54 protein-coding genes (2 of these 54 cut by a window edge) are annotated in these 56,268 nt (G+C 71.3%); 20 read left to right on the top strand and 34 right to left on the bottom strand.

From position 1 onward, the window contains the following. The 7 genes from ABR738_RS07205 to ABR738_RS07175 form a co-directional block, all read right to left on the bottom strand. On the bottom strand, window positions 1–732 hold the 5' portion of the coding sequence (locus ABR738_RS07205) for a zinc-dependent alcohol dehydrogenase family protein (RefSeq protein WP_350229142.1). Its footprint begins 261 nt before the window's first position; 732 of the gene's 993 nt are visible here — the first part of the coding sequence; its start codon is at window positions 730–732; its stop codon lies beyond the left edge, outside the window. Continuing rightward, the gene (locus ABR738_RS07200) at window positions 732–1,535 is read right to left on the bottom strand and encodes a HisA/HisF-related TIM barrel protein (protein ID WP_350229141.1); all 804 of its coding nucleotides are present in this window, start codon (window positions 1,533–1,535) and stop codon (window positions 732–734) included. The genes ABR738_RS07205 and ABR738_RS07200 overlap by 1 nt, the downstream gene beginning before the upstream one ends. Window positions 1,536–1,546: 11 nt before the next feature. After that, entirely contained in the window at window positions 1,547–2,821 is a 1,275-nt protein-coding gene (locus tag ABR738_RS07195) for an FAD-dependent oxidoreductase (protein WP_350229140.1), read from the bottom strand. Between the two features lie 81 nt (window positions 2,822–2,902). Next, complete coding sequence (locus ABR738_RS07190; RefSeq protein WP_350229139.1) at window positions 2,903–3,556, bottom strand: hypothetical protein; 654 nt, start codon at window positions 3,554–3,556, stop codon at window positions 2,903–2,905. 68 nt (window positions 3,557–3,624) lie between these two features. Next, window positions 3,625–3,891, bottom strand: coding sequence for a hypothetical protein (locus tag ABR738_RS07185; RefSeq protein WP_350229138.1), 267 nt, complete (start codon window positions 3,889–3,891; stop codon window positions 3,625–3,627). A 13-nt stretch (window positions 3,892–3,904) separates the two neighbouring features. Further along, window positions 3,905–6,721 carry an amino acid adenylation domain-containing protein gene (locus ABR738_RS07180; protein ID WP_350229137.1) on the bottom strand — a complete coding sequence of 939 codons (2,817 nt, stop codon included), beginning with the start codon at window positions 6,719–6,721 and terminating at the stop codon, window positions 3,905–3,907. Window positions 6,722–7,542: 821 nt separating this feature from the next. Further along, entirely contained in the window at window positions 7,543–8,178 is a 636-nt protein-coding gene (locus ABR738_RS07175; protein WP_350229136.1) for a TetR/AcrR family transcriptional regulator, read from the bottom strand. Between the two features lie 110 nt (window positions 8,179–8,288). On the opposite strand from ABR738_RS07175, the gene ABR738_RS07170 reads away from it, so the two are divergent. The 4 genes from ABR738_RS07170 (at window position 8,289) to ABR738_RS07155 (ending at window position 13,429) form a co-directional block, all read left to right on the top strand. Continuing rightward, window positions 8,289–9,845 (top strand): acyl-CoA synthetase, encoded by a 1,557-nt coding sequence (locus ABR738_RS07170; protein WP_350229135.1) that lies wholly within the window; start codon window positions 8,289–8,291, stop codon window positions 9,843–9,845. 17 nt (window positions 9,846–9,862) lie between these two features. Beyond that, window positions 9,863–11,032 (top strand): acyl-CoA dehydrogenase family protein, encoded by a 1,170-nt coding sequence (locus tag ABR738_RS07165; protein WP_350229134.1) that lies wholly within the window; start codon window positions 9,863–9,865, stop codon window positions 11,030–11,032. 121 nt (window positions 11,033–11,153) lie between these two features. Next, complete coding sequence (locus tag ABR738_RS07160; protein WP_350229133.1) at window positions 11,154–12,485, top strand: MFS transporter; 1,332 nt, start codon at window positions 11,154–11,156, stop codon at window positions 12,483–12,485. A gap of 212 nt (window positions 12,486–12,697) precedes the next feature. After that, window positions 12,698–13,429: a GNAT family N-acetyltransferase gene (locus tag ABR738_RS07155; protein ID WP_350229132.1), complete on the top strand. Its 732-nt coding sequence runs from the start codon at window positions 12,698–12,700 to the stop codon at window positions 13,427–13,429. A gap of 214 nt (window positions 13,430–13,643) precedes the next feature. Here the strand turns inward: ABR738_RS07155 and ABR738_RS07150 are convergent, their stop codons facing one another. Then, complete coding sequence (locus ABR738_RS07150; protein ID WP_350229131.1) at window positions 13,644–14,477, bottom strand: SGNH/GDSL hydrolase family protein; 834 nt, start codon at window positions 14,475–14,477, stop codon at window positions 13,644–13,646. 227 nt (window positions 14,478–14,704) lie between these two features. On the opposite strand from ABR738_RS07150, the gene ABR738_RS07145 reads away from it, so the two are divergent. Further along, window positions 14,705–14,959, top strand: a complete 255-nt coding sequence (locus tag ABR738_RS07145) for a holin (RefSeq protein ID WP_350229130.1) — start codon at window positions 14,705–14,707, stop codon at window positions 14,957–14,959. 61 nt (window positions 14,960–15,020) lie between these two features. On the opposite strand, the gene ABR738_RS07140 is transcribed toward ABR738_RS07145, so the two are convergent. From ABR738_RS07140 to bioB, 8 genes are all read right to left on the bottom strand, one after another. Next, window positions 15,021–16,043, bottom strand: a complete 1,023-nt coding sequence (locus ABR738_RS07140) for a hemolysin family protein (protein WP_350229129.1) — start codon at window positions 16,041–16,043, stop codon at window positions 15,021–15,023. After that, window positions 16,040–17,395, bottom strand: a complete 1,356-nt coding sequence (locus ABR738_RS07135; RefSeq protein WP_350229128.1) for a hemolysin family protein — start codon at window positions 17,393–17,395, stop codon at window positions 16,040–16,042. The genes ABR738_RS07140 and ABR738_RS07135 overlap by 4 nt, the downstream gene beginning before the upstream one ends. A 169-nt stretch (window positions 17,396–17,564) precedes the next feature. Then, window positions 17,565–17,987: a GNAT family N-acetyltransferase gene (locus ABR738_RS07130; RefSeq protein WP_350229127.1), complete on the bottom strand. Its 423-nt coding sequence runs from the start codon at window positions 17,985–17,987 to the stop codon at window positions 17,565–17,567. An 80-nt stretch (window positions 17,988–18,067) separates the two neighbouring features. After that, window positions 18,068–18,748 carry a class I SAM-dependent methyltransferase gene (locus ABR738_RS07125; RefSeq protein WP_350229126.1) on the bottom strand — a complete coding sequence of 227 codons (681 nt, stop codon included), beginning with the start codon at window positions 18,746–18,748 and terminating at the stop codon, window positions 18,068–18,070. Window positions 18,749–18,859: 111 nt separating this feature from the next. Then, window positions 18,860–19,222 carry a VOC family protein gene (locus tag ABR738_RS07120; RefSeq protein ID WP_350229125.1) on the bottom strand — a complete coding sequence of 121 codons (363 nt, stop codon included), beginning with the start codon at window positions 19,220–19,222 and terminating at the stop codon, window positions 18,860–18,862. Beyond that, window positions 19,222–19,914: a dethiobiotin synthase gene (gene bioD, locus ABR738_RS07115; protein ID WP_350229124.1), complete on the bottom strand. Its 693-nt coding sequence runs from the start codon at window positions 19,912–19,914 to the stop codon at window positions 19,222–19,224. Before bioD ends, ABR738_RS07120 begins: the two co-directional genes overlap by 1 nt. Window positions 19,915–19,916: 2 nt before the next feature. Further along, window positions 19,917–21,227 carry an adenosylmethionine--8-amino-7-oxononanoate transaminase gene (locus ABR738_RS07110; protein WP_350229123.1) on the bottom strand — a complete coding sequence of 437 codons (1,311 nt, stop codon included), beginning with the start codon at window positions 21,225–21,227 and terminating at the stop codon, window positions 19,917–19,919. Beyond that, window positions 21,220–22,437, bottom strand: a complete 1,218-nt coding sequence (bioB, locus tag ABR738_RS07105) for a biotin synthase BioB (RefSeq protein WP_350229122.1) — start codon at window positions 22,435–22,437, stop codon at window positions 21,220–21,222. Before bioB ends, ABR738_RS07110 begins: the two co-directional genes overlap by 8 nt. A gap of 145 nt (window positions 22,438–22,582) precedes the next feature. Here bioB and ABR738_RS07100 point away from each other — a divergent pair, with 145 nt between their 5' ends. Next, window positions 22,583–23,725: an 8-amino-7-oxononanoate synthase gene (locus ABR738_RS07100; protein ID WP_350229121.1), complete on the top strand. Its 1,143-nt coding sequence runs from the start codon at window positions 22,583–22,585 to the stop codon at window positions 23,723–23,725. A 33-nt stretch (window positions 23,726–23,758) separates the two neighbouring features. On the opposite strand, the gene ABR738_RS07095 is transcribed toward ABR738_RS07100, so the two are convergent. Both ABR738_RS07095 and ABR738_RS07090 read right to left on the bottom strand, forming a co-directional pair. Further along, complete coding sequence (locus ABR738_RS07095; protein ID WP_350229120.1) at window positions 23,759–23,980, bottom strand: DUF397 domain-containing protein; 222 nt, start codon at window positions 23,978–23,980, stop codon at window positions 23,759–23,761. Between the two features lie 31 nt (window positions 23,981–24,011). Beyond that, window positions 24,012–24,866, bottom strand: a complete 855-nt coding sequence (locus ABR738_RS07090; protein WP_350229119.1) for a helix-turn-helix domain-containing protein — start codon at window positions 24,864–24,866, stop codon at window positions 24,012–24,014. 263 nt (window positions 24,867–25,129) lie between these two features. On the opposite strand from ABR738_RS07090, the gene ABR738_RS07085 reads away from it, so the two are divergent. Beyond that, complete coding sequence (locus tag ABR738_RS07085) at window positions 25,130–25,564, top strand: ATP-binding protein (protein ID WP_350229118.1); 435 nt, start codon at window positions 25,130–25,132, stop codon at window positions 25,562–25,564. A gap of 55 nt (window positions 25,565–25,619) precedes the next feature. Here ABR738_RS07085 and ABR738_RS07080 read toward each other — a convergent pair whose 3' ends face one another. From ABR738_RS07080 to ABR738_RS07070, 3 genes are all read right to left on the bottom strand, one after another. Then, the gene (locus ABR738_RS07080; protein ID WP_350229117.1) at window positions 25,620–26,093 is read right to left on the bottom strand and encodes a C40 family peptidase; all 474 of its coding nucleotides are present in this window, start codon (window positions 26,091–26,093) and stop codon (window positions 25,620–25,622) included. 525 nt (window positions 26,094–26,618) lie between these two features. Then, window positions 26,619–26,927 (bottom strand): hypothetical protein, encoded by a 309-nt coding sequence (locus ABR738_RS07075; protein WP_350229116.1) that lies wholly within the window; start codon window positions 26,925–26,927, stop codon window positions 26,619–26,621. Window positions 26,928–26,933: 6 nt separating this feature from the next. After that, window positions 26,934–27,563, bottom strand: coding sequence for an ATP-dependent Clp protease proteolytic subunit (locus ABR738_RS07070; RefSeq protein WP_350229115.1), 630 nt, complete (start codon window positions 27,561–27,563; stop codon window positions 26,934–26,936). 252 nt (window positions 27,564–27,815) lie between these two features. Between ABR738_RS07070 and ABR738_RS07065 the strand changes: the two genes are divergently transcribed. From ABR738_RS07065 to ABR738_RS07025, 9 genes are all read left to right on the top strand, one after another. After that, on the top strand, window positions 27,816–28,508 hold the full coding sequence (locus tag ABR738_RS07065) for a lysophospholipid acyltransferase family protein (RefSeq protein WP_350229114.1): 693 nt from the start codon (window positions 27,816–27,818) through the stop codon (window positions 28,506–28,508). A 140-nt stretch (window positions 28,509–28,648) separates the two neighbouring features. Next, window positions 28,649–28,930, top strand: coding sequence for a type II toxin-antitoxin system Phd/YefM family antitoxin (locus tag ABR738_RS07060; RefSeq protein ID WP_350229113.1), 282 nt, complete (start codon window positions 28,649–28,651; stop codon window positions 28,928–28,930). A 261-nt stretch (window positions 28,931–29,191) separates the two neighbouring features. Next, window positions 29,192–29,494 carry an urease subunit gamma gene (locus ABR738_RS07055; protein WP_350229112.1) on the top strand — a complete coding sequence of 101 codons (303 nt, stop codon included), beginning with the start codon at window positions 29,192–29,194 and terminating at the stop codon, window positions 29,492–29,494. 14 nt (window positions 29,495–29,508) lie between these two features. After that, the gene (locus ABR738_RS07050; protein WP_350229111.1) at window positions 29,509–29,820 is read left to right on the top strand and encodes an urease subunit beta; all 312 of its coding nucleotides are present in this window, start codon (window positions 29,509–29,511) and stop codon (window positions 29,818–29,820) included. After that, entirely contained in the window at window positions 29,813–31,534 is a 1,722-nt protein-coding gene (locus tag ABR738_RS07045) for an urease subunit alpha (RefSeq protein ID WP_350229110.1), read from the top strand. The genes ABR738_RS07050 and ABR738_RS07045 overlap by 8 nt, the downstream gene beginning before the upstream one ends. 14 nt (window positions 31,535–31,548) lie before the next feature. Continuing rightward, entirely contained in the window at window positions 31,549–32,223 is a 675-nt protein-coding gene (locus ABR738_RS07040; protein ID WP_350229109.1) for an urease accessory protein UreF, read from the top strand. Between the two features lie 320 nt (window positions 32,224–32,543). After that, window positions 32,544–33,221, top strand: a complete 678-nt coding sequence (gene ureG, locus ABR738_RS07035; protein ID WP_350229108.1) for an urease accessory protein UreG — start codon at window positions 32,544–32,546, stop codon at window positions 33,219–33,221. Further along, entirely contained in the window at window positions 33,209–33,976 is a 768-nt protein-coding gene (locus tag ABR738_RS07030; protein WP_350229107.1) for an urease accessory protein UreD, read from the top strand. The genes ureG and ABR738_RS07030 overlap by 13 nt, the downstream gene beginning before the upstream one ends. A 151-nt stretch (window positions 33,977–34,127) precedes the next feature. After that, window positions 34,128–35,705: an alpha/beta hydrolase gene (locus tag ABR738_RS07025; protein ID WP_350229106.1), complete on the top strand. Its 1,578-nt coding sequence runs from the start codon at window positions 34,128–34,130 to the stop codon at window positions 35,703–35,705. A gap of 85 nt (window positions 35,706–35,790) precedes the next feature. On the opposite strand, the gene ABR738_RS07020 is transcribed toward ABR738_RS07025, so the two are convergent. From ABR738_RS07020 to ABR738_RS06990, 7 genes are all read right to left on the bottom strand, one after another. Beyond that, window positions 35,791–36,816 (bottom strand): NAD-dependent epimerase/dehydratase family protein, encoded by a 1,026-nt coding sequence (locus tag ABR738_RS07020; protein WP_350229105.1) that lies wholly within the window; start codon window positions 36,814–36,816, stop codon window positions 35,791–35,793. A gap of 94 nt (window positions 36,817–36,910) precedes the next feature. Further along, window positions 36,911–37,612, bottom strand: a complete 702-nt coding sequence (locus tag ABR738_RS07015) for a lysophospholipid acyltransferase family protein (RefSeq protein WP_350234461.1) — start codon at window positions 37,610–37,612, stop codon at window positions 36,911–36,913. Between the two features lie 96 nt (window positions 37,613–37,708). Continuing rightward, window positions 37,709–37,870, bottom strand: a complete 162-nt coding sequence (locus ABR738_RS07010) for a hypothetical protein (protein WP_350229104.1) — start codon at window positions 37,868–37,870, stop codon at window positions 37,709–37,711. Between the two features lie 64 nt (window positions 37,871–37,934). Next, window positions 37,935–38,891: a cytochrome c oxidase assembly protein gene (locus ABR738_RS07005; protein ID WP_350229103.1), complete on the bottom strand. Its 957-nt coding sequence runs from the start codon at window positions 38,889–38,891 to the stop codon at window positions 37,935–37,937. A 103-nt stretch (window positions 38,892–38,994) separates the two neighbouring features. After that, complete coding sequence (locus ABR738_RS07000) at window positions 38,995–40,020, bottom strand: 6-phosphofructokinase (protein WP_350229102.1); 1,026 nt, start codon at window positions 40,018–40,020, stop codon at window positions 38,995–38,997. Between the two features lie 166 nt (window positions 40,021–40,186). Then, on the bottom strand, window positions 40,187–40,915 hold the full coding sequence (locus ABR738_RS06995) for a type 1 glutamine amidotransferase (protein ID WP_350229101.1): 729 nt from the start codon (window positions 40,913–40,915) through the stop codon (window positions 40,187–40,189). Window positions 40,916–40,940: 25 nt separating this feature from the next. Beyond that, window positions 40,941–42,188 carry a Mur ligase family protein gene (locus tag ABR738_RS06990; RefSeq protein ID WP_350229100.1) on the bottom strand — a complete coding sequence of 416 codons (1,248 nt, stop codon included), beginning with the start codon at window positions 42,186–42,188 and terminating at the stop codon, window positions 40,941–40,943. A 117-nt stretch (window positions 42,189–42,305) separates the two neighbouring features. Between ABR738_RS06990 and def the strand changes: the two genes are divergently transcribed. Continuing rightward, window positions 42,306–42,851 (top strand): peptide deformylase, encoded by a 546-nt coding sequence (gene def, locus ABR738_RS06985; protein WP_350229099.1) that lies wholly within the window; start codon window positions 42,306–42,308, stop codon window positions 42,849–42,851. A gap of 646 nt (window positions 42,852–43,497) precedes the next feature. Here the strand turns inward: def and ABR738_RS06980 are convergent. Continuing rightward, window positions 43,498–44,151 (bottom strand): TetR/AcrR family transcriptional regulator, encoded by a 654-nt coding sequence (locus ABR738_RS06980; protein WP_350229098.1) that lies wholly within the window; start codon window positions 44,149–44,151, stop codon window positions 43,498–43,500. A 200-nt stretch (window positions 44,152–44,351) separates the two neighbouring features. Between ABR738_RS06980 and ABR738_RS06975 the strand changes: the two genes are divergently transcribed. After that, a complete protein-coding gene (locus ABR738_RS06975) occupies window positions 44,352–45,578 on the top strand; it encodes an acyl-CoA dehydrogenase family protein (protein ID WP_350229097.1) in 1,227 nt (408 codons plus the stop codon). Window positions 45,579–45,645: 67 nt separating this feature from the next. On the opposite strand, the gene ABR738_RS06970 is transcribed toward ABR738_RS06975, so the two are convergent. The 3 genes from ABR738_RS06970 to ABR738_RS06960 are packed head-to-tail and all read right to left on the bottom strand — an operon-like array spanning window position 45,646 to window position 49,682. After that, window positions 45,646–46,134, bottom strand: coding sequence for a glutathione peroxidase (locus tag ABR738_RS06970; protein WP_350234460.1), 489 nt, complete (start codon window positions 46,132–46,134; stop codon window positions 45,646–45,648). Between the two features lie 37 nt (window positions 46,135–46,171). After that, window positions 46,172–47,062 carry an acyl-CoA thioesterase gene (locus tag ABR738_RS06965; RefSeq protein ID WP_350234459.1) on the bottom strand — a complete coding sequence of 297 codons (891 nt, stop codon included), beginning with the start codon at window positions 47,060–47,062 and terminating at the stop codon, window positions 46,172–46,174. Window positions 47,063–47,108: 46 nt separating this feature from the next. Continuing rightward, window positions 47,109–49,682 (bottom strand): DEAD/DEAH box helicase, encoded by a 2,574-nt coding sequence (locus ABR738_RS06960; protein WP_350229096.1) that lies wholly within the window; start codon window positions 49,680–49,682, stop codon window positions 47,109–47,111. Between the two features lie 95 nt (window positions 49,683–49,777). Here ABR738_RS06960 and ABR738_RS06955 point away from each other — a divergent pair, with 95 nt between their 5' ends. Next, entirely contained in the window at window positions 49,778–50,569 is a 792-nt protein-coding gene (locus ABR738_RS06955) for a metal-dependent hydrolase (RefSeq protein WP_350229095.1), read from the top strand. A gap of 429 nt (window positions 50,570–50,998) precedes the next feature. Here the strand turns inward: ABR738_RS06955 and ABR738_RS06950 are convergent, their stop codons facing one another. Together ABR738_RS06950 and ABR738_RS06945 are read right to left on the bottom strand one after the other, a co-directional pair. Then, window positions 50,999–52,780: an ABC transporter ATP-binding protein gene (locus ABR738_RS06950; protein ID WP_350229094.1), complete on the bottom strand. Its 1,782-nt coding sequence runs from the start codon at window positions 52,778–52,780 to the stop codon at window positions 50,999–51,001. Continuing rightward, entirely contained in the window at window positions 52,777–54,576 is a 1,800-nt protein-coding gene (locus ABR738_RS06945; RefSeq protein ID WP_350229093.1) for an ABC transporter transmembrane domain-containing protein, read from the bottom strand. Before ABR738_RS06945 ends, ABR738_RS06950 begins: the two co-directional genes overlap by 4 nt. Window positions 54,577–54,737: 161 nt before the next feature. Here ABR738_RS06945 and ABR738_RS06940 point away from each other — a divergent pair, with 161 nt between their 5' ends. Then, window positions 54,738–56,268 carry the 5' portion of a peptide-N4-asparagine amidase gene (locus ABR738_RS06940; RefSeq protein WP_350229092.1) on the top strand. The gene runs 74 nt beyond the window's last position, so 1,531 of the gene's 1,605 nt are visible here — the first part of the coding sequence; its start codon is at window positions 54,738–54,740; its stop codon lies beyond the right edge, outside the window.

The following is a 56,268-nucleotide window of genomic DNA, read 5'->3' as shown; positions in this document are numbered from 1 at the left end:
CATGCCGTAGACGGTCATGCGTCCGCCCTCGCGGACGCAGTCCAGAGCGAGTCGGCCGGTGGCACCCCCGACGGCGTCGAGGGCGGCCGCGATGCCCTGTGCACCGGCGAATTCCGCGAGCTGTTCACGGGCCGAGTCCGAGGGGACGGCGACTATCTGCGCCGAGTCGTTGTCGGGCGGGGCCGGGTGCGGACGGCGAACCAGGCCGGCACAGCGGATACCGCGTTGTCGTGCCAGCGTGGTGATCATCCGGCCCACGGCGGAGGCGGAGGCGGTCTGGAGCAGGACGTCGCCCGCGACCAGGCCCAAGCCGTCCAGGAGCAGGTTCGCGGTCATGGGATTGATGGTCAGCTGGCACGCGAGGTCGTCCGGCAGGGAGTCGGGGATCTCCACCACGTCCGCCGCCGGCACGTTGAGGTATTCCTGCCAGGTGCCGTCGGCGGATACCGCGACTCGGTCTCCCGGTCGAAGGCCGACGCCGGCGGCTGCCCTGTCCACGACACCCGCCCCTTCGAAACCCACCAGCGCCGTGGCCGGTTCGCCTGGTGAGGGCGGTCGAAGCGCTGCCGGCCGACCGTAGTGTCCCCGGATCAGCAGCAGGTCGGAGGGGTTGATGGGGCGGGCCGTCAGGCGAACGCGGACCTCACCCGCGCCGGGGTCGGTCATCGGGGTCTCGGTCACCGTCAGGACGTCGGCGGGTTCTCCGTACTGGGTGAAGACGACGGAACGCATCAGTGGTCCGGCCGGTAGAGGCTGTCGGCCATGAGGAAGTCCCGGATCTCTGCGATGGAGTGCTTGCCGTTGTGGACCATCTTGTTGACCAGGACGTAGGTGGCCTGGCCGTTGTGGAGAGCGTCGCGCAGGTGCTGGAGGGTGCCGCATCCGCCGGAGGCGATGACCGGGAGCCTCGATGCCTCGGCCACAGCCCGGGTGAGCGCGAGGTCGAAGCCCTGTCCTGTGCCCTCGCGGTCGATGCTGTTCGCCAGGATCGCGCCGACCCGCAGGTCGGCGAAGCGCGCGGCCATGGCTGAAGCGTTGGCGCCGGCGCGTTGCTCGCCGTCACGGACGTATGCCTGCCATTCCCCGGGGGCGGTCTGCCTGCTGTTGATGACGCCCATGAGCCGGTCACCGCCGTACTCGCCGATGGCCGCCCGCACGGTCCCTGGGTCATCGACCATCGCGGTGCTGATGGACACGATGTCCGCGCCGGCCTCGAAGAGATCTCCGAGGAGTTTCACGGACGGGAGAAGACCGTGTTCCACCGAGACCAGGATGTCCACTCCGCTCTCCTTGATGCTGCTCAGGACAGCCGGGAGGTAGTCGATCGCGTCCCACGCGTCGAAGACGTCCAGGAAGATCTTCTGCGCGCTGCCGGCGGCGTACGCCCGGACGATCTCGATCACGTCCAACGGGTCGCGCAGGCCAGGGATCGCGGACGGTTCGGTGGCGGCGCCCCGGGCGACATCGATACAGGGGATGATGAGGTCGCCTATGTGGGCATTACGGTCCTGGAACGCCTGTGGGGAGGATCCCATGGTCTTGCCTTTCAGGAGGGGGCGAGTGTTTTCAGGCGTGGGCTGTCGCATCCCAGTCGCCGTGCCGTGTCGACCGCGGTGGCGACGGCTGCTTCCTGGGTCGCGCCTTGCGCCACGACATGGCCGGCGAAGTGAAGACCGCCACGGCCTTGGAGCGGGCCGAGTCGCCGCTGCGCGGCGAACATGGCCGGAAATGGCAGAAGAGTGCGGAAGGTGGTCCGCGCGAGGAGCTGACGCGGAAGGTTCGCGCGGTGGTCGAGTTGGCTGACGTACACCTCGCCGCTGGCCTCGAAGCGGCGCCGAATGCAACCAAGGGCCCAGGACCCGTCCACGGCGATGTTCGTTGTGGACCGGTGCCGCAGGGCGCGGGCGACATAACAAGGGTCCAGGTGCAGACCCTGGTCGATGTCCGCGTACCGGTACGAGGCGAGGGCTCGCCGTGCCGGCTCGGCGTCCGGCAAGTCCTGGAGCGCCCGGGCGGCGGCGTCGGCGGGAACGGCCAGGACGACCGCGTCGACCTCGTGTGGGACACCGGTGGCGTCGATCATGGCCAGCCGATCGCCCGCGCGCCGTATGCCCCGCAGCGCGGTCCCGGGGCGCAGGTCAGCGCTGTTCAGTTGTGCCGCCAGCCGCCAGGCGACGTCCTGCATACCGTGACGCAGTGTCTGCGTGAGCGGCGTCGACCCGGCGGGGGCCCCATCCGCGAACAGAGCGGCAACCGCCCGTGCGGAAAGCGTCGAGGCCCGCGCCAGGTCGCAGCCCCAAAGAATGGCGGGCAGCGCGTACACCACGTTCTCCTTCAGCGCCGTGGGCCAAGGCCAGGGCTCCACCATGTCGCGCAGCGGAACCTGCCAGTCGAGGCCGCGCGCGGCCCACTTGGCGGATTCACGCACGAGCGTCGTCACCGCTTGCCCCGCGTCCCGGGGTGGGAGCCCATCGCCTTCCGCCTCTTCGTCGCCGACGGACGCGGTGAGCGGCCCCTGGAAGAACGGGGCCTCCTGTTCGGCGACCTCGATGGTGTGGGACGCGGGCGCGGACACCCAGTCGTCCTCACTCAGCCCCAGGGCGTTTGTCAGTCGCGAGAAGAGGGGGAAGGCCTCCAACGACACGCTGTGCACACCCAGGTCGACCATCCGCGGCGTGCCGTGCGTGTCGATGAACCGCTGCGAGCGGAGGTTGCCGCCGAGGTCGTCCCGGGCTTCGAGTACGACACTCTCGTGGACTCCGTCGAGCAGCCAGGCCAGGGTCAAGCCGGCGATACCGGCACCCGCGATACCGATTCTCATCCCGAAACTCCTCTTCCCGATCGTGCGGTCCGGCCGTGGGACATCCGTCCGGTCAATGCCGGCTCCCGGGCCGGAGCGTGGTCAGATGGCTGCCGCGGCGCGCCAGAAGTCGCCCACGCTCTCGTCCAGCAGACGCGCGGTCAAAAGGATCTCGCTGGGGTCGTCGCCTCGGTCGAGTCCGTCCTGGACGACCTCCAGCGCCAGGCGGCAGAGGTCGGAGGGGGTCTCGTCGTCGTAGTAGGCGAAAAACTCGTCCGGAACCTTCAGATCCGAGGACCGCACGCGCGCCACCGTTGCGGCGCACCCGGCGTAGTAGCCGGTCAGGTCGGCGTACGAGGACATGCCCGTGGCCGCCTGTGACCCCTGCGCCGCCACCCATGACAAGACTCCGTCGAAGGCGTACGTCGTGCGGTCGGGCGGCCAGAATTTCAGCTCGTCCGGATCCAGGCCCAGGGCGCGGGCGCACGTCTCCAGCTTGGGGGACGCGTCGTACACCAGGCGTCCAAGGCACAGGTAGAGGTCGGCCGCAGGGCGGTGCGGGAAGCGCGAGAGCATCGTGCCGTAGGCGACGAGTTCCGTGCGGTGGCACTGTACTTCGGTGCCGACCAGACGGCGCAGGTGCTCCAGTGTCGGCTCCGTGCCCGCCGCGAGCAGCGGGTTGGGGACGGGGTGGCTGCGGCGTCGTTTCTCGACTTCGTCGACGAGTTGATCGGCGGATTCGATACGGGTCGTCATCTGCGTTCTCCTGACTCGTGCGGGGTGGACGGGCGCGGACGGCGCCTGGGCGGTGCGGTTGACCGGGTTCAGCGCTTTTCGGGTGGTGGCTCCAGATATCCAGCGCGCCGGAACGCGTACAGGTAGGTGTCGAGCAGACCGGCGTCGACGGGTGGGCAGACGAGGCCGCTGTCGGACAGCGCCCTCTCGGCGTTGTGGCGTCCGAAGGCCGGGAACGTGCCGTCGGCGTACATCTCCTGGACCGAGATGTCGCTGCCGCGGGCGGGATCGAGGAACATGTCCGCATACGGGGCCATGGGATGGTCGGGCAGCTTGGCGGTCAGCTTGGCGAGCATGCTGCTCCAGGCGTCATACGAGATGGTTCGGACCGGGTATCCCATGGCGACCAGGCGGTCCACCAGGAGGGGCAGACGGGCGTCGTGGGCGTTGGTGAGGTGGTAGACGCGTCCGTCGGGTTCCTGATGGGTGAGGATGTGCACGATCGCCTCCGCCGTGTAGTCGACGGGGACGAAGTCCAGGGGCAGGCTCAGGTCCGGGGCGAGACCGGTCTCCGCGATGGTGCGGAACAGGGCGCACATCATGGTGTCTGTCGGTGTTCCACACGCCGCCGTCGCGGGTTCCGGTCACCTCGTACGGCCGGTGGATGGCCACCGGCAGCCCACGGCGCCCGGCCTCGGCAACCAGACTCTCGGCGACCCATTTGGTCTCGGGGTAGCCCAGGGAGATGCGGTCCGCGTGATCGAGAGGGGTGTTCTCCTCGACGTGGGTGACACCGGCGGTGCCGAAGCCGACGAGCACGGCGATGGAGGAGATGTAGTGGACCGGCTTGGTGGTCTGCTCGGCCGCGAGTTCCAGCACGGTGCGGGTGCCCCCGACGTTGACCGGGGCCAGCGCCGAATAGGGGTAGACGAAGTTGACACGTGAGCCGCAGTGCACGATCAGGTCGAGTCCGCCGGCCAGGTGGCCCCACGTCGTATCGGACAGGCCCAGGTGAAACTCCGCCAGGTCCCCGGGGACGGGGACGACGCGGTCCATCAACGGCTCGCAGTCCACGCCGTAGCGCCGCATCCGGGCGGTCAGGCGGTTGAGGGCCGTCTCCGGGTCGTCCGCGCGGATCAGGCAATGGACGCGTTCGACGCCGGATCGCAGCAGGTGCTCCACGAGGTGGGTGCCCAGGAAGCCGGTCGCGCCGGTCAGCAGTACCTGGGCGGGGGCCCGGGGGTTCGCGGCCGCGGGCGCTGTGAAACGCAGGTCGGGTGCGAGCCGGGACTCGGTCGCGAAGTCCACGGGTGTCTCGTCCCCCGCCCGCCCCTCGTGCAGGGCGTGCACGGTGGCGGCGAAGCCGGCCAGGGACGGGTCGCCGACCAGCTCGCGGATCATCGCGCGTCCGCATCCGGCGTCTGTCCGCAGCCGTTCACGGATCGCGGCGGTGATCTGGGTGGCATGCAGCGAGGTGCCCCCCAGCGCGAAGAAGGTGTCGTCGCGGGCCACGGTGTCCAGGTGCAGGACGTCACGCCAGACGTCGGCGACGGCCCGTTCCCATGCATCACGGGGCGCGGTGTCATCGGTGCCGGATGACGAGGCGGGCGCCGCCAGGTCCGCGAGTTCCCGGCGGTCGACCTTGCCGCTGGAGGACAGAGGCAACGCGTCCACCACAGCGATGCGGGCGGGGACCATGTAGGAGGGCAGCCGATCGCGCGCGTGCTCGCGCAACCGCTGCGACAACTCTCCTCGTGCTTGGCCGGATTGTGCCACCACCGCGGCTGCCAGCAACTCGCCGGCGCCTTGTCCGACCACCCCCACGGCGGCCTGCCGCACCCGGGAATGGTCCGCCAACACCGCCTCGACCTCGTCCAGTTCCACCCGATAGCCGCGCAGTTTGACCTGCCGGTCGCGCCGGCCCAGATATTCGAGCGCGCCGTCTTGGCGCCACCGTGCCATGTCGCCGGTCCGGTAGAGGCGCGAGCGCACCTCCAGGGGTGACCATGGGTCCTCGACGAACCGGTCAGCCGTCTTCTCGGGGTCTTTGAGATAGCCAAGGGCCACGCCGTCCCCGCCCACCCACAACTCGCCGGTCTCGCCCGGGCCGGCGATGGTGCCGTCATCGCGCACCACGTAGGCCGTCGAACCCGGCACGTTGGTCCCGATGGGCACATTCTTCGCCCGCTGGGACAACTCCGCGACGCGGTGGGTCGTCGCCAGAGAGGAGTCCTCGGTAGGCCCGTAGCCATTGAGGAACATCTGGGGCCGCCCGTTCTCCAGCACCGCGCGCACCGCACGCGGCCCGAGCGCGTCACCGCCCGCGATCAGACACCGCAGACCGGCGAACATCTCCGGGGCGGCGTGGGCATGCTGGTGGAACAACCCGGCACTCAGCCACATCACGCTGATCCGCCGCTCCCTCAGCACCGTCTCCAGAGTCTTGGAATCCAGCAGATCCTCGGCGCGGACAGGTATGAGACAGGCCCCGTTGAGCAGCGTGGCGAACATCTCGTAGCACGAGATGTCAAAGGTCAAGTTGGTGGTCGCCAGCACGCGATCCTCGGGGAGGATACGCAGGTCACCGCCGCCGCGGGCCAACCTTGTCTGGCCGCGATGAGGACAGACCACACCCTTGGGAGCGCCGGTCGAACCGGAGGTGTAGATGACGTAGGCCGCGTCGCCCGCGGCCCGCCCGCGCCACCACTGCTCGTCGGCCTCGTCCGCGGTGGCGAACAGGGCGTCGGTGTCGAGGACCGTCACACCGTCGGGCACCTCGATCCGCCGGCCGGGCGCGGACACCGCCACGCGCACGTCCGCCTCAGTGAGGATCCGCGCGAGCCGGTCCGCGGGGTAGGAAGGATCCAGCGGGAGATACGTTGCTCCGGCGAGCAGAATCGCGAAGATCGCGGCGACCGCTTCCGGGGAACGGTCCATCGCGACGGCGACCACCTCTCCCCCCTGCACCCGGCGGGTTCGCAGGCCCGTGGCACCGCGCCGGGCCCGTTCAGCCAGTTGCCGGTAACTCCATTTTCCGCCCTGCCACTCGACGGCGTGGGCATCGGGGCAGCGTTCCGCCTGCTCGATGAAGAGGGAAGGAATGGTGGCATTGCGCGGGTAATCGACTTGTACGCGATTCCAGGTGCGAGCGTGATCGCAACAAGTGGCGTCCGATGGTGAGACCACGACTATTCCTTACCATGGCATGGATGGTCGGCTGACAGTAAGGTCTTGAATTGCGGGATACGGCACAGTGATCGCAGATGCTCGATTCCCGAAGAATCCGGAAAACCCGGCCGTGCGCTCGGATCGGCATGGGCGCTACGGCCAAGTCGCGCAGCATTCCACGGTGTGCAGGCGCCCGAGCCCATCCGCGTCCGACCGCCGATGACCTGTCGACCACGGGCACGGCGGCACCCGGCTGCTCAATGAGAATGAGGCGCGGACATGCATTCACATCACTTCCCTGTAATGCGGCATTGCAGGGACTGCGAACCGTCTCGACGTGCCTGATCCGGCTCCCATCGGATGCAGCAGCGGCGATGGGGGAGCATGAGGAAATCCTCAAGCGATCGAGAGACTTCGTTCCCGCAGTACCTGCCGGGATTTGAAGTACCCGGATCCAGCGCGCGCAACCAGATGATCTGCGAATGACCGAAAAGCGTGCGAAGTAAAATCTGCCCGTCCGTTTCGTCCGCCTCGCACGTAGCCGGGATTACTTTCACGCGCAGCAACAACACTTCTTCGGGGGTGCGCATGGATATGCCCTGGTAAGTGATGTGGAATACCGGCCACCGCGGTGATCTCCGTGCCACGCGTACCGGAAAGTCGCAACCGCGCCTTCAGGGCGCCGAAGCCGGTCGCGCCACCGGTCGAGCCACCCCGGGCACCGAACACGGCGTCCGGCGGGCGGCGCGTGGGGCAGGCTGTGCCCTCTGGCCGCAGGCCTGACATGCCGACCGCCCGTTCCCGGGCAGCACTTGGGGACATCGGGTCCCGGCAGCCAGTTACGGCCGCGCCAGATCCAGCGCTCCAGGAGCGTCCGCCGGGGTGAGCCCCGTGGCCCAGACCCGGCCGTACACGGACAGATCCCGCAGGTGCGCGGTGATTTCCTCGGCGGCGTAGCCGGTGTCGCACTCCACCCACCAGGACAGCAGGCCGACCAGTTCGCCGGTCCAGGCGCGGGCCACGACGTCGAGCGGGACGCGCGGCGTGACGCCAAGCTGCTCGGCGCGGGTACGGAAGACCTTCTCGGCCTGCGCGCAGATGATCCCGGTGAACTCGCGCAGCGCCCGTCCGTCGCCCTCGCCGCGCAGGATGACCCGGTAGACGGACCGCTCCTGCTCGGCGTGTTGGAAGACGTACAGCACGGGAAGACCGGTGAAGCCCTTGTCCTGGGCCTGTTCTATGGCCGGCAGGAGCCGTTCGCGGTCCTCGGAGAGGTCCTGCACGATCCCCACCAGCAGGTCTTCCTTGTCGCGGTAATGCCCATAGAAGGTGGCTCGTCCGACGTTCGCGCGCTCCGCGATCTCCTCGACCGTGATCGCGTGGAACCCCTTCTCCAGCACCAGATCGACCAGCGCCGTGCGCAGGGCGGCGCGGGTCCGGCGGACGCGCCGGTCGCCGGCGGGCTTCGTTTCCACGGGGTCTCCTTGTCGTCCGGACCATTGACCTGACCTTAACGCTGGCCTTACGTTGCTGGACGCCAAGCTAGATACCAGACAGTCTGTTCAGTAACTCGCAGGGAGTGACGATGAACCTGGGGCGCTACGTCCGTCGGACGGCGGGTCACCAACCCGATGCCGAAGCCGTGGTCTGCGGCACGAATCGGCTCACGTACGCGGAACTGGACGACCACAGCGACCGGCTCGCGGTCGCCCTGCGCGGGCTCGGCCTGGGTCAGGGCGACCGCGTGGCGACTCTCGCCGGGAACAGGGCCGAGCTGGTCGTGACGGAGATATCCCTGTACAAGGCGGGGTTGGTGCGCGTTCCGATCAACGCGCGACTCGGCGCCCCTGAGGTGTCCCACCTGCTGCGCGAGTCGGATGCCCGGGTGCTGTTCGCGGACAGCGACCACCTGGAGGCCGTACGCGTCGCCATGCCCGGCACCGGCACGGAGACGGTCATCGGCTACGACGGTCCCAGTGCTCTCGGGCCCACGTACCTGGACATGCTGTCTGAGAATCCCCCTGAACCGGTGGACGTGGAATGTGCCGAGCGCGACGCCGCCGTTCTGCACTTCACCTCGGGGTCCACCGGCAGGCTCAAGGCCGCGATCCAGACGTACGGGAACCGTCTGGCCCTGCTGCGCAAGATGGTGATGAGCGTCGACGCCCGGGTCGGCCCCGGGGACAAGAAGGTCCTCGCCGGCCCCGTCACGCACGCTTCCGGCATGCCGCTGCTCGGCATCTTCTTCACCGGCGGCTGCGCGGTGATTCTGCCGCGCTGGGACCCCCGGGAATTCCTCGCCACCATCCAGCGCGAGCGCGCCACCCATGCGTTCGTCGTCCCGACGATGGTCAACAGCGTGCTGGCGCTGCCCGACGCCCACACCTACGACACCTCCAGCCTGCGCCAGCTGATCTACGGCGCCGCACCCATGTCCCCGCAACGGATCCGCGAGGCTTGGGAGTTCTTCGGCCCGGTGCTGTCCCAGGGCTACGGCTGCGGCGAGACGACCTCCGGCGTGCTGTTCCTCTCCACCGAAGATCACCGCCGGGCCGTCGAAGGCCAGGACGAGGAACTGCTGCTGTCCTGCGGGCGCCCGCTCGCCGAAGCCGAGGTGGCGATCCTCGACGAGGACGGGACTCCGCTTCCCGACGGGGAGATCGGTGAGATCGCCGTACGAGGTCCGGATGTCGTCCCCGGCTATCTGGGCGCGCCCGACCTGACCGCCGCCTCCTTCCGCGACAGCTGGTTCCTCACCGGCGATCTCGCCCGCCGCCGCGCGGACGGCTATGTCTTCATCGTCGACCGCAAGAAGGACATGATCGTCTCCGGTGGGTTCAACGTCTACTCCGTCGAGGTCGAGTCCGTCCTGCACCAGCACCCCGACGTCTACGAGGCGGCCGTCGTCGGCGTCCCCGACGAGCAGTGGGGCGAGGCGGTCAAGGCGGTCGTCGTGCCGCGCGAGGGAACCGCGCCGGCCGCGTCCGACCTCATCGACTTCTGCGCCGGCCGACTGGCCCGCATGAAGAAACCGCGCTCGGTCGACTTCGTCGCCGCGCTGCCCCACAACCCCAACGGCAAGATCGACCGCCGCGCGATCCGCGACCACTACTGGGCCGGCGCCGACCGCCGCGTCAACTGAACCGAAAGCACCCCTTCATGACTTTCACCCTCGAACCCTCCTACGACGACAACCCCCGCCTTCAGGAACTCGTCGTCCGCCTGCGTGGCTACCTGCGCGACGAACTGGTCCCCTTCGAGCGCGAGCGCGGCATCACGGCTGAGAGCAAACTCGATCGCCCCACCCTTCAGAACGTTTGGAAGCGCAGCCGTGAACTCGGCTTCTACGGCGTCAGCCTGCCCGTCGAGCTCGGCGGCCAGGGTCTGAGCTTCTTCGAACTGTGCGCCCTGAAAGAGGAGCTGACTGCCTCCGGCGCCACTCTCTCCCACTCGGTCCTCGGCGACATGGGGGGTCCGCTGCGCGTCGGGGCCATCGTGAAGTACGCCACCGAGAAGCAGCGCGAGCGATACCTCATGCCCGTCATCCGGGGCGAGCGCGCCTGCTGCTTCTCCATCACGGAAGAGGACGCGGGCTCCGACGTACGCCGGATGACGACCACCGCCACACCGGACGGCGACACATACGTCCTCAACGGCAAGAAGGTCTTCAGCTCCGCGGCGCCCTTCGCGGACTTCGCCATCGTCGTGGCCCGCACGGCCGGCGCCGAGGAGACATACAGTGCCTTCCTCGTCGACCTGGACACCCCCGGCTGCCGCGTCCTGGAAGGCGAAGTCCCCATGTCCGGACAGCAGGTGGAGGGCGACCTGCTCTTCGAGGACTGCCGGATCCCGTCCGGCAACCTGCTCGGCGAGATCGGCCAGGGCCTGCGCATCGGCATCGGCCGTATCACCCTCAATCGCCTTCTGCACTGTCCGTCCCTGATCGGCGCGGCCCGCCGCGCCTGGGACCTGTCCTTGGACCACGCGATGAACCGCGTCGTCTTCGGACAGCCGCTGCTGGCCCACCAGGCCATCCACCACAAGATCGCCGAGATGGCCACGGAGATCTACGCCGCCCGGTCGATGGTGATGGCGACGGCGGCGAAGGCCGACCGGGGCGACAACGTCTCCGTCGAGGCCAACATGTGCAAGCTGTTCACTTCCGAGGCGTGTTTCCGCGTCGTCGACCAGGCCGTCCAGATCCACGGCAAGGCCGGGCTGACCCGGGGCAACGAGGTCGAGCAGATCTTCCGCAGCCTGCGAATGTTCCGGATCGTCACCGGAACCACCGAGATCCACAAGAACGCCATTGCCAAGGGCCTGATCTGACCCCATGCCGGCGGTGACTCAGGGGCGGTGCCGGGGACCCTCGCAGCCGGGGCCCGCGGATACGGGTATCCGCCCCTGGCCGCGCGGCCCCCTGCTCCACCCCCACCCGGAGGAGTCGCCCATGACACCCCGCCCGCTCATCCCCGCGACCCGGCTGGGGGACGAGGCCACCGCCGCCCCCACACCTGTCGGCCGCAGGGCATGGCTGATCACGGCCATGGTCGTGGCCTTCATGGTCATCAACTTCGCCGACAAGTCCGTCCTGGGCCTCGCCGCCGTACCGATCATGGAAGAGCTGGACCTCAGCAACAGCACCTACGGACTGGTCTCCAGCTCCTTCTTCTTCCTCTTCAGCCTCTCCGGACTGCTCGTCGGATTCCTCTCCACCCGGATCTCCAGCCGCGTCCTGCTGTTCGGCATGGCCCTGCTGTGGACCGTGGCACAGCTTCCGGTCCTGGCCGTGTCCTCGGTGGCCTCCTTGATGGCCGGCCGCATTTTGCTGGGCGCCGCCGAGGGACCAGCGGCTTCGATGTCGATGCACGCCCTGTACCAGTGGTTCCCGCCCGAGCGCCGCGGCCTGCCATCGGCCCTGCAAATCGGCGGAGCGGCGCTCGGCACGCTCGTCGCGGCGCCCCTGGTCACCTGGCTGATCGAGGGCTTCGGCTGGCGCTCGGTCTACGCCGTCCTCGCCGTGGTCAGCGCGGCATGGGCGATGGTGTGGTGGCGGACCGGGCACGACGGGCCGTACGACCACGCGCGCGCCGGCTCCACGAGCGGCGTCGGCCTCAGACTGCCCTACAGCCGGATTCTGCTGACCGGCACCGTCCTCGGCGGAATCTCCAGCGCCTTCGGCGCGCAGTGGGCGCTGTCCCTCAGCCATGCCTGGCTGCCCGCCTACTTCAGAACCGAGCTGGGCATGTCGGCCGGGGCCGCCGCCACCGTCATCAGCGTCATCTCCGGTTTCGGACTGGTGCTGCTGTTGGCGATCTCGCCCTTCGTGGACGCGTTGAAGTCCCGTGGTGTGAGCAGCCGTTGGTCCAGTGGGGCGGCCCAGGGCATCGCCGTGTGTGTGTCGGGCTGCGCGATGGCGGTGTTCCCGCTCGTCGACGCGCCCGGTCCTCGGCTCGTCCTGATCGCCCTGGCGTTCGGCGGCACCGCCATCGTCATCCCCCTGCACTACATGACGACGGCCGAGGTCGTCCCGCCCGCACAGCGCGGCGCCGTTTTCGGCATCGCCGCCGCCACGGGCACCCTGCCCGGTCTCATCGCGCCGTTCCTGACCGGGCGCCTCATCGACGCGGCCGACAGCCCGGCCGCCGGCTACACCACCGCGTTCCTCATCGCCGCCGCGGTGATGGTCACCGCGGGCGCTTTCGCCCTGACGGCCATCCGGCCGGAGCGCGACGCCCACCGTCTGGGCCTGGAGCGCGCCGTGGCGGGCCCCGCGCGCTGACCGGCCCCAGCCGCACGGGGCAGGAGAAGCGTGTCACCTGCCGGCTGCGGGCGGCTTCGAGCGGACCCGAGGGAATGCGCGGCGCCCCCTGGGCCTTCTCCGGAAGGGCATTCGGGGAAAGACTCCGCACGGGCCGATACCGAAGCCGGCCCCGCCCCGGCCGGCCCGCGCCGACCCACCGCCCCGCCCGACCCGCTCCGAACGAGGAGATCATGCACCACGCCCCCGCCAGCACCGAGCACCCGGCGCATCCGCTGGACAATCCCGCGTACGCCTCGCTGACCGGGCCGCATGCCGGCTTCGCCGAGCGGCGGGGGCGGGTGGTGCGCTACCTGACCGACGTCTCGCCCTGGCTTGCGCTGCCCCTGCGGCCTGACGCCACCGACTGGGCGGACCTCGCGGCGCTCGCCGGGCCCGGCGCGGAGCTGGAGCTTCCGGGAGTGCGGGCCCCGCTGCCCGAGGGCTGGCACGTCACGTTCGACGTGGCGGGCGTGCAGCTCGTGGGGGAAGCCGTGGACGCACGGCCCGACGAGGAGGCGGTACGGCTCGGCGCGCGGGACGTTCCCGAGATGCTGGCCCTCGTGGAGCGCACACGGCCCGGACCGTTCCTGCCTCGCACGGTGGAACTCGGCACTTATCTGGGCATCCGGCGCGGCGGCCGGCTCGTCGCGATGGCGGGGGAGCGGCTGCGCCCGCCGGGCTGGACCGAGATCAGCGCCGTCTGCACCGACGACGACCACCGCGGCCAGGGCCTCGGCTCGCGCCTTGTGCGTGCGGTCGCCGTGGGCATCAGGGAGCGGGGTGAAACCCCGTTCCTGCACACGGCCGCCGCCAACACCGGCGCCATCCGGCTGTATGAGTCCCTGGGCTTTCGGCAACGGCGCGCCACCCGGTTCGTCGGCGCCCGGGTGCCGGAACGGGACACGGGATGCTCCCGGCCCTGACGGGCAGTCAGGCGGGTCGGTGGGGAGGGTGGGTCGGAGACCCGGGGGCGCTACCACGTCCCGCCATGGCCGCGTCACTCGCCGCCTACCGCCGTGCGTCATGTCATGTGTGTGCCGTATCAAGTGCTGCCCGAGCAGGGCGAGTTGGCGGAGGATACCGGCGCCGTTTCCGGTACGCGCGGAGCCTCGACCGCCGCCCGTACCCGCCGAGTGCTCAGTCCTCGACCCGGCGCCACTCGTGCACCGGCGCCGTCGAGCCGTCCGCCGGGCCGACCCAGAACGCCCGGCCGTGTTCGGCGCTGTAATGGGCGCCGCTGCGGCCGTCGCCGGATGAGCGGCCGGTGAGGCGGCGCCCGATCCAGGGCACCAAGTGCTGCCGGGCGAACCGCAGATCGGCGGTGCGGCTCGCGGCCCACCGGGGCCGGACGGCGGGCGGCAGCGGGGCGCGCCAGTCCTCCTGCGGGTCCAGACCGAGCGTCTGCCAGACCGCTTCGGCCACCCTGCGGTGCCCCGCCGCCGTCAGATGCAGCCGGTCCACGTCCCACAGCCGCTGATCGCCGAGGACCGGCGCGCCGTACAGGTCCACCACCAACGCCCCGTGCCGCTCGGCGAGTTCGTCGACGTGGGCGAACAGCTCCTCCATGCGGGGCCGGAAGCGCTCCATCACCGGCCCCTCGCGTCCCGGGCTGCGCATCAGGACCAGCTGCTCGCAGGCGGGCGCGAGCTGTTCGACCGCGTCCGACAGGAGGGCGCGTACCCGGCCCATGTCGCACTTGGGGCGCAGGGTGTCGTTCAGGCCGCCCACCAAGGTGATGATGTCCGGCCGCAGCGCCGCGGCGGCCGGCACCTGCTCCTGGACGATCTGCCCGATCAGCTTGCCGCGCACCGCGAGGTTGGCGTAGCGGAAACCGGGCGTGCGGGCCGCAAGGCGGGCGGCGAGCAGGTCGGCCCAGCCCCGGTAGGACCCGTCGGGAAGCCGGTCGGACATGCCCTCGGTGAAGGAGTCCCCGACCGCGGCAAAGCTGGTGTATGGCGCATTCATCTCCATGGCGCTGCGATCGTACCGCGCGGTAGCAACGCCCGCCCCGGCGATCGCCGCCCCCGCGACGGGCTCACCCCGACCGTGATCACATCGAAGCCCGCCGCCCCCTGTGCGGGGCCCCGCTTTCGCGGTATGCCAGGTACACCTCACCTTTTCCGGGCCCGCCGGTTCGCCCCGGGCCCGCACCTTTCGGACCGAGGCCCACGACGGCCCCGTGAGAGAGCGAGCATGCGATGTTGTTCACCGCGGCCTTCTGGAAGGCCACCGCCGAGCGTGCCATCCGCACCTTCGCCCAGGCGCTCGCCGCCGTCCTGACGGCGGGCGCGACCAGTCTGCTCGACGTCCACTGGACCGCCGCGTTCGCGACGGCGGGGATGGCGGCGGTCCTCGCCGTCCTGATGGCGGTGGGGTCCGCGGGGCTCGGAGCGACGGGCCCCGGCCTCACCGAGACCACGAAACCGAGCCGGCGCGCGAGCCCGGCACGGTGAGCGGCGCCGGCGCCGGCCCTTCGAGCGCCGGCCCAGCACCCCCCGCGCCCTCAGCGCCCCGTCAGGCCGTGGCCGCCGGCGGCCCCACGAGTTCCCGGAGCACGTCCTCCATCGTGACCAGGCCCGCGAGCTTGCCGTCCTGGCCGACGGCGGCCGCCAGATGCGTACGGCTGCGGCGCATCGCCGTGAGCACGTCGTCCAGCGGGGTTTCCGCGCGGACGCGGGCGATCGGCCGCAGCGCCGCGACCGGGAAGGCCACATCGCGTGGGGACGCGTCCAGGGCGTCCTTGACGTGCAGATAGCCGAGGATGCGGCTGTCGTCGTCCACGACGGGGAAGCGGGAGAACCCGGAGCTCGCGGCCAGCCGCTCCAGTCCCTCGGGGGTCGTGCCGACCTCGGCCCGCACCACCTCGTCCAGCGGCACCACCACGTCACGCACGGGTCGGCGTCCCAGCTCGAGGGCGTCGCGCAGCCGCTCGGCCGCCCGGTCGTCGAGCAGGCCCGCGTCGCCCGCGTCGGTCACCAGACGGGCCAGTTCGTCATCCGAGAACGCCGCCGCGACCTCGCTCTTGGCGTCCACCCTGAGCAGGCGCAGGATCGAGTTGGCGAAGGCGTTGATCGCGAAGATCACCGGACGCAGCGCCCGGGCCAGCGTCACCAGGGGCGGCCCGAGCAGCAGCGCGGTGCGCGCCGGCTCGGCGAGCGCGACGTTCTTCGGCACCATCTCGCCGAGCAGCATGTGCAGATACGTCGCGACCGCCAGGGCGAGCACGAAGGAGACCGGGTGGATGAGCCCGTCCGGCACACCGACGGCGTCGAAGACCGGCTCGACCAGGTGCGCGATGGCCGGCTCCGCGACCACACCGAGCACCAGGGTGCACAGGGTGATGCCGAGCTGCGCGGCGGCCATCAGGGCCGAGACGTGCTCAAGGCCCCAAATGACGCTGCGCGCACGGCGGTCGCCGTCCTCGGCGAGCGGTTCGATCTGGCTGCGGCGTACGGAGATCAGGGCGAACTCGGCTCCGACGAAGAAGGCGTTGACGACCAGAGTGGCCACACCGATGAGAATCTGGATCGCGATCACCGGCGGGCCCCCTCGTCGCCTTCGTTGTCCTCATCGCCCTCGCCGTGGGTGTGAGGCGCGTGCAGCAGAACGCGCGCCGCGCGCCGTCCGGTCGCGTCGACCACCTCCATGCGCCAGCCGCCCAGCTCCACGCGGTCGCCGAGCCGGGGGATCCGGCCGAGCTCGGTGGCCACCAGGCCGGCCAGGGTCTCGTAGGGGCCGTCCGGCACGCGCAGCCCGATCGAGGCGAGCTGGTCGTCGCGGGCCGCGCCGTCGGCGGAGTACAGCACCCTGCCGTCTGCGTCCTGTCCCGCGGCCGCGAGATCGGGGGTCTCGTGCGGGTCGTGCTCGTCGCGGACCTCGCCGACGACCTCCTCCAGGATGTCCTCCAGCGTGACCACGCCCGCGGTGCCGCCGTACTCGTCGATGACGACGGCCATCGTCCGCTTCCCGTACAACTGGTCGAGGAGGCGGTCCACGGTCAGGGTCGTCGGCACGAGCAGCGGTTCGCGCAGCAGCGAGGTCACCGGACGCAGGCGCCGGCGCTCGGCGGGCACCGCCAGGACGTCCTTGATGTGCGCTATGCCCACCACCGAGTCGAGACTGCCCCGGTAGACGGGGAAGCGGGACAGACCGGTGGCGCGGGTCGCGTTGGCGACGTCCTCGGCGGTGGCCTGCACCTCAAGGGCCGTGACCTGGACGCGCGGGGTCATCACGTTCTCCGCGTTGAGGTCGGCGAGCGTGAGGGAGCGTACGAACAGTTCGGCGGTGTCCGCTTCGAGCGCGCCCTCCTTGGCCGAGTGCCGGGCCAGGGCGACCAGCTCCTGCGGGCTGCGCGCGGAGGCCAGCTCCTCGGCGGGTTCCAGGCCGAAGCGGCGCACCAGATGGTTGGCCGAGGTGTTGAGATGGCTGATCAGCGGCCGGAAAGCGGCACTGAACGCGCGCTGGGGGGCCGAGACGACCTTGGCGACGGCCAGCGGTGAGGAGATGGCCCAGTTCTTGGGGACCAGCTCGCCGACGACCATCAGGAACACGGTGGAGAGCGCCATTCCGAGCACCAGGGCCACCGAGGCGGCCGCCGAGGGGGACAGGCCGAGCGACCTGAGGGGCCCGATGAGGAGCCCCGCGATCGACGGTTTGGCGAGCATGCCGATGACGAGCCCGGTGACGGTGATGCCGAGCTGCGCGCCGGAGAGCTGGAAGGTGAGGCTCCGTACGGCCTTGAGGGCACTGGCCGCGCCGCGCTCCCCGCGCTCGACGGCGCGCTCCAGATCGCTGCGCTCGGCGGTCGTGAGGGAGAACTCGGCGGCCACGAAGACCGCGCACACCAACGAGAGCAGTACGGCCGCGAGGAGCAGGAGCACTTCGGTCATCGGGTCACCTCCGTCCCATGGTCGGCCAGGCGGAGGCGGCGCGCGCGGTGTCGCGCGGCGGGAGGGATACGGGGAGGCTCGCCCATGGGCGGACGCTCACACCTTTCGTCGGGGGGACGGAGATCCACCTATGGTAAAGCACTGGCAAAGTGCGGGCCTGTCCGTTCATTCAGCCCAATGGCTTCACCCACCGCCGCCACTGTTCCTGCGGCTCGTACCCCGAGGCCGCCCAGGCATGCCGGGCCCGCTCGTTGCGCACCAGCACCATGGCGTCCGCGCGGCGCCCGCCGACGGCGACGAAGCGCTCCTCGGCCGCGGCGAGCAGGGCCCCGCCGATGCCCTCGCGGCGCCGGTCGGGACGGACGGCGAGGCGGTAGAGATGACAGCGCCAGCCGTCGAACCCCGCGATCACCGTGCCGATGGGGCCGCTTGCGTCCTCGGCCAGGAGCAGCGCCCCCGGGTCGTGGCCGATCAGGCGCTCGACGCCCGCCCGGTCGTCGCTGATGCTGGTGCCCTCGGCGGCCGTCTTCCAGAAAGTCAGTACCGCGTCCAGGTCCTCGGGCCCGGCGGCCCGGATGCGCAGCTCGTTCATGGCGTCATCCCACCATCGCCTCCGGGCCCGGGGTGAGGCGTTTTGGCATGCGGACACCGCGCCGGGGGATCGGACAGGTCTCAGTCCTGCGGGCCGGCCGCCGGGCGCCGCGCCACCCCGAGCACGCACGGCGACGACGGCAGGGCGACGCCCCGCTCGGGCACCCTGAGCCGGCGGTGGCCGACGATCTCGAAGCCCGCCGCCTCGATCGCGCCCAGCGGATCGCGCGCGGTGTGACAGCCGCCGAACAACAGCGGCCACACCGTGCGGTCAAGGACGTGCTGCACGCCGGCCAGCGTCCGGCCCCGCGCCCTGCCGTGCTCGAAGAAACGCAGCTCACCGCCCGGGCGCAGCACGCGCCGGATCTCGCTGAGCGCGCGCGGCAGATCACGTACCGAGCACAGCACGAGCGAGGCGACCGCCGCGTCGAACGCCTCGCTCTTGACCGGCAACGCCTCCGCCGCGCCCGGCACCACGTCCACCGGCACATCGGCCCCCAGCGCCGCCCGCACCGCCAACTGCCGCAGTGTGCGCTCCGGTTCGAGCGCCACCACCTCGGACACGGCACGCGGATAGTGCGCGAAGTTCAGCCCGTTTCCCGCGCCGATCTCGATGACGCGTCCGCTGAGCCCGGCCAGCAACTCCGCGCGGTAGCCGGCGATGCCCGCCCTCTGGTCGACCGCCTCGCTGTAGCGCGCGTAGAAGCGGGCGAAGACGGGGTGGTGCACGGCATCCGGGGTGATCGTGGTGCGCGGCGCCATGGCGGACCTCCTGTACCTGTCGACAGCCGGGGGCACCCGGCGGGTCGGGGCCGAACGCCTGCCCGGACGCGCGGACACCTCCTACCGGCATTGTCCCCGCGCCGCGCCCGCTCACCCGTCCCCGGACTCCACGAAGCGGAACTCGTTGCCCTCCGGATCCCGCATCACCTGGAACGCGCCCCGTGCGTCGGTCACCGTCGCGCCCACGGGAAGCGCCCCGCGCCGCACGGCCGCCGCCCGGGCCCGGCCCACGTCCTCGACCACCAGATCCAGGCGCAGCCGGTTCTCGTCCGTCTTTGCCCGTGTCCCCTGCTGGAAAGCGAGCCGTGGCGCGCCCGGCGGATCGACGTGCGCCCAGGTGGCGTCCCGCACCACCGGGCGCCCGCCCAGCAGCGCCGCCCAGAACCGGGCGAGCCGCCCCGGGTCGGCGCAGTCCACGACGAGCTGCCCGAGGCGGGCCCGTAACACAGCCATCAGATACTCCAAACGCCGCCGAGCGCCGGGGCGAGCCAACCAGCCGCGCGGGTACGGAAGTCGGTGGGCGCCAGCCGTCCGGCGCCCTCGGGGACGAGGCCGGCCAGGGGTGCGCCGGCCGCGTCGGGCAGGTCCACGAGATTGCACCGCGCGGCCAGGTCCGGCTCCGCGGGCCAGCTGCCCACCACGACACCGGCGCAGGCGAGCTCCCGGGCCCGCAGGGCCTCGCCGGTGAGCGCCGTCGCGTTCAGTGTGCCCAGACCGGCGGCCGCCACCACCAGGACGGGGGCGCCGAGCATCCGGGCGGCCTCCGCGAGCGTGCCGCCCTCCTCGTCGAAACGGACCAGGAGCCCGCCCGCTCCCTCGACCAGGACGAGATCGTGCTCGGTGGCCAGCTTGGCCGCCGCCTCGGCCACGTCCTCGGGACGCACGGGTGTCATGCCGGCCCGGCGGGCCGCGGTCGCGGGCGCCAACGGCTCGGGGAACCTGGCCAGTTCGGCGCCGGTCACCGCCTCGCCCGCGAGCCGCCGCACCTCGAAGACGTCGCCGGGCTCACCTGGCGCGACGCCCGTCTGGGCCGGTTTGAGCACGGCCACCGAACGGCCACCGGCGAGCGCCGCGGCGGCGAGCGCGGCCGTCGTGACCGTCTTGCCGATCTCCGTGCCCGTACCGCTCACGACCAGAATCGTCATCTTCAGCCCTCCCGCGCCGCCGCGCACACCGCACGGCAGATACGCGCCAGATCGTCGTCGCCCGTCACATAGGGCGGCATCGTGTAAACAAGATCCCTGAACGGCCGCAGCCACACGCCCTCGCGCACGGCCGCCGCGGTCGCGGCCGCCATGTCCACGTCGTGGTCGAGCTGCACCACACCGATAGCGCCCAGGACGCGCACATCGCGTACGCCCTCGATCGAGCGGGCCGCGCCGAGCCCGTCGAGCAGCCCCGCCTCGATCCGCTCGACCTCGGCGCGCCAGTCCTGGCCGAGCAGCAGATCGACCGAGGCGAGCGCCACCGACGCGGCCAGCGGATTGCCCATGAACGTGGGGCCGTGGGCGAGCACCGGGACGTCTCCCGAGGAGATGCCATCGGCGACCTCGCTCGTGCACAGCGTGGCGGCCATCGACAGATAGCCGCCGGTCAGCGCCTTGCCCAGACACATCACATCCGGTGAGATCCCCGCGTGATCAGAGGCGAACAGCTCCCCGGTTCGGCCGAACCCGGACGCGATCTCATCCAGCACCAGCAGCACGCCGTACTCGTCGCACGCCTCGCGCAGCACCCGCAGATACGCGGGCGCGTGGAACCGCATGCCGCCCGCGCCCTGCACCACCGGCTCCACGATCACCGCGGCCAGCTCGTCGGCGTGCCGCGCGATCGTCTCGCGCAGCTCACGGGCGTACGCCTCGTCGAACTCCACGGGCGGCGCGCCCACGAACAGCTGCCGGGGCAGTGCGCCCTGCCACAGCTCGTGCATCCCGCCCTCGGGGTCGCACACCGACATCGGCTGCCAGGTGTCGCCGTGGTAGCCGCCGCGCCAGGTCATCAGGCGCTGCTTGCCGGGCTGCCCGACCGAGCGCCAGTACTGGAGGCACATCTTCACGGCGACCTCGACCGCGACCGAACCGGAGTCGCTGAGGAAGACGTGCTGAAGCGGTCCGGGCGTGATCTCGACCAGCCGGGCGGCGAGCCGGACGGCGGGCTCATGGGTGAGTCCGCCGAACATCACATGACTCATCCGCTCCAGCTGGCCGCGCGCCGCCTCGTTCAGCACCGGGTGGTTGTAACCGTGCACGGCGGACCACCAGGACGCCATGCCGTCGATCAACTCCCGCTGCCCGTACGCCGGTTCGGCCAGGCGCAGTCGCACACCCGACGCCGACTCGACCAGCAGCTGCTCCTGGCGGCCCGGCATCGGGCCGTAGGGATGCCAGACGTGCCGGCGGTCCAGGTCGAGCAGGTGCGCGGGGGAGAGGTCGGGCCGTGCGGGGGAGTGCTCAGGCATTGGGCGCGAGATCCGTCCCCGCGCCACGGCGGCGCACGGCCACCAGATCGGTGCGCGCCGTCTCGGCGGCGGGCGCCTGCTCCGGCAGCTCGGCGCCGTGGCCGCCGCAGGGCCCGCAGCCGCCGCCCTCGTGGGAGCCGCAGCCACTCCCCTCGTGCGAGCCGCACCCGGCGGACGCCGTGGGGGCCCCGGCGGCGAGCGCGTCGGCGCGGTGGCGCGGCAGGGTCGTGGTGCCCGCGCCCTCCACCTCGAACCCGGCGTCCGCGATCATGTCGAGATCGGCCTGGCCGGCCTGGCCCTCGCTGGTGAGGTAGTCGCCCAGGAAGATCGAGTTGACCAGGTGCAGCGCGAGCGGCTGCATCGAGCGCAGATGCACCTCACGGCCGCCCGCGAGACGGACTTCCACGTCCGGGCACACGAAGCGGGTCATGGCCAGGATGCGCAGGCAGCGCTGGGGGGTGAGGTTCCACTCCTTGCCGAGAGGGGTGCCCTCGAACGGGATGAGGAAGTTCACCGGCACGGAGTCCGGGTCGAGCTCGCGCAGCGAGAAGACGACGTCGACCAGGTCCTTGTCGGACTCGCCCATGCCCGCGATCAGGCCCGAGCAGGCCGAGAGCCCCGCGTCGTGCGCCTTGGTGACGGTGTCCACGCGGTCCTGGTAGGTGTGCGTGGTCGTGATGTCCCCATACGTCCCCTCGGACGTGTTGAGGTTGTGGTTGTACGCGTCGGCCCCGGCGGCGCGCAGCCGCTCGGCCTGGCCGTCGGAGAGCAGCCCGAGACAGGCGCAGACCTCGACGCCGTCGTTCTGCTCCTTGATCGCCTCGATGGTCTCCGAGACCCGGGCGATGTCACGGTCGGTGGGCCCCCGGCCGCTGGCCACCAGGCAGACCCGCTTGGCGCCGCCCGCCACGCCCGCGGCCGCCGCCTTGGACGCCTCGTCGGGCTTGAGCCAGGTGTATTTGAGGATGTCGGCCTTGGAGCCGAGCCGCTGGGAGCAGTACGAGCAGTCCTCGGGGCACAGACCCGACTTCAGATTGACCAGATAGTTCAGCTTCACCCGGCGTCCGAACCACTGGCGGCGCACCTTGCCGGCCGCGGCCACCACATCGAGCAGTTCGTCGTCGGACGTCGCCAGTACGGCGAGCGCCTCTTCGCGGGTCGGCAGTTCGCGCCGCAGCCCCTTGTCCACCAGCGTGTTCAGCAGGTCCATGGCGCCGATCTTCGCGTACCGCACCGTCCCTGGCCAAGGTAGGTATCCCACAACACAGGGGGTTTGAGGTGTGTGTATCGCCACACCCTGACCTGCCGGACCACCGGCTAGGGTCTGTCGGCAGCCTACAAAAAGGGACGCCACCATGTTGCGAGCGCCGTTCGACTGGATCGACAGCGAATCCGAGCGCCGCGAGCGCGCCGGCCTGGTGCGAACGCTCCGTCCGCGCGAGGCCGGGCAGGACCTGCTGGACCTGGCGAGCAACGACTATCTGGGCCTGACCCGGCATCCGGCGGTGACGGCGGGCGCGGCCGACGCGGCCCGCCGCTGGGGCGCCGGCGCCACCGGATCCCGGCTCGTCACCGGCACCACCGCGCTGCACGCGGAGCTGGAGCGCGAACTCGCCGAATTCTGCGGCTTCGAGGCGGCCCTGGTCTTCTCCTGCGGGTACGCGGCCAACCTGGCGGCCCTCACCGCGCTCGGCCCGCACGGCTCCCTGATCGTCTCCGACGCGGGCAACCACGCCTCCATCGTGGACGGCTGCCGGCTCGCCCGCGCGCGAACGGATGTGGTGCCGCATGCCGATCCCGAGGCCGTCCGCAAGGCGCTCGACGCGCACGGCGGCCCCGCGCTCGTCGTGTCGGACACCGTGTTCTCGGTGGACGGCGACGCTGCCCCGCTGCCCCAACTGGCCGCGCAATGCCGGAAGTTCGGGGCGGCCCTGGTGGTGGACGACGCGCACGGGCTCGGAGTGCTCGGCGCCGGTGGCCGTGGCGCCCCGTACGCGGCGGGGCTCGCGGGCGCGGACGACGTGGTCGCCACCGTCACCCTGTCCAAGTCTCTCGGCAGCCAGGGAGGCGCGGTCCTCGGCCCGGCTCGCGTCATCCGGCACCTGGTGAACGCCGCCCGCACCTTCATCTTCGACACCGGGCTCGCCCCGGCGGCGGTCGGCGCCGCGCTCGCCGCGCTGCGGCTGTTGCGCGCGGAGCCGGAACGCGCGGGGCGCGCCCGGGCCGTCGCCGCCGAGCTGCACGCGCGCCTCACCTCGGCGGGGCACGCCGCGGTGCGCCCGGACGCGGCGGTGGTCTCCGTGCGGGCTCCCTCGCCGGAGGCGGCGATGGCCTGGGCCGCCGACTGCCGCACGGCCGGGCTCGCGGTCGGCTGCTTCCGGCCGCCGTCGGTGCCGGACGGCGTCTCCCGCATCCGTCTGACGGCCCGGGCCGACCTGACGGAGCGTCAGATCGAGACGGCGGTGGGCACGATCCTGCGGACCGCGCCCACGAATTGAGTGCTACTGGTTCGCCAGCCAACTGATGGGCGATCAGTTCCCTTCTGCCACCAGGCAGATGAAGCGGTGCCAGGCCGGCGCGCCGAAGAGCAGCGCGGGTCCCGCAGTGCGTTTCGAGTCGCGTACGGCCAGCAGCTCGCCATTGAGCCGTGCCGTCTCGACGCAGTTGTTCATGCCCACACTGCGACGCGGACGCCGCCACGCGGCCTGGGTGAGAAGGTGACTGGAAGGGACGTGCGCGGGATGCGCGGACATCATGCCTCCCCACTCGCCCGGCCCGGCCCGGTCATTCCCGGGCCATCAGGGCGATGAGATCCAACGAGTCCTCCATGGAGAGCGCGAGTGCCTGGACGGTCCGGAACGCGGCGCCGTACGCCTCCAGGTCTTCTCTCCGCTCCAGATAGAGGCTACTCGTCAAGTGGTCGACAACAACCACATCCAGATCTGAATTGGCCGGAAACGAAAACATCGTGAAAGGGCCGGTGAGCCCGACATAGCCGCCGTAATGGAAAGGGATGACCTGGAGCCGCACCTGGGGCAGGGCGGCCAGTTCCACAAGGTGGCGCAATTGCTCGCGCATGGTCGCGGGCCCGCCCATCCTGCGGCGCAGCACCGCCTCGTCCAGTACCGCGCTGAGCATCAGCGGGGGGTCGGCGCGCAGCACCAATTGGCGGGCGATCCGCACCTCCACGAGGGAGTCGACCTCCTTCGGGGCGAGGCCCCCGAGCGCGGCCCGCGTCACCGCCCGCGCGTACGCCGGCGTCTGCAACAGGCCCGGCACCACCGAGGTCTCCAGGGTCCGGGCCGAACGCGCCTGTGACTCCAGGCTGATGAAGTCCCGGTACTGCGGCGCCAGCAGGCCGCGGTACGCGTGCGTCCAGCCCGCCTCCGCGCCGCCCGCCGAATCCGCCAACGCGCCCAGCAGCGCACGCATTCGCGGGTCACGCTCGCCGTAGGCGTCGAGCAGCCGGGCCACGTCCGCCGGCTTGACCCCGCTGCGGCCGGTCTCGATCCGGCTCACCTTCGACTGGTGCCAGCCGACCAGAGCGGCCGCCTCGCCACTGGTGAGCCCCCTGTCGTCGCGCAGCCGCCGCAGTTCCTCGCCGAGCTTGCGTCTGCGCACCGCCGGTCCGTGCCCCATGGCCGCCTCCTCTGGCTCTGTCGGCTCTGTTGCCTCCTTCGTCTTCGGCGATGGGTAAGTGTGGGCCCAAATACGGTCTTCCGTCGCAGAGTTCACTGCTTTGAGCGACAGATATATGCATATCTTGGTGGATGGCGCCCGGGACCGGCACGATGAGTGCCACTCTGACGCGAAGCACAGTCCGAGGCCTGTCGTCCTCTCCGCGAGCGCGCATTCGCCAGGAGTCTCAGAGCCGGCCCGGGCGGGAAAGGGACAGCGTCGCCATGGCAGACCATCTCGAAGCAACCCTCACTCTGCCGAGCGATCCCGCCTCGGTCTCCGCCGCACGGCGCTACGCCGCCACGATCCTGGCCGACTGGGGCCTGCCGCCGGACGCCGACGCGGTCGACACGGTGCGGCTCATCGTCTCCGAGCTCGCCACCAACGCCGTGCAGCACACCTTCGGCCAGTCGCCCACCTTCACGGTGGACCTGAGCCTTGAGCGCGAGGAAGTGCTCAGGATCGGCGTCACCGACAGTCATCCGCGCTGGCCGAAACGATTGCCCGCGGCCGTGCAGCAGGACAACGGGCGGGGCATGGTCATCATCCGTTGGCTGGCCGCCGAGTCCGGGGGCAGGCTGTCCGTCGAGCCGACGCAGGACGGCGGCAAAACGGTCTCGATCGCACTGCCGTGGCCGACGGCGGTCCAGGGCGGATAGCCGCCCGTGCAGCCCGCGCCGGGGCGCCCCGCCCGGGCCGGACTCTGAGCGCCCATCAGCCCACGCGCCCGTACCAGACGCTGTGGCTCCAGATCCGCTCCAGGCGCACCACGGTCCCGGACTTGGGCGAGTGCCAGATGCGGCCGCCCCCCGCGTAGATGCCGACGTGGTACACGCTGCCTCCGGAGTGGAAGAACACCAGGTCGCCGGCCTTGCGCGAGGAAGCAGAGACGTGCCGGGAGGTGTTGTACTGCTGCTGCGCCGAGCGGGGCAGGTGGCGGCCCGCCTGCTTGAACGAGTACAGCGTGAGCCCCGAGCAGTCGAAGCGTGAGGGACCCGAGGCGCCGTACTGATAGGGCGAGCCCTTCTTGGACGCGGCCACATGGAGCGCCCTGGCGGCCACGGCGGCGGCGTTCGCTTCCGGCGTGGCGCCCGGTACCAGCGTCGTGGCGCCCGTCACCGCGAGAGCGAAGGCACAGACGGTGCCCAGGCGGACAGCCAGGGACGGGATGTACGTCCGCGCGGTCATGCGCAACCCTTCGTCAAACCGCCTGCGAAGGATGACCTGTCGGGTTCGGACTGGCGAAGACGCCCGGCCGCGTGCGCGGCTTCACCCCGAGGGAGGGCCGGCTCCCCGGCCCTCCCGAAGTACTCGGGTCCTCCACTCCTGCCGGTCCACTCCTGTCGACCAGTCGTCCGGAACGGCGGCAGGACTCGGCGTCCGCCCGGACCGCCTCGCCGAGGTGGCGGGGGCTTGTCGTCTCAGGGATCTTCACGCAACGACTGTCGGATTACCGGACCGAAACGGGTTTGTGTGAGACTGCTCACGCCTGCCCCATTCGGGTGGACACGGGCACTTCAACCCCTTCTCGACCGGTCCTGACCAGGCTCGTACCAGCGGCGGAAGGATCGATTCCGCAGAGGAGCGGCCGCCATAAGCAACTCATAAGGGTCAGTGGGTGGAGCCGCGGGTGGGCCGAAAGGGGGTACTCCATCTGGTCCGTTTCGTCGGCCCGGTGAGCGCGTCGAGTGCCGCCGGGGCCGCGCGGCGCCCCTAACTCCCCGTCCCGGGCGGCACCGTGAGGCGGCCCGCGCGGCGCTCGCCGTCCAGGACGCGAAGCGCCCGCGTCAACGTGCTGGCGTGCACCCGTGTCTCCCCGCGCAGATGCATGAGGGTGAGGGCGTCCTTGAGCGCGGCCGCCCGTCCCACCAGGGCCTGCGCCGCCCGCAACGCGCTGTAGGTGTCATGGCCGTGCGCCGGGTTCACCCGGCCGAGCAGGTCGACCACTTCGAGATAGGCGTCGATGAACTCGCCTTCGGCGCGCGTGAGCGCGGGCAGCGGCGGCAGTTCCGGCGGCAGCACGGCGCCTCAGTTCCCGCGCGCGGAGGTCTTGCGGCTCTTTAGGACGTGGTCGGCGATCCCGTACGCCACCGCCGCCTTGGCGTCCAGGACCAGGTCCCGTTCGATGTCGGCGGCCACCTGCTCGGCGGCGCGCCCGGTGTACTGGGCCAGGAGCCCGGTCAACAGCGCGCGGCCGCGCAGTACTTCCGCCGCCTGGATCTCCAGATCGGACGGCTGGCCGCGCAGCGGCTCCTCCATGGCCGGCTCCTTGAGGAGCACCCGTGACGCCGGCTGCACCATGCGCTTGCCCGGCGTCCCGGCCGCCAGGAGCACGGCCGCGACCGAACTCACCTGCCCCAGGCAGAACGTCTGCACATCGCAGGTGACGAACCTCATCGCGTCGTGGATCGCGGTCATCGCGGTGAGCGAGCCGCCGGGTGAGTTGATGTAGAGGCAGATGTCCCGGTCCGGATCGGCGTGCTCCAGGTGCATGAGCTGGGCCATCACGTCGTTGGCGGAGGCGTCGTCGACCGGTGTGCCCAGAAAGATGATCCGCTCCTCGAAGAGCTTGGAGTACGGATCGAGCGTGCGGACGCCGTTGGTGGTGCGCTCCTGGAACTCGGGCAGCACGTAGCGGGCGGCGGGGCGGTGGTTCATGGCGTACCTCTCCTTGACCGGACCTCGGGGGCGGCCTCCGTGAAAAACGTACAGGACGTACAGAAGCGCCGGGTTCGAGCATCCGTCGGGGAGCACGCACGAGGCAAGAGGCCGGCGGCGGTTTCGCTGTGGGCGAGCGAGAGATCACGCCGTCGGATGCGGGGTCTGGCGCGATAGGCGCTCTCCCGGCTGCCTTCGGCGATGGCTAGCGTGCGGCGGCGCGGGGGTCACCTGGGGAGAGGGCTTACTGACGTGTTCTATTACGCGTTGCGTCTCGTGCTGTCGCCGCTGCTGCGGTGGCTGCTCCGCCCGAGCGTGGAGGGGAGCGGGCGGGTGCCAAGGACGGGTGCGGTGATCATCGCGGGAAACCATCAGTCGTTCACCGATCAGTTCCTGCTCGGGGTGGTGCTCAGGCGCCGCCTGACCTTCCTGGCGAAACAGGAGTACTTCACCGCGCCGGGCCTCACCGGCCGCGCCACCGCGGCCTTCTTCCGCGCGCTCGGCCAGATCCCGGTCGACCGCTCGGGCAAGGAAGCGGCCCGCGCCGCGCTCGACACCGCGCTCCAAGTCCTGGACGGGGGCTCGGCGTTGGGGGTGTTTCCCGAGGGCACACGTTCGCACGACGGACGGCTGTACAAGGGCAAGGTCGGGGTGGCCGCGATGGCGCTGCGCTCGGGCGCCCCGGTGGTGCCGGTCGCGATCATCGGAACGTTCGAGGCCCAGCCCAAGGGGCGCAGGCTGCCCCGGCGCGTACCGGTGATGCTCCGCTTCGGTGAGCCCCTGGACTTCTCCCGCTACGCGGGTCTTGAGGAGGAGCGTCTGGTGCTGCGGGCCGTGACGGACCAGATCATGTACGCGGTGCGCACGCTGTCCGAGCAGGAGTACGTGGACGTGTACGCGGCCGAGGCCAGGGGAGCGCGCGAAGCGGACGCCGCGGCCGCCTGACCTGCCACTCGGGGCGCGGCCCGCTCGCCGTACCGGCGCCGGGCCCGCGCCCGCAGGCCCGCCCCCACCCCTGTGACCTGCGGTCAAGCCGTTCCGCGCGGGCCTCACGGGGGCGAGGGGCGGCGTCTAAGCTGGAGCACATGGCCTACGAGATTCCGGTGACGCAAGCCCGCGCAGAGCTCGCGGAGCTGATCAACCGCGTGGTGTACGGCGGGGAGCGGGTCGTGGTGACGCGCCACGGCAAGCCGCTCGTCGCGCTGGTCTCCGCCGCCGACCTGGAGAAACTGGAGGCCGAGCCGGAGCCGGAGGAGCAGCGGGCGACCAGTGCGCTCTCGTCGGTGCACCCCCTGATGCCCGCCGCTCCCGCGGAGTCCCGCCGCTTCGGGATCGCCGCCGAGCACCAGGATCCGCGGCGGGGTTGAGGGCAGGCGCCGGGCCACGTCGGCGGGGCCGCGATGATCACGCGTTCCTAAAGCGTCAGTTAACGTGCCGGAAAAACTTCCGCCCTAACGTGCAATGCCTGGCCGAGGGGCCGGGAGATGCCGTTCAACAGGATGTTGAAGTCGGATACGGTTCCGCTGCGTCCGAGTGGAAGTGCCCCGTCCGGTAGGCCTCCGCCTCGACGCCGCTGAGTCCGTGCGCGGCTGCCCGTGGACGGAAGGCACGACTGTGAGGTGGGAAGCGTGCAACTGACGCCGCACGAGCAGGAACGGCTGCTCATCCATGTGGCCGCCGACGTGGCCGAGAAGCGCAGAGCCCGCGGGGTGAAACTGAACCACCCCGAATCCGTCGCCCTCATCACCTCGCACATCCTCGAAGGCGCCCGCGACGGCCGCACGGTCGCCGAACTGATGGCCTCGGGGCGCAAGGTGCTCGGCCGCGACGACGTCATGCCGGGCATCGCGGAGATGATCCACGATGTGCAGGTCGAGGCCACCTTCCCCGACGGCACCAAGCTGGTCACCGTCCACGACCCGATCGTCTGACGGGAGAGGCCACCGTGATTCCCGGAGAAATCCTCTTCGCCGACACACCCGTCGCCCTCAACGAGGGCCGGGAAAGTGTGCGGCTGACCGTGGTGAACGCCGCCGACCGGCCCGTCCAGGTCGGCTCCCACTACCACTTCGCCGAGGCCAACCCCGGTCTCGACTTCGACCGTACGGTTGCCCGGGGCAAGCGACTGAACATCGCCGCCGGCACCGCCGTGCGCTTCGAGCCCGGCATCCCCGTCGACGTGGAACTGATCCCGCTGTCCGGACGGCGCGTCGTGCCGGGTCTGCGCGCCGAGACCGGAGGTGCCCTCGATGACTGACCTCGACCGTGCTGTCTACGCCGACCTGTTCGGCCCCACCCTCGGCGACCGCATCCGGCTCGCCGACACCGACCTGCTCGTCGAGATCGAGGAGGACCGCTGCGGCGGCCCGGGCCGCGCGGGGGACGAGGCGGTGTTCGGCGGCGGCAAGGTGATCCGCGAGTCCATGGGCCAGGCGCGGACCACCCGCGCCGAAGGCGCCCCCGACACCGTTGTCACCGGCGCCTTGATCATCGATCACTGGGGCATCGTCAAGGCCGACGTAGGCATCCGCGACGGCCGCATCACCGGAATCGGCAAGGCCGGGAACCCCGACACCATGGACGGCGTCCACCCCGACCTCGTCATCGGACCCGAGACCGAGATCATCGCGGGCAACGGCAAAATCCTCACGGCGGGAGCCGTCGACACCCACGTCCACTTCATCTCACCCACCCTCATCGACCAGGCGCTCTCCTCGGGCATCACCACCCTGGTCGGCGGCGGCACAGGACCCGCCGAGGGCACCAAGGCCACCACCATCACGCCGGGCCCCTGGCACCTGGCCCGCATGTTCGCCGCCCTGGAGAACTCACCCGTCAACATCGGTCTGCTCGGCAAGGGCAACACGATGTCCCGGGACGCCATGCGCTCCCAACTGCGCGGCGGAGCGCTCGGGTTCAAGATCCACGAGGACTGGGGCGCCACGCCCGCCGTCATCGACGCGTGCCTGAGTGTCTGCGAGGAGACCGGCGCCCAACTCGCCATCCACACCGACACGTTGAACGAGGCCGGCTTCGTCGGCGACACGCTCGCCGCCATCGCGGGCCGCTCGATCCACGCCTACCACACCGAGGGCGCGGGCGGCGGGCACGCGCCGGACATCATCACCGTCGTCTCGCAGCCCCATGTGCTGCCCAGCTCCACCAACCCGACCCGGCCGCACACCGTCAACACCATCGAGGAACACCTCGACATGCTGATGGTCTGTCACCACCTCAACCCGGCGGTCCCGGAGGACCTGGCCTTCGCCGAGTCCCGCATCCGCCCCTCCACGATCGCGGCCGAGGACTTCCTCCACGACCTTGGTGCCATCTCGATCCTCTCCTCCGACTCGCAGGCCATGGGCCGCATCGGCGAGGTCGTGCTGCGGACCTGGCAGACCGCGCACGTCATGAAGGTGCGGCGCGGTGCGCTGCCGGGCGACGGACGCGCGGACAACCACCGCGTCCGCCGTTACGTCGCCAAATACACCATCAACCCGGCGGTCGCCCAGGGCCTCGACCACGAGATCGGCTCCGTGGAGACCGGCAAGCTCGCGGACCTGGTCCTGTGGGAGCCGGCGTTCTTCGGCGTCAAACCCCAGCTCGTCATCAAGGGCGGTCAGATCGCGTACGCGCAGATGGGCGACGCCAACGGGTCGATCCCGACCCCGCAGCCGATCCTGCCCCGGCCCATGTTCGGGGCGTACGGGAAGGCGCCCGCCGCCAACTCTTTCAACTTCGTCTCCTCCGCCGCCCTCGACGACGGGCTGCCCGAACGCCTGGGTCTGGCCAAGGAGTTCGTGGCCATCAAGAACACCCGGCGGGTCGGCAAGGCGGACATGCGGGAGAACGACGCGCTGCCGGACGTCCGCGTCGACCCGGACACCTTCACCGTGACCATCGACGGAGACGTGGTGGAGCCCGCGCCCGCCGCCGAACTGCCCATGGCCCAGCGGTACTTCCTCTTCTGACGGGTTGTCATCACATGAGTCGCGCTGCTCTGCTCGTCCTCGCCGACGGCCGTTTCCCCGCCGGTGGCCACGCCCACTCCGGTGGCGCCGAAGCGGCCGTCAAGGCGGGACGCGTCCGGGACGCGGCCGACCTGGCGGAGTTCTGCCGGGGCCGGCTGCACACCACGGGACTGACCGCCGCCGCACTCGCCGCCGCCGCGGCGGCGGGCCTGGACCCGCTCGCCCTCGACGAGGCCGCCGACGCCCGCACCCCGTCCCCCGCGCTGCGGGCCACCGCCCGCAAGCTCGGGCGCCAGCTGACCCGGGCGGCCCGCGCGACCTGGCCGTCGGCCGAACTCGACGCGCTGGCCGCCGCGCGGGCGCGCGGCGCGCATCAGCCGGTCGTCCTCGGTCTCGCCGCCCGCGCCGCAGGGCTCGGGCCCGAGGACGCGGGGCACTGCGCGGCGTACGAGGCGGTCAGCGGGCCCGCCACGGCGGTCGTACGGCTGCTGAGCCTCGACCCGTTCGACGCGACGGCCGTGCTCGCCCGGCTCGCGCCGGAGCTGGACACGGTGGCCCGGCGGGCCGCGGTCGCGGCGGCCGAGGCGGTGGTGGACGGCCTGGACGCACTGCCCGCGCTGTCCGCTCCGCTCCTGGACATCATGGCCGAGGCGCATGCGGGGTGGCCGGTGCGGCTGTTCGCGTCGTAGCGGTGTCTCCCTGCGTCCCGGGGGCTCCCGCCCCCGGACCCCCGGTTGCGCCTGAACGGCGCTCGTCCTCAGTCTCCCCCAAGGCCTTAAGGGCCAGGGGGGACCCCCATGACGGGCTGAGGGGGCTGGGCCCGCCGGGAGCTTCGAAAGGTCCCGGCGGCCTCGGCCCCGTTGCTCCGACGGCGTTCGCCTTCAGTCTCCCCCAAGGCCTTAAGGGCCAGGGGGGACCCCCATGACGGGCTGAGGGGGCTGGGTCCGCCCGGAGCTTCGGAAGGTCCCGGCAGCCTCAACCCCCGTCCCTTCTCACCCTTGGAGATCCCATGCATCTCGGTCACTCCCACGAAGGATCCGCCGCCGTCAGCGCCGACGCCCGCAGGCCCGACGGCTCGCGCCGCGCGTTGCGCATCGGGCTCGGCGGGCCCGTCGGGTCCGGTAAGACCGCCACGGTCGCCGCGCTCTGCCGTGCCCTGCGCGACCGGCTGTCCATCGCCGTCGTCACCAACGACATCTACACCCGCGAGGACGCCGCCTTCCTGCTGCGCAACGCCGTACTGCCGCCCGAGCGGATCCAGGCCGTCGAGACCGGGGCCTGCCCGCACACCGCGATCCGCGACGACATCTCCGCCAACCTCGAAGCCGTCGAGGACTTGGAGGACGCCGTCGGACCGCTCGATCTGATCCTCGTCGAGTCCGGTGGCGACAACCTCACCGCCACCTTCTCCAAGGGACTTGTCGACGCCCAGATCTTCGTCATCGACGTGGCCGGCGGCGACGACATCCCGCGCAAGGGCGGTCCGGGCGTGTCCACCGCCGACCTGCTCGTGGTCAACAAGACCGACCTCGCCCCCTACGTCGGCTCCGACCTCGGCCGCATGGCCCGCGACGCGAAGGAGCAGCGGGCCGAACTCCCGGTCGTCTTCCAGTCGTTGCGGTCCGAGGCCGGCGTCGGCGAGGTCGCGGCGTGGGTGGGGGAGCAGCTGGCGGCATGGAAGGCGTGACGCTCGGCGCGGCCGGGGTGCGCGCCACCGCCCGTATCGTCGCCACCCCCGAGGGCCTGCCCGTCCTCGAGGGGCAGGGCCCGCTCGCCCTGCGCCGCACCCGGGCCCGGGGCGCCCACCACCGGGTGACCGTCGTCGGGGCCATGAGCGCCCCGCTCGGCGGCGACCGGATCACCATCGAGGCACAGGTGCGCGCCGGGGCGCGGCTCGACGTGGACTCCGCCGCCGCCACCATCGCCCTGCCCGGCCGTGGCGGTGAGCGCGCCCACTACGACGTGAGGCTCACCGTGGCCGAGGGCGGCGAGCTGCGCTGGCTGCCGGAACCGCTCATCTGCGCCCGGGGCAGCGACCTGCGCATGCGCACCCGGATCGAACTCGCGCCCGGCGCCCGCCTGGTCTTCCGTGAGGAGCAGGTGCTCGGGCGGCACGGCGAAGCCCCCGGCACGCTCGCCACCCGTCTCACCGTGCACCGCGCGTGCCGGCCGCTGCTCGACCAGGAGCTGGCGTTCGGGCCGGGGGCGCCCGGCGGCTGGGACGGCGGCGCGGTGCTGGGCGGGCACCGCGCGGCGGGCCAACTGCTCGTGGTGGGCCAGGAGTTGACCGACCGGCCCGTCGAGGCCCGGCTGCTCGGCGCGCACGCGGTGCTCACCCCGCTCATGGGGCCCGCCTTCCTCGTCACGGCCCTGGCCCCGGACGCCCGACTGCTGCGCCGGACGCTCGACGACGCCCTGCGCGCCTACGGTCCCGCGTCGTGACCGCTCAGCGGAACCCTCCATCCGGCTATCGGTTCGGTAAAGAAACACCTGTCCGGCCTGTGCACAGGGTGCTCACAGACGAAAGGATCCCCCGACAGGCCCAAATGGAGCGCTGAGACTGACAGCGCACTTCAGCAGGGGGAGGTACCACTTGAGACGCACCGCAGTGCTCGGCTCGGCCGGCACACTGATCGCGGGCACGTTGTTGGTGGGCGCGATAGCGGCCCCGGTCGCCCAAGCCGACAACCGGAACCACGGTTGGTCCGAGGCGCGTGGCGTGCAGGTCGCGGCCGACCGCGCGGCCAAGCAGGGCATCGACTGGACCGACTGCCCGGCCGACTGGGCGTTCGCCAAGCCCGTCCAGTGCGGCTATGTGAGCGTTCCGCTCGACTACGCGCGGCCCTACGGCAAGCAGATCAAGCTGGCCGTCGACCGCGCCGTGAGCACCGGCACCAAGGCCGAGCGCCAGGGTGCTCTCGTCTACAACCCGGGTGGCCCCGGCGGTTCGGGCATGGCGTTCCCGACCCGGGTGACCAAGAAGAACCCGCTGTGGACCAACACCTCCAAGGCGTACGACTTCGTGGGCTTCGACCCGCGCGGTGTGGGTCACTCCACGCCGATCTCGTGCGTCGACCCCCAGGAGTACGCCAAGGGCCCCAAGGCCGACCCGGTCCCCGACACCGAGGCCGACAAGCGCGCCCAGCGCAAGCTCGCCGCCGAGTACGCGGACGGCTGTGCCGAGCGCAGCGGCTGGATGCTGCCGTACATGACCACCCCCAACACCGCCCGCGACCTGGATGTCATCCGCGCCGCACTCGGTGAGAAGAAGCTCAACTACCTGGGCGTCTCCTACGGCACCTACCTGGGCGCGGTCTACGGCACGCTCTTCCCCTCGCACGTGCGCCGCATGATCGTGGACAGCGTGGTCAACCCGGACCAGGACAACATCTGGTACCAGGCCAACCTGGAGCAGGACGTCGCCTTCCAGGCCCGCTGGAACGAGTGGGAGGACTGGGTCGCCAAGTACGACGCCACCTTCCACCTGGGCACCACCCGGGCCCAGGTCGAGGCGCACTGGCTGAAGCTGCGCGCCGACGCCAAGAAGAGCCCGCTCGACGGCAAGGTCGGCCCGGCCGAACTCCTCGGGTACTTCCAGAAGGCCCCGTACTACGACTCGTACTGGGTGCCGGTCGCCAAGGCGCTCAGCGCCTACGCGTCGGGTGACTCCAAGCCGGTCGTCGCGGCCGCCGCCTCCGACATGTCGGACATCAAGGGCAACATCGCCTCGGAGAACAGCAACGCGGTCTACACCGCCATCGAGTGCGCCGACGCCAAGTGGCCCACCAGCTGGCGCAAGTGGGACCGGGACAACACCCGCCTCAACAAGGACTACCCGTTCTTGACCTGGTCGAATGCCTGGATGAACCTGCCGTGCGCCACTTGGTCCACCAAGCAGCAGACCCCTGTCAAGGTCAAGACCGGCAAGGGTCTCCCGCAGGTCCTGATCGTGCAGTCCACCAATGACGCCGCCACCCCGTTCCACGGCGCCGTCGAGCTGCACAAGGCGTTCAAGAACTCGCGCCTCATCATCGAGAAGGGCGCCGGTTCGCACGGTGTGACCGGTCTCGTCAACCCGTGCGTCAACTCGCGCGTGGACGACTACCTGCTCACCGGTAAGACCGACAGCGCGGACTTCACGTGCACCCCGCACGCGACTCCCGTGCCGTAGAAGGCAGTTGAGCGAAGGGCGGCCGGAACCTCTCCGGGCGCCCTTCGCGCCGTTCCGAGCGCCCTTCGCGCCGCTTCGGCCCGGGTCAGTGCCGTCCGGCCAGCCAGGCGTCCTCGGCCGCGTAGTCGAACAGGTCGCCGTACTTGGTCATCGCCGGGAAGGCCTCCCGCCAGTCCCGGCCCTCCAGCTGCCCCGCGATCCACTCGACCGTGCGGGGCAGCGACTCCACGTACCCGGTCACGGGCCGGTAGCCCAGCTCCCGCTCGGCCGCCGACATGTCGTACACGATGGGGTGCGGGCCGCTCCACGGAGTCAGGCCCACGCCGCCGTCCGGCAGGCCCTCCACCGGCACGATCTCGCCGTGCGCGCCGAGCACGTCGTCGACGGCCGCGCTGATCTCCGCGACCGTGGGTGCCTCTGGATCCGCGGCGTTCAGTATTCGCGAGCCCGGCCGGAGGGCTGCCAGCCGGATCAGCTCGGCGATGTTGTCCACGTGCGCGGGATGGAAGCGGCTGCGGCCGCCGAACGCCAGGATCCGCACCGGCCGCCGGTCCAACGCCCGCTTCACGAAGTGGAGTTCACGCGGGCTCCGGCAGTGGGGGCCGTGGACCGCGCCGGCCCGCAGCAGCGTCGAGGGCAGCGCCGACTCCAGCAGCTCCCGCTCGAGATCTATCTTCCGGGTGCTGTTCGTGGCGTCGCCGGGCGCCACCGTGCCGAGCGATTCCGGGATCGGCACCGGGTAGCACGGCGGGCCGGCCGGGCCCGACGTCGTGTCGAAGCCGCGCCCCTGATCGTCCTCGTACACCGCGCCGGTGGAGATCGCCACCACCGATCCGATCCGGTCGCCGAGCCCGGTCAGCTGCCGCGCGTGCCGCTTGTCGTACGCCACCATGTCGACCAGCACGTCCGCGCCGTCACCGAGCGCGGCGGCGAGCTGGGCGTCGTCCTCGCGGTCGAGCCGCACCGCCTCGACCGACGCGGGCCAGGCGGAATCCTGCCCACCGCCTCGGGAGGCGGCCCGCACCGACCAGCCGTCCTCGGCGAGCGCGCGCACCGCGGCCCGCCCGATCTGTCCTGTGGCTCCCAATACGAATGCTGTCTTGTTGTCCATACCGGGAAGCTACGCCGGAGATGATCACCGGGGCCAGACTCTTCCGCCGTGCGCGGATCCGCCCAGGGCCGAGCGGTACCGGGAACTTCCCGGCTCAGCCGATGATGCCCCGGAACCTGCGGGATTGCTCCGCTTTCACATCGGCCGCGTACCGGTCCACGTACTCCTGGCCCGAGAGCTCCATGACCTTGTACATGATCTCGTCCGTGACGGCGCGCAGGACCGCCTTCTCGCCCTCCATCCCCGCGTACCGGGAGAAGTCGAGCGGTGCGCCGAAGCGGATCGAGACCCGTTTGATCTTCGGCAGGGCCTGTCCCGGCGGCTGGATCTCAAAGGTGCCCACCATGGCGCACGGGATCACCGGGGCGCCGCCCCTGATCGCCATCACCGCCACCCCCACCTTGCCCTTGTAGAGCCTGCCGTCGGGCGAGCGGGTGCCCTCGGGGTAGATGCCGAGCAGTTCGTCCCGCGCGAGCACCCCGAGCCCTTCGCGGATCGCCGCCTGCCCGGCCTCCTTGCCCGAGCGGTCCACCGGGATCTGCCCGACCGCGCGGAAGAACGCGGCGGTCAGCCGGCCCTTGACGCCGGGCCCGGTGAAGTACTCCTGCTTGGCGAGGAAGGTGATGCGCCGCTTGAGCATCACGGGCATCAGGAAGTGGTCGGAGAACGAGAGGTGGTTGCCCGCGACGATGGCCGCGCCCTCCTCGGGGACATGCTCCAGCCCCACCAGCCGCGGCCGGAACAGCAGCCTCAACAGGGGGCCGAGGACGGCGTACTTGAGGACGTAGTAGAGCACCCACCAGCTCCTCACCATGCGGAAAGGTGGCCAGTGTAGGGGCGGGCCCCGGCGGCTGTAACCATCGTCGGCGCGGATCCCCTCCGGGGAGCGGGCTCAGGTGCCGCGCGACACCGCCGCCGTCCCCATCGCGGTGAGCCCGAGCACCACCCAGCCGAACCAGAGCCAGCCGTTGCTCCCCAGAGCCACCGTGTACGCGGTGATCACCACCAGCATCGCCAGGGTGAGCACCATCATCGACCTCGTCGAACGGGGCATCACGCTCCCCTTCCTGCCGGCGGGCGCCGTGAGGACCATCGTCCCCCCGCGAGGGGGCCCCGCGCTACTGGCCGCGGGTGTTCAGCGAGGAGAGGTAGGCGTTGTAGGCCTGGAGTTCCTTGTCGCCGTCGCGGTCGGCGGCCCGGTCGGTGCGGCGGGCCTGGCGCTTCTCGGTGGCGTACCACTGGAAGACGAGGGCGATCAGCACGAGCACGGAGGGGATCTCACTGAACGCCCAGGCGATGCCGCCCGCCGCCTGCTGGTCGGTGAGCGCTTCGATGCCGAGCGATGCGGGCGGGTTCCTGTACGTGCCGATCATGGGCTCGCTCGCCATCATCAGGGCGATGCCGAAGAAGGCGTGGAACGGCATGCCCGCGAAGAGCTCCAGCATCCGCATCACATAGCCGGGCCGGTGCGGACCCGGGTCCACGCCCATGATCGGCCAGAAGAAGACCAGACCGACGGCGAGGAAGTGGACCATCATCGCGATGTGCCCCGTCTTCGACTCCATCAGGAAGTCGAAGATCGGCGTGAAGTAGAGCCCGTACAGGCTGGCGATGAAGAGGGGGATGGTGAACGCCGGGTGCGTGATGATCTTCATGTACCGGCTGTGCAGCAGCATGAGCAGCAGCTCGCGTGGCCCCTTGCGGCCGCGCGGCGCCACCGGGAGCGCGCGCAGCGCGAGTGTCACGGGCGCGCCGAGCAGCAGCAGGATCGGCGAGAGCATGCTGATCACCATGTGCTGCACCATGTGCACGCTGAACATGACCATGCCGTAGTCGTTGAGCTTGGTGCACATGACCAGCGCGATCGTCAGGACGCCCACGGCCCACAGGATCATCCGGCTGACCGGCCAGCTGTCGCCGCGCCGCCTCAGCCGCACCACGCCCCAGGCGTACAGGGCGAGCCCGAGCAGACAGCCGATGAGGAAGAAGGAGTCGGCCGACCACTCCAGGCCCCGCGCCAGCGTGAACGGCGGCAGGTCCATGTTCATGTCCATGCCGTGCCCGCTGTGATCCATCCGCTGACTCCTGATTCGTACCGGTTGTCCCGCACCAGACTAGAACCGCCCCCGGCCGGTGGTGCGGCCGGGGGCGGTTCCTCGCGTACACATCCGTCGGAATCTAGAGGACGCACTCCGCTTCGGCGTAGCGCTCGGCCGGGACGGTCTTGAGGGTGGCCGTCGCCTCGGCGAGCGGGACCATGACGATGTCGGTGCCGCGCAGCGCGGTCAGCATGCCGAACTCGCCCCGGTGGGCGGCCTCCACCGCGTGCCAGCCGAAACGGGTGGCGAGCACCCGGTCGTACGCGGTGGGCGTGCCGCCGCGCTGGACGTGGCCGAGGATGACCGGCCGCGCCTCCTTGTCCAGACGCCGCTCCAGCTCGATGGAGAGCTGACGCGCCACGCCCGCGAAACGCTCGTGGCCGTACATGTCGGTGCCGCCCACGTCGAACTGCATCGAGCCCTCGCGCGGCTTGGCGCCCTCGGCGACGACCACGATCGCGAACTTCTTGCCCGCCGAGAAGCGCCGCCCGACCAGCTCGGTCAGCTCGTCGATGTCGAAGGGACGCTCGGGGACGACGATGGCGTGGGCGCCGGCGGCCATGCCGGAGTGCAGGGCGATCCAGCCGGTGTGGCGGCCCATGACCTCCACGATCAGCACGCGCTGGTGGGACTCGGCGGTGGTCTTCAGCCGGTCAAGGGCCTCGGTCGCGACCCCCACGGCGGTGTCGAAGCCGAAGGTGACGTCGGTCGACGCGATGTCGTTGTCGATGGTCTTGGGCACGCCGACGATCGGCAGTCCCGCGTCCGACAGGAGCGTCGCGGCCTTGAGGGTGCCTTCGCCGCCGATCGGGATGATCACGTCGAGGCCCAGCTCGGCGACGTGGCCCCTGGCGCGCTCCACGCCGTCGCGCAGATGCGCGGGCTGGACGCGGGAGGAGCCGAGAATGGTGCCGCCACGGGCGAGGATGCCGCCGACCGCGTCGAGGTCGAGTTTGCGGTAGTCGGCTTCGAGCAGGCCCTTCCACCCGTCGTGGAAGCCGATGACCTCGTCGCCGTGGTCGACCACGGCGCGGTGCACGACGGATCGGATGACGGCGTTCAGGCCGGGGCAGTCGCCGCCGGAGGTGAGCACACCAATTCGCATTGCCCGGAGAACCTTTGCAACGTGGGCCGACGACCGGACCACGTCGTCCGGTTGGATCCCCGTCACCCTACCGGCGCAGGGTGACGGGGGCCGAATCGGAGGTCCGCCTGATGGACGTCGTAGGAAGGTACGAGTCCGGCGCCGGCCGGGGCCGGCTGGCGCGGCCCTACGCGGGCTGCGTCGCCGACGCGATGCGCTCGGCGCGCAGCGCCTCGTACCAGCGGTCGTCGGTCGGCGGCAGCGCGTTCACGTCGAGGGCCAGCTTCAGGAGCATGTCCGCGATCTGCGGGTTGCGCGCGAGGACCGGGCCGTGCATGTACGTGCCGAACACGGTGTCGTTGTACGCGCCCTCGGTGCCGTCGCCCGTGCCGTTGCCCCGGCCCATGCGGACCCGGGCGAAGGGGCGGGCCGTGGGGCCCAGGTGCGTGATGCCCTGGTGGTTCTCGAAGCCGGTCAGCTGCGGCAGGCCAAGGCGCTCGTCGATGTCGCCGAGCACGTCGCCGACGCACCGCTCGCCCTCGCCGCGCGTGGAGACCACGTCGATCAGGCCGAGGCCCTGGTCGCGCTCGCCGAGGTCGTTGACGAACTCGTGGCCGAGGATCTGGTAGCCGGCGCACACCGAGAAGATGATCGCGCCGTTGGACGCGGCGCGCTCAAGGCCGCCGTCGCGGCGCAGCCGCTCGGAGGCGAGCCGCTGCGGCCGGTCCTCGCCGCCGCCGATGAGGTAGATGTCGCCGGAGGTGGGGATCGGCTGGTCGCTGCGGACGTCGAGCCGGTGGACCTCCAGGCCGCGCTGGCGCGCCCGGCGCTCCACGACCAGGGCGTTGCCCTGGTCGCCGTAGGTGCTCAGCAGGTCGGGGTAGACCCACACGAGGCGCAGGCTGTTGTCTGCCATGTCGCTTGCTTGCTCCTTGCTGGGGTCAGTTGCCGACGACGCGGCGGACGTCCTGGAAAGCGGTGTAGTTGGCGATCAGCTCGATCCGGCCGGGCGGCGCGAGCTGGGTGCACTCCTCCAGGCTCTCGCAGACCCGGAAGTCCAGGTTCGCGACCTCCAGGCGCACCGCCAGGTCGAGCTTGCGGTCGCCGATCACGAAGATCGGGTGGCCCGCGAGCCGGGTGTAGTCGACGTCCCACAGCCACGAGGTGTCCGTGCCGTCGGCGCCGCGCGCGTTGACGGACAGGACCACCGGGGTCGGCGGCGGGTCGATGAGGGAAAACGTTTCGAGCCAGCCCGCCGGGTTCTTCGCGAGGAGCAGCCGCAGCTCACGGCCGGCGAAGCTGACCACGTCGTAGCGGCCCGCCACCGCCTGCACCTGGTACATGCGCTCCAGGGCGACCTGCGGCGGCACCCCGAACACCGCGGCGACCGCGGCCGAGGTGGCGGCGTTGGCCTTGTTGGCGCGGCCGGGCAGCTGGAGGTGGATCGGCCAGGCCGAGCCGTGCGGGTCAAGGACGTAGTCGCCGTTGAGGACCCAACTGGGCGCGGGGCGGCGGAAACCGCACTCGCCGCAGAACCAGTCGTCGCCGGGGCGCTGCATCACGCCGCCGCAGGCGGGGCAGGACCAGGCGTCGTCCTTCCACTCCTGACCGGCCGCCACCCACACCACGTTGGGCGAGGAGGACGCCGCCCACACGACCAGCGGGTCGTCCGCGTTGGCGATGACCACGGCCTTCGAGCCGGACAGCCCCTCGCGCCACTTCTCGGCGAGCATCCGGGTCTCGGCGGCGCGGTCGAGCTGGTCGCGCGACAGGTTGAGCAGCGCGATCGCCTTCGGCGTCACATCGCGCGCCACACCCGCCAGATACTTCTCGTCGACCTCGATCACGCCGTACTTCGCGTCCGAACCACCCGCGAGCGCCGACGTGATACCGGCCGGCATGTTGGCGCCGAGCGCGTTCGACACCACCGGGCCGCTGGCCCGCAGTGCCTCGGCGATCAGCCGGGTCGTGGTCGTCTTGCCGTTCGTCGCCGACACCAGGACGACGTCCAGATGAGTGGCGAGCCGCCCGAGCAGATCCGGGTCGAGCTTGAGCGCGACGCGCCCGCCGATCACCGATCCACTGCCCCGGCCCGCCGCGCGCGACACCGCCGCGGCGGCCTTGCCCGCGGTCACCGCCAGCTTGGCTCGCGGTGACAGGGGCCCGGCACCTCCAACGTGTCCTGACATCGTCCTTGATCCTCCTTGCGCCTGGGTCAGGTGTCAGCCTATCGAGATCCGGTCAGCGCCCCGAACCGCGCCACCATCCGAAACGGCCCGCGCCCCGTGGAACGTACTCTTGCGCCCATGCGCCACCGTCCCATTCCCGGCAGTTCCGGCTCCGTAAGAGAGATGAGTCTCCTCGGCGACCGGTTCCTGCACGCCCCCTGCGAGCCCGTCACCGACTTCGGGCCCGCGCTGCGCCGCCTCGTCGAGGACATGTTCGCCACGATGTACGCGGCCGACGGGGTCGGCCTGGCGGCCAACCAGATCGGCGTCTGTCAGCGGGTGTTCGTGTACGACTGCCCCGACGACGAGGATGTGCGGCATCTTGGGTACGTCGTCAACCCGCGCCTCGTCGAGGCGGACGGCGTCGAGGTGAAGGGGCCCGAGGGGTGCCTGTCCCTGCCGGGTCTCGAGGCGCCGACCTCCCGCTTCGACCGGGCGGTGGTGGAGGGGGTGGACTGCTCCGGCGCGCCGGTGCGGGTCGAGGGGACCGGGTTCTTCGCGCGGTGCCTTCAGCACGAGTGCGATCACCTCGACGGTGTGGTGTACGCCGACCGGGTGGCGGGCCGCCACGGTGCCCGCCTGCGGCGCGCCATCCGCAAATCCCCTTGGTCCCGCCCCGCCTGACCTCCCCGTCGCGGGCACCAGCCCTGCCAGGGGCGCGGGGAACTGCGCGAGCGGCCTCGCACGGTCCGCAGCCAGGGTCCCCGGGGCTCCGCCCCAGACCCCGTTCGGCCTGAAGGGCCTCGTCCTCAATCGCCGGACGGGCTGGGGATGCGCATGCGGGCCGGCACCAGCCCTGCCAGGGGCGCGGGGAACTGCGCGAGCGGCCTCGCACGGTCCGCAGCCAGGGTCCCCGGGGCTCCGCCCCAGACCCCGTTCGGCCTGAACGGCCTCGTCCTCAATCGCCGGACAGGCTGAGGATGCGCATGCGGGTTGGCACCAGCCCTGCCAGGGGCGCGGGGAACTGCGCGAGCGGCCTCGCACGGTCCGCAGCCGGGGTTCCTGGGGCTCCGCCCCGGGCCCGGTCCGCGCCTGAAGGGCGCTCGTCCTCAATCGCCGGACGGGCTGAGGTTGCTGGTGCTTGCCGGCACCGACCCTCCCAGGGGCGCGGGGAACTGCGCGACCAGCACGCACGGGCCGCCCCCCGCCAGGGTCAGAACGCGGGGCCCCCCGCCGGACGGGCTGAGGTTGCTGGTGCTTGCCGGCACCGACCCTCCCAGGGGCGCGGGGAACTGCGCGACCAGCACGCACGGGCCGCCCCCCGCCAGGGTCAGAACGCGGGGCCCCCCGCGCGGTCGGCGGCGGCTGCGAGGCGGCCCCACAGGAGATCCGCCAGCGCCCGTACCAACTCCGCGCGGGAGCAGGGTCGTTCACCCAGCCACCAGTCACCGGCCGCATGCATCATGCCGACTATCCCGTGGCCCCACACCCGCGCCAGCACCTCCCCGCCCGGCCCGAGATCGATCCGCTCGGCTATGACCACGCCCAGGTCCTCACCCATGCGCCGCAGCAGCGGCGCCGAGTGGCGGCCCACGTCGAAGCCCTGTTCCGGCTCCGGCGCGGGCGCGTCCTCCGCCGGGTGCATCAGGAAGCGGTAGACCTGCGGCCGCGCCTCGATCGCCGCGAGATAGGTCTCAAGCGTCGCCTCGACCCGCTCGCGGCGCTCGGCCGGCGCGTCGAGCGCGGACCTGAGCGCCGCGAGCAGCGCGTCGGTGTGGCGCTTGGCGAGCGCCCGGTAGAGGCCGCCCTTGTCGCCGAAGTGCCGGTACAGGATGGGCTTGGTGATGCCCGCCTCCGCCGCGATCGCGTTCATCGACGCCTTCGGACCGTCCCGCAGCACCACCCGGTCCGCCGCCTCCAGGAGTTCGCGCCGCCGGCGCTCGGCCGCCGTACGCTGCTGCTCGGCCTGCTGCGTGGTCTCCATGGGTCTCTCCCCGCCCGTACTGCGTGCACCGCGTGCTGCGTGCACCGCGTGCTCTGTGGGTCTTCGTCTCCAGAAAGCCTTGCGCAACGTAACACCCCCGCAGGCCCCGGCGCCGCCGGGCCCGAGGCCGGTTGACATCGGCTACCCGTCGGTAACAGACTGCGGTTACCGCAAGTAACGCAGGGAGTGGTGGAGGGGTCATGGCCGAGTTCACGATGGATCTCAACGACGACCAGAAGCAGGTCCGGGACTGGCTGCACGGTTTCGCCAAGGACGTGATCCGCCCCGCCGCCGCCGAGTGGGACGAGCGCGAGGAGACCCCCTGGCCGGTCATCCAGGAGGCCGCGAAGGTCGGAATCTACTCCCTCGACTTCTACGCGCAGCAGTTCTTCGACCCCACCGGTCTCGGCATCCCGGTGGCCATGGAGGAACTGTTCTGGGGCGACGCCGGCATCGCGCTGTCCATCGTCGGCACCGGACTCGCCGCCGTCGGCGTCCTGGCCAACGGCACCGAGGAACAGATCGGCACCTGGATCCCCCAGATGTACGGCGATGTGACCGACGTCAAGGTCGCCGCGTTCTGCTCGTCCGAGCCGAACGCCGGATCCGACGTCGCCTCCATGCGCACCAGAGCCGTCTACGACGAGGCCAAGGACGAGTGGGTCCTCAACGGCACCAAGACGTGGGCCACCAACGGCGGAATCGCCAACGTCCATGTCGTAGTGGCCGTGGTCGACGCCGAACTCGGCTCCAAGGGCCACGCCTCCTTCATCGTGCCGCCGGGCACCCCGGGCCTGACGCAGGGTCAGAAGTTCAAGAAGCACGGCATCCGCGCCTCGCACACCGCAGAGGTCGTACTCGAAGACGTCCGCGTACCCGGACACTGCCTGCTGGGCGGCAAGGAAAAGCTCGACGAACGACTCGCCCGCTCCCGCGAGAAGGCCAGGACCCAGGGCGAGCGGGTCAAGAACGCCGCCATGGCCACCTTCGAGGCCTCCCGCCCGGCCGTCGGCGCGATGGCGGTCGGCACCGCGCGCGCGGCGTACGACTACGCCCTCGAATACGCCAAGACCCGCGAGCAGTTCGGCCGCCCCATCATCGACAACCAGGGCGTCGCCTTCCAGCTCGCCGACATGCGCACCCAGATCGACGCCGCCCGCCTCCTGGTGTGGCGCGCGTCCTGGATGGCGACCACGGGCAAGAAGTTCGAGTCGGCCGAGGGTTCGATGTCCAAGCTGTACGCGAGCGAGACGGCCAAGAAGGTCACGGCCCAGGCCATCCAGATCCTCGGCGGCAACGGGTACACCCGTGAGTACCCGGTCGAGCGCATGCACCGGGACGCCGCCATCTACACCATTTTCGAAGGCACGAGCGAGATCCAGCGCCTCGTCATCGCCCGCACCCTCTCGGGCATGCCGATCCGGTAGCCGCCGGCACGTGAAGGCGCCCCGTCCTCGGTCCGAGGGCGGGGCGCCCGTGCGTCGTGAAAGCTGATCAGGCCGGAAGGTTGGCCTCGATGAGGGTGATGACCTCGGGGGCCTCCGGCTCGGTGCGGGGGCGAATGCGCGCGGCCACCTCGCCCTGCGGGGAGAGCAGGAACTTCTCGAAGTTCCACTGGATGTCGCCGGCCTTGCCGTCGGCGTCCGCCGTCTTCGTGAGCTCCGCGTAGAGCGGGTGGCGGCCCTCGCCGTTCACGTCGGTCTTCTCCAGGAGCGGGAAGGTCACGCCGTACGTCGCCGAGCAGAACGTGCCGATCTCCTCGGCGCTGCCGGGCTCCTGGCCGCCGAACTGGTTGCACGGCACGCCGAGCACCGTCAGGCCCCGCTCGCCGTACTGCTGTTGCAGCCGCTCAAGGCCCGCGTACTGCGGGGTCAGGCCGCACTGGGACGCCACGTTGACCACGAGCACGGCCCGGCCCTTGTAGTCGGCGAGCGAGGCCGGCTCGCCGGTCAGGGTGCGCAGCGGGATGTCGTACAGGCTCATGCTCATGGGTAACTCCTTCTGGGGAAAGGTGAGTTGATCAGGCGTCGGTGGCGTCGGTGGGGGGCAGGGGACGGAAGAGGCCTTCCTGGACCACCGACACCAGCAGTTCGCCCGCGCGGTTGTAGATCCGGCCCCGGGCAAGACCCCGCCCGCCCGTGGAGACCGGGGACTCCTGGTCGTACAGGAACCACTCGTCCGCGCGGAAGGGCCGGTGGAACCACATCGCGTGGTCGAGCGAGGCCATGTCGAAGCCGCGCGGCCCCCACAGCGGCTCGACCGGGATGCGCACCGCGTCCAGGAGCGTCATGTCGCTCGCGTAGGTCAGCGCGCAGGTGTGCACCAGCGGGTCGTCGCCGAGCGGGCCGACCGCCCGCATCCAGACCGCGCTGCGCGGATCGGCGTCCTTGATCTCCCCGGGCGTCCAGCGCAGCCGGTCCACGTAGCGGATGTCGAACGGCTGGCGGCGCGCCATCCGCTCAAGCGCCTCGGGCAGCGCCCCCAGATGCTCGCGGATCTCGTCGCTGACGGTGGGCAGCGACTCCGGCTCGGGGAAGTCGAGACGCGGCGGGAGCTGGTGCTCGATGCTGCCGGATTCCGGGCGGTGGAAGGACGCGGTCAGGGTGAAGATCGTGCGGCCCTGCTGCACGGCGGTGACCCGGCGCGTGGTGAAGGACCGCCCGTCGCGGACCCGCTCGACCTGGTACACGATCGGCACGCCGGGGCGGCCGGGCCGCAGGAAGTAGGCGTGCAGCGAGTGCACCGGCCGCTCGCCGTCCGTGGTGCGCCCGGCCGCGACGAGCGCCTGGCCCGCGACCTGGCCGCCGAAGACCCGCTGGAGGGATTCCTGGGGACTGCGGCCACGGAAGATGTTCACCTCGATCTGTTCGAGGTCGAGCAGATCGACGAGTCTTTCGGCCGGGTTCGGCAGGGACTCCGTCATGGGTTCCGTCATGGGGTGCGGCTCCACTTCGTGATCACAGCTCGCCAACGTCCTTCACCCGGATCACCGCGCGGCCCTCCTCGTCGGAGGCCGCGAGGTCGACCTCGGCGCTGATGCCCCAGCCATGGTCGCCGTTCGGGTCGGCGAAGGCCTGACGGACGCGCCACAGCCCGTGCGCCGCGTCCTCCTCGATGGACAGGAGCTTGGGGCCGCGCGCGTCGGGGCCGGTGCCGAGGTCGTCGTACTCGTCCCAGTACGCGTCCATCGCCTCGCCCCACGCGTCCGCGTCCCAGCCCGACTCCGCGTCCATCTCACCCAGCGCGTCGACGTTGTCCAACGCCGCGAGCTCCACCCGGCGGAACATCGCGTTGCGCACAAGGACACGGAAGGCGCGGGCGTTGGCCGTGACCGGCTTGACTTCGTCGGCCTTCTCCTGCGCCTCCTCGGCGGTCTGCACCTCGGGGTTGGCCAGCTGCTCCCACTCGTCCAGGAGCGAGGAGTCCACCTGGCGCACCATCTCGCCGAGCCAGGCGATCAGGTCCTCCAGGTCCTCGGTCTTGAGGTCGTCCGGGATGGTGTGGTCGAGCGCCTTGTACGCGCTCGCCAGATAGCGCAGGACGATGCCTTCGGTACGCGCCAGCTCGTACCAGGAGGTGAACTCCGTGAAGGTGAGCGCCCGTTCGTACATGTCGCGGATGACGGACTTCGGCGAGACGGGGTGGTCGCCGACCCACGGGTGCGAGGTCTTGTACACGTTGTAGGCGTGCCACAGGAGCTCTTCCAGCGGCTTGGGGTACGAGATGTCCTGAAGCCGCTCCATGCGCTCCTCGTACTCGACGCCGTCCGCCTTCATCTGCCCGACGGCCTCGCCGCGCGCCTTGTTCTGCATCGCGGCGAGGATCTGGCGCGGATCGTCGAGCGTGGACTCGACGACCGAGACCATGTCGAGCGCGTAGGACGGCGACTCGGGGTCCAGGAGGTCGAAGGCGGCCAGCGCGAACGTGGACAGCGGCTGGTTCAGGGCGAAGTCCTGCTGGAGGTCGACGGTGAGCCGGATGGTGCGGCCCTCCGCGTCGGGGGTCTCCAGCTGCTCCACCACACCGCCGTCCAGCAGCGAGCGGTAGATCGCGATGGCCCGGCGGATGTGCCGCAGCTGTGCCTTGCGCGGCTCGTGATTGTCCTCAAGGAGGTGGCGCATCGCCTCGAAGGCATTGCCCGGCCGGGCGATCACCGAGAGCAGCATGATGTTGGTGACGCGGAAGCGTGAGGTCAGCGGCTCGGGCTCGGAGGCGATCAGCTTCTCGAAGGTGGTGTCCGACCAGGCCACGAATCCCTCGGGCGCCTTCTTGCGGACCACCTTGCGGCGCTTCTTCGGGTCGTCGCCCGCCTTGGCGAGCGCCTTCTCGTTCTCGATGACGTGCTCGGGAGCCTGCGCCACCACGAACCCGGCGGTGTCGAACCCGGCCCGCCCGGCGCGGCCCGCGATCTGGTGGAACTCGCGCGCCCGCAGGGTGCGCACGCGGGTGCCGTCGTACTTGGTGAGCGCCGTGAACAGCACCGTACGGATGGGTACGTTGACGCCCACGCCCAGCGTGTCCGTACCGCAGATGACCTTCAAAAGGCCCGCCTGGGCCAGCTTCTCGACTAGGCGGCGGTACTTGGGCAGCATCCCCGCGTGGTGCACGCCGATGCCGTGGCGCACATAACGAGACAGGTTCTGGCCGAACTTGGTGGTGAAGCGGAAGTTTCCGATCAGGTCGGCGATCTTGTCCTTCTCCTCGCGCGTACACATGTTGATCGACATGAGCGACTGCGCGCGCTCGACCGCCTGCGCCTGCGTGAAGTGCACGATGTAGACGGGCGACTGCCGGGTCTCAAGGAGCTCGGTCAGCGTCTCGGTGATCGGCGTCGTCACATACTCGTACGACAGCGGCACGGGCCGGGTCGCCGAGCGGACCACGGCCGTCTCGCGGCCGGTGCGGCGCGTGAGGTCCTTCTCGAACATCGAGACGTCACCGAGGGTGGCCGACATCAGGACGAACTGGGCCTGGGGGAGCTCCAGGATCGGGATCTGCCAGGCCCAGCCCCGGTCGGCCTCGGCGTAGAAGTGGAACTCGTCCATCACGACCTGGCCGATGTCGGCGTACTTGCCGTCGCGCAGCGCGATGGAGGCCAGCACCTCGGCGGTGCAGCAGATGACGGGCGCGTCCGCGTTGACGGAGGCGTCACCGGTGAGCATGCCGACGTTCTCGGTGCCGAAGAGCTTGCACAGGTCGAAGAACTTCTCCGAGACCAGCGCCTTGATCGGCGCGGTGTAGAACGTGACCTCGTCCCGGGCCAGGGCCGCGAAGTGCGCACCCGCCGCGACCAGGCTCTTTCCCGAGCCGGTGGGGGTGGACAGGATGACGTTCGCCCCGGACACGACCTCGATCAGCGCCTCCTCCTGGGCCGGGTACAGGGTGATGCCCCGCTCCTCGGCCCAGGTGGAGAAGGCCTCGAAAAGGGCATCGGGGTCGGCACTCGGCGGCAGCTGATCGATAAGGGTCACGCCCCCATCTTGCCTGCCCCGGCACCGGAAGCGGGAACCGGCCGCCGGCGCGAAGATCATCGCGGGTAGGCTGCCAGCTCGGCCCGTCCACGGACGGGCCGTCACCTGTGCGTCAACTGTGCGTACGAGCAAGAGGAATGGGGCGGGGCACGGCCATGATGGGACCAGCGCACTCACTGTCGGGGGCCGCGGCCTGGCTCGGGGTGGGCGCCGCTGCCGCTGCCTGGGGGCACCCCATGCCGTGGCCGGTGCTCGCCGTGGGCGCCCTGATCACGGCGGGCGCGGCGCTCGCGCCCGACCTGGACCACAAGTCGGCGACCATCTCGCGCGCGTTCGGGCCGGTGTCCAAGGCGCTGTGCGGGATCGTCGACGACCTCTCGCACGCGGTCTACAAAGCGACCCGAGGGCCCGGCGACCCCCGGCGCAACGGCGGTCACCGTACGCTGACCCACACGTGGCTGTGGGCCGTCCTGATCGGGGCGGGTGCCTCGGCGGCGGCGGTGTTCGGCGGCCGGTGGGCGGTGCTCGGCATCCTCTTCGTCCATCTGGTCCTCGCGGTGGAGGGGCTGCTGTGGCGGGCCGCGCGGGTCTCCAGCGATGTGCTGGTGTGGCTGCTCGGCGGGACCAGCGCGTGGATCCTGGCGGGGGTGCTCGACGAGCCGGGCAACGGCTCGGACTGGCTCTTCTCCGGCCCCGGCCAGGAGTACCTGTGGCTGGGCCTGCCCATCGTCCTGGGCGCCCTCGTCCACGACATCGGTGACGCCCTGACGGTCTCGGGCTGCCCGATCCTGTGGCCGATCCCGCTCGGCCGCAAGCGGTGGGCTCCGCTGGGGCCGCCGAAGGGGATGCGGTTCCGTGCGGGGAGCTGGGTGGAGCTGAAGGTGTTGATGCCGGTGTTCATGATCCTTGGCGGGGTGGGCGCGGCGGGCGCCCTGAACTTCATCTGACCCCCGCGCCGGTCCGGGCGACGGGTCCGCCCATTCACGCCGTGGCCGTGTGCGGGGCTGGTCGCGCGGTTCCCCGCGCCCCTTTAGGGCTGGCCTTCGGGCAGGTTCGGTGTGGTGTTTTGTCTGCGGGCGGTGCGGGGCCGTTCGCGCAGTTCCCCGCGCCCCTTCACGGCTGGCCTTCGGGCAGATCCCGGCCGGGCAGCACGCGACCCCTTGGGGGCGCGGGGAACTGCGAGACCAGCCACGTGTGGCCTGCGGCGAAGGGGAGCCGGAGGGCCCCCGCTACACGCGACCCGCGGGGAAAGGGGAGCCGGGGCCCCGGCCACACGCGGCTCGCGGGTAGGGGGCGCCGAAGGGCCCCGCCACCCGCCCCCCCGCGGGGGAAACCCGGGTCGGCGCGCGCGGGGCTGGGCTGCCGCGCGCCGCAGGCTATCCGTGCCAGGATTGCCACAGCCCCGCATACGCCCCGCCCGCCGCCACCAGCTCCTCGTGGCTGCCCAGCTCCACGATCCGGCCCCGCTCCACCACCGCGATGACGTCCGCGTCGTGCGCGGTGTGCAGGCGGTGGGCGATCGCCACGACCGTACGGCCGTCCAGGACGCGGGCCAGCGAACGTTCCAGATGGCGGGCCGCGCGCGGGTCGAGCAGGGACGTCGCCTCGTCCAGGACCAGCGTGTGCGGGTCCGCGAGGACCAGGCGGGCCAGGGCGATCTGCTGGGCCTGCGCCGGGGTCAGCGCATGACCGCCGGAGCCGACCTCCGTGGCGAGCCCGTCGTCGAGCCCGCGCGCCCACCCGTCCGCGTCGACCGCCCCGAGCGCCGCCCACAGCTCGGCGTCCTCGGCGCCGGTACGCGCGAGCAGCAGATTGTCGCGGAGCGAGCCCACGAAGACGTGGTGCTCCTGGTTGACCAGCGCCACATGTTCGCGCACCCGCTCCGCCGGCATCCGTGACAGCTCGGCCGCGCCGAGGGTGACCCGGCCGGCGCGCGGCGCGTAGATCCCGGCCATCAGCCGCCCAAGAGTCGACTTGCCCGCTCCGGAAGGACCGACCAGGGCGACCCGGGAGCCCGGGGCCACCGAGAGGGAGACCTCGTGCAGGACGTCCACCCCTTCGCGGTAGCCGAATCGCACCTGGTCCGCCTCGACGTGCCGCCCCCTCGGCCGCACCCCCGCGTCGCCCGCGCCTGGCTCGATCTCCCGCACCCCGACCAGGCGCCCGAGCGAGACCTGCGCCTCCTGGAGCTCGTCGTACCAGCGCAGGATGAGCCCGACCGGCTCGACCAGCATCTGGGCGAGCAGGGCGCCCGTGGTGAGCTGGCCCACTGTCATCCAGTCCTTGAGGACGAAGACCCCGCCGATGGTCAGCACCGACACCATGATCATCATGTGCGTGACGCTGACCACGGGGAACAGCACCGAGCGCAGGAACAGGGTGTACCGCTCCCAGGCCGTCCACTCCTTGACGCGCCGGTCCGAGAGCGCGACGCGGCGCGCGCCCAGGCGGTGCGCCTCGATGGTGCGCCCGGCGTCGACCGTCTCGGTCAGGGCGGAGGCGACCGCCGCGTACCCGGCGGCCTCCGAGCGGTAGGCGGACGGCGCCCGCCGGAAGTACCAGCGGCAGCCCGTCACGAGCACCGGCAGCGCGATCAGGACCGCGAGGGCGAGCGGGGGAGCCGTGACGCCCAGCGCGCCGAGCAGCAGCGCCGCCCACACCACGCCGATGGCCAGCTGCGGCACCGCCTCGCGCATCGCGTTGGCGAGCCGGTCGATGTCCGTGGTGACCCGGGACAACAGATCGCCCGTGCCCGCCCGTTCGAGCACGCCGGGCGGCAGCCCGACCGCTCGCACCAGGAAGTCCTCGCGCAGATCGGCCAGCATCTCCTCGCCGAGCATGCCGCCGCGCAGCCGGACCGTCCGGACGAACACCGCCTGGATGATCAGCGCCACCGCGAACAGGGCCGCCACGCGCCCCAGATGGAGGTCACGGACCCCTGTCGACAGGTCCTCGACGACGCCGCCGAGCAGATAGGGACCGGCCATGGACGCGATCACGGCGACGGCGTTGGCCCCGATCAGCACGGCGAAGGCCGCGCGGTGGCGCCGCAGAAGTTCGCGCGCGTAGGAGCGCACCGTCGCCGGAGTGCCCACCGGCAGGGTGGTGGCCGACTGCGGGGCCGCCGGGTCGTACTCCGGTACCGCCACGCCGATCATGCCGACTCCTCCACTTTCTCCAGGGTCCAAGACACTGCCTTCGGCTCCTCGTGCGTCTCGCGGGTGACCACCGAGCGGTAGCGGACATCGGTGCGGACCAGATCGCGGTGCGTGCCCACCGATGCCACCTCGCCGCCGTCCACGAACACGACCTGCTCGGCGGCGTCGAGCAGCAGGGGCGATGAGGTGAACACGACCGTCGTGCGCCCGGCGCGCAGCCGCTTGATGCCGCCCGCCACGCGCGCCTCGGTGTGCGTGTCGACCGCCGAGGTCGGCTCGTCCAGGACGAGCACGCCGGGGTCCGCCACCAACGACCGCGCGAGCGCGAGCCGTTGGCGCTGTCCACCGGAGAGCGAGCGGCCGCGCTCGGTGATCCGGGTTCCCATCGGGTCCCCGCCGCCGTCGACGGACGCCTGCGCCAGCGCGTCCAGTACGTCCTCGCACTGGGCCGCCGCCAGCGCGTCCGCCGCGTCCACCCGCCCGGACGCCGGTACGTCGAGCAGGTCGCGCAGCGTGCCCGACAGCAGCACCGGGTCCTTGTCCTGGACGAGGACGGCCGCGCGGGCCTCCGCGAGGGCGAGCCCGTCGAGCGCCACCCCGCCCAGCAGCACCGACTCCATCCCGTCCGGCTCGGCGGGGTGACCGCCGAGCCGGTCCGCGAGCCGTCCCGCCGCGTCCGGGTCTCCGCACACCACGGCCGTGAACCGGCCCTCCAACGCGCGCAGTTTGCTCGCCGGGTCGTACAGGTCGCCCGACAGCGGCCCGGACGGCGCCCCTGCCCGCGTCCCGGCCGGGTCGGTGACCCGCTGGAGCGCGAGCACCCGCGCCGCCCGCTTCGCGGAGGGCCGCGAGAACGAGTACGCCATCGCGATCTCCGCGAAGTGCTGCAAGGGGTAGAGCATCAGCGTCACCGCGCTGTACACGGTGACCAGTTCACCCACCGCGATCCGCCCGTCGAGCGCCAGACGCGCGCCGTACAGGACCACCGTGATGAGCAGTAGACCGGGCAGCAGGACCTGGACCGCCGAGATCAGCGACCACATCCGGGCGCTGTGGACGGCCGCCCGGCGGACCTCCTGCGAGGCCTCGCGGTAGCGGCCGAGGAACAGCTCCTCGCCGCCGATGCCGCGCAGCACGCGCAGCCCCGCGACCGTGTCGGACGCCAACTCCGTTGCCCGGCCCGCCTTTTCGCGCTGAGTGTCCGCTCGCCGGGTCGCCTGCGGCAGCAACGGCAGGACGGCCAGGGCGAGTACGGGCACGCCGATGGCGACCACGACGCCGAGGGCGGGCTGGTAGATCACCAGGCCGACACAGATGATCACCAGCGCGGCGGCGGCCGCGGCGAACCGCGACAGCGCCTCGACGAACCATCCGATCTTCTCGACGTCGCCGGTGGAGACCGCGACCACTTCGCCCGCCGCGACCTGCCGGGTGAGCGCCGAACCGAGCTCGGCTGCCTTGCGCGCCAGGAGCTGCTGCACCCGGGCGGCGGAGGTGATCCAGTTGCTGACGGCCGTGCGGTGCAGCATCACTTCGCCGAGCGCGATCGCCACGCCGAGCAGCACGTTGAGGCCGGCCGCAAGCGCGAGCCGGTCGCCCGAGCGGTCCACGGCCGCCTGCACGGCGAGGCCGACGGTCAGCGGCAGACCGGCGATGCCGCACTGGTGCAGCAGGCCCCAGCCGAGCGCCTTGAGCTGGCCGCCGAGCTGGTTGCGCCCCAGCCAGTACAGAAACCGGGGGCCCGAGCGGACGTCCGGCTCACCCGGATCCGTATAGGGAAGATCGCGAATGTGCATGACGTCCCGGAATTCCTCGCGTCGAGTGGCTGGAGTCGTGCCAGGTTCGCGTTTTCCCGGTGCGGATTTCAAACGGTTTTTCCGCGTTGGGGCACAGAATCCGCCATGTCCGGGCGCCCGGGTCTGGCGCGGGGCGCGCGCTCGCGCTTCACTCCTGGTCCATGAGACGACGAAGGATCATGTCCATGCTCGGCGGCCTCACCCTGGCCGCCGCCCTGGCGCTCGGCGCGGGTCCGGCGGCCGCCGCTGCCCCGCCCACCGAGTTCGGCACCGACTGGCACGACCCGCTGACCGCGGCGCCCCCGGTCGCCACCCCGCACACGAAGTCCTGCCAAGTCACCATCGCCGAGACCCAGTTCCGCGACTACACGCCCTACCGGGGCAGTTACGCACCCCCCAAGGGCTGCGGCGACCGGTGGAGCAAGGTGGTGCTGCGCCTCGACGGCAAGGTCAAGGGGCGTCAGTACGACCGGCTCGGCTATCTGCACGTGGGCGGCGTCGAGGTGTTGCGCACCTCGACGCCGGAACCCTCGGCGGACGGCATCGCCTGGAACGTCGAGAAGGACGTCACCCGCTACAGCTCCACCTTCCGCTCCGCCCAGCCCGTCGAGATGCTCATCGGCAACACCGTGGACGACACCTACACCGGCGTCATCGACGTCAAGGTGACCCTCACCTTCTACGCCGCCGACGCCCGGACCGCGCCCGCGGCCACCCCCGACCAGGTGCTCGCCCTCGACACCGCGCGGGTCACCACTCCGCGCAACTCCGAACGCCTGCTCGCCGAGGTGTACGCCACCGGCTCCGGCGGCGGCTGCGAGGAGTTCTGGTATCTCGCGGTCCCCGACCCCGCCGCCTACTCCTGCAAGGCGCAGGCCGGGCCCAACCGCGAGGTGCAGATCAAGGTCGACGGCCAACTCGCCGGCATAGCGGCCCCGTTCCCCACCGTATGGACGGGCGGCTGGTCCAACCCCTTCCTCTGGTACGTCGTGCCCGCCCCGCGCGCCTTCGACGTCCAGCCCGTCACCTACGACCTGACGCCGTACGCCGCGATGCTCAACGACGGGCGTCCGCACCAGGTGGAGGTTTCGGTCGCAGGGGTGCCCGCCGGGCAGGCCGGCTGGTCCACGCCCACCAACCTGCTCATCTGGCAGGACCCGGGGCGCAAGATCGTCACCGGCGCCCTCACCCGTCACGACGAGACGGAGCCGGTCAACTCGACCACGTACAAGCCGGGTTCGCCCGAACTGCGTCTCGACGCCCACAGCAGCCACCGCCTTACCACGGCCGGCTACCTCGACACCTCCCACGGCCGCGTCACCACGACGGTGACGCGCTCGGTGGCCGGCGACTCGGTCCACCGCTGGACGGAGGGCGAGAACACCGACGCGCTGAAGGGGAGTTGGCGCGACGAGGAGAGCGTGACGACCAAGGGGCGCGGTCCGGCGGTGACCGACCGCGACGACCGGACCTACACGATGGACGGTACGACGACCATCGCCACGGACGGCCGCCTGCGCACCGTCATCACCCTCGGCGACCGCGCGGACGCGCTCACCCTGCGCGGTGCGCGCCCCACCGCCTTCTCCCACCTCGACGACACCTATCAGGGTGACGCGGCCTGGACCATGAACGTGCCGCGCGATCAGCGCCACGCGGTCGGCACCTCGGCCGAGCGCTACCGCCTGTACG

The sequence above is a fragment of the Streptomyces sp. Edi4 genome (genome assembly GCF_040253615.1).
Taxonomy (GTDB): Bacteria; Actinomycetota; Actinomycetes; order Streptomycetales; family Streptomycetaceae; genus Streptomyces.
This window is presented reverse-complemented; position numbering and strand designations above follow the sequence as displayed.

Bases quoted from the DNA above. Each gene is read 5' to 3' on its own strand.
- ABR738_RS07200 (WP_350229141.1), bottom strand. From the start codon at position 1,535: ATGGGATCCTCCCCACAGGCGTTCCAGGACCGTAATGCCCACATAGGC.
- ABR738_RS07195 (WP_350229140.1), bottom strand. From the start codon at position 2,821: ATGAGAATCGGTATCGCGGGTGCCGGTATCGCCGGCTTGACCCTGGCC.
- ABR738_RS07190 (WP_350229139.1), bottom strand. From the start codon at position 3,556: ATGACGACCCGTATCGAATCCGCCGATCAACTCGTCGACGAAGTCGAG.
- ABR738_RS07185 (WP_350229138.1), bottom strand. From the start codon at position 3,891: ATGCTCGCCAAGCTGACCGCCAAGCTGCCCGACCATCCCATGGCCCCG.
- ABR738_RS07170 (WP_350229135.1), top strand. From the start codon at position 8,289: ATGAACCTGGGGCGCTACGTCCGTCGGACGGCGGGTCACCAACCCGAT.
- ABR738_RS07165 (WP_350229134.1), top strand. From the start codon at position 9,863: ATGACTTTCACCCTCGAACCCTCCTACGACGACAACCCCCGCCTTCAG.
- ABR738_RS07160 (WP_350229133.1), top strand. From the start codon at position 11,154: ATGACACCCCGCCCGCTCATCCCCGCGACCCGGCTGGGGGACGAGGCC.
- ABR738_RS07155 (WP_350229132.1), top strand. From the start codon at position 12,698: ATGCACCACGCCCCCGCCAGCACCGAGCACCCGGCGCATCCGCTGGAC.
- ABR738_RS07150 (WP_350229131.1), bottom strand. From the start codon at position 14,477: ATGGAGATGAATGCGCCATACACCAGCTTTGCCGCGGTCGGGGACTCC.
- ABR738_RS07145 (WP_350229130.1), top strand. From the start codon at position 14,705: ATGTTGTTCACCGCGGCCTTCTGGAAGGCCACCGCCGAGCGTGCCATC.
- ABR738_RS07135 (WP_350229128.1), bottom strand. From the start codon at position 17,395: ATGACCGAAGTGCTCCTGCTCCTCGCGGCCGTACTGCTCTCGTTGGTG.
- ABR738_RS07130 (WP_350229127.1), bottom strand. From the start codon at position 17,987: ATGAACGAGCTGCGCATCCGGGCCGCCGGGCCCGAGGACCTGGACGCG.
- ABR738_RS07125 (WP_350229126.1), bottom strand. From the start codon at position 18,748: ATGGCGCCGCGCACCACGATCACCCCGGATGCCGTGCACCACCCCGTC.
- ABR738_RS07120 (WP_350229125.1), bottom strand. From the start codon at position 19,222: ATGGCTGTGTTACGGGCCCGCCTCGGGCAGCTCGTCGTGGACTGCGCC.
- bioD (WP_350229124.1), bottom strand. From the start codon at position 19,914: ATGACGATTCTGGTCGTGAGCGGTACGGGCACGGAGATCGGCAAGACG.
- ABR738_RS07110 (WP_350229123.1), bottom strand. From the start codon at position 21,227: ATGCCTGAGCACTCCCCCGCACGGCCCGACCTCTCCCCCGCGCACCTG.
- bioB (WP_350229122.1), bottom strand. From the start codon at position 22,437: ATGGACCTGCTGAACACGCTGGTGGACAAGGGGCTGCGGCGCGAACTG.
- ABR738_RS07100 (WP_350229121.1), top strand. From the start codon at position 22,583: ATGTTGCGAGCGCCGTTCGACTGGATCGACAGCGAATCCGAGCGCCGC.
- ABR738_RS07095 (WP_350229120.1), bottom strand. From the start codon at position 23,980: ATGTCCGCGCATCCCGCGCACGTCCCTTCCAGTCACCTTCTCACCCAG.
- ABR738_RS07090 (WP_350229119.1), bottom strand. From the start codon at position 24,866: ATGGGGCACGGACCGGCGGTGCGCAGACGCAAGCTCGGCGAGGAACTG.
- ABR738_RS07085 (WP_350229118.1), top strand. From the start codon at position 25,130: ATGGCAGACCATCTCGAAGCAACCCTCACTCTGCCGAGCGATCCCGCC.
- ABR738_RS07080 (WP_350229117.1), bottom strand. From the start codon at position 26,093: ATGACCGCGCGGACGTACATCCCGTCCCTGGCTGTCCGCCTGGGCACC.
- ABR738_RS07070 (WP_350229115.1), bottom strand. From the start codon at position 27,563: ATGAACCACCGCCCCGCCGCCCGCTACGTGCTGCCCGAGTTCCAGGAG.
- ABR738_RS07060 (WP_350229113.1), top strand. From the start codon at position 28,649: ATGGCCTACGAGATTCCGGTGACGCAAGCCCGCGCAGAGCTCGCGGAG.
- ABR738_RS07045 (WP_350229110.1), top strand. From the start codon at position 29,813: ATGACTGACCTCGACCGTGCTGTCTACGCCGACCTGTTCGGCCCCACC.
- ABR738_RS07040 (WP_350229109.1), top strand. From the start codon at position 31,549: ATGAGTCGCGCTGCTCTGCTCGTCCTCGCCGACGGCCGTTTCCCCGCC.
- ureG (WP_350229108.1), top strand. From the start codon at position 32,544: ATGCATCTCGGTCACTCCCACGAAGGATCCGCCGCCGTCAGCGCCGAC.
- ABR738_RS07030 (WP_350229107.1), top strand. From the start codon at position 33,209: ATGGAAGGCGTGACGCTCGGCGCGGCCGGGGTGCGCGCCACCGCCCGT.
- ABR738_RS07020 (WP_350229105.1), bottom strand. From the start codon at position 36,816: ATGGACAACAAGACAGCATTCGTATTGGGAGCCACAGGACAGATCGGG.
- ABR738_RS07010 (WP_350229104.1), bottom strand. From the start codon at position 37,870: ATGCCCCGTTCGACGAGGTCGATGATGGTGCTCACCCTGGCGATGCTG.
- ABR738_RS07005 (WP_350229103.1), bottom strand. From the start codon at position 38,891: ATGGATCACAGCGGGCACGGCATGGACATGAACATGGACCTGCCGCCG.
- ABR738_RS07000 (WP_350229102.1), bottom strand. From the start codon at position 40,020: ATGCGAATTGGTGTGCTCACCTCCGGCGGCGACTGCCCCGGCCTGAAC.
- ABR738_RS06995 (WP_350229101.1), bottom strand. From the start codon at position 40,915: ATGGCAGACAACAGCCTGCGCCTCGTGTGGGTCTACCCCGACCTGCTG.
- ABR738_RS06990 (WP_350229100.1), bottom strand. From the start codon at position 42,188: ATGTCAGGACACGTTGGAGGTGCCGGGCCCCTGTCACCGCGAGCCAAG.
- def (WP_350229099.1), top strand. From the start codon at position 42,306: ATGCGCCACCGTCCCATTCCCGGCAGTTCCGGCTCCGTAAGAGAGATG.
- ABR738_RS06980 (WP_350229098.1), bottom strand. From the start codon at position 44,151: ATGGAGACCACGCAGCAGGCCGAGCAGCAGCGTACGGCGGCCGAGCGC.
- ABR738_RS06975 (WP_350229097.1), top strand. From the start codon at position 44,352: ATGGCCGAGTTCACGATGGATCTCAACGACGACCAGAAGCAGGTCCGG.
- ABR738_RS06970 (WP_350234460.1), bottom strand. From the start codon at position 46,134: ATGAGCCTGTACGACATCCCGCTGCGCACCCTGACCGGCGAGCCGGCC.
- ABR738_RS06960 (WP_350229096.1), bottom strand. From the start codon at position 49,682: ATGATCTTCGCGCCGGCGGCCGGTTCCCGCTTCCGGTGCCGGGGCAGG.
- ABR738_RS06955 (WP_350229095.1), top strand. From the start codon at position 49,778: ATGATGGGACCAGCGCACTCACTGTCGGGGGCCGCGGCCTGGCTCGGG.
- ABR738_RS06950 (WP_350229094.1), bottom strand. From the start codon at position 52,780: ATGATCGGCGTGGCGGTACCGGAGTACGACCCGGCGGCCCCGCAGTCG.
- ABR738_RS06945 (WP_350229093.1), bottom strand. From the start codon at position 54,576: ATGCACATTCGCGATCTTCCCTATACGGATCCGGGTGAGCCGGACGTC.